At 66.2% G+C, this 57,671-nt stretch carries 47 protein-coding genes, 1 tRNA gene and 1 pseudogene (2 of these 49 cut by a window edge); 29 read left to right on the top strand and 20 right to left on the bottom strand.

What is annotated here, in order from left to right; translation table 11 throughout:
• The 4 genes from HYG77_RS10885 to HYG77_RS10870 form a co-directional block, all read left to right on the top strand.
• A protein-coding gene (locus HYG77_RS10885) for an MlaD family protein (protein ID WP_208962652.1) crosses the window boundary here: on the top strand, positions 1-6 show its 3' portion. The gene continues 1,407 nt to the left of window position 1, outside the view; 6 of the gene's 1,413 nt are visible here — the last part of the coding sequence; the start codon falls outside the window, past its left edge; its stop codon occupies positions 4-6.
• A complete protein-coding gene (locus HYG77_RS10880; RefSeq protein ID WP_208962651.1) occupies positions 3-779 on the top strand; it encodes a hypothetical protein in 777 nt (258 codons plus the stop codon). Before HYG77_RS10885 ends, HYG77_RS10880 begins: the two co-directional genes overlap by 4 nt.
• On the top strand, positions 776-1,312 hold the full coding sequence (locus HYG77_RS10875; protein ID WP_109326923.1) for a h domain protein: 537 nt from the start codon (positions 776-778) through the stop codon (positions 1,310-1,312). The genes HYG77_RS10880 and HYG77_RS10875 overlap by 4 nt, the downstream gene beginning before the upstream one ends.
• A 146-nt stretch (positions 1,313-1,458) precedes the next feature.
• Complete coding sequence (locus HYG77_RS10870; RefSeq protein ID WP_109326924.1) at positions 1,459-2,457, top strand: NAD-dependent epimerase/dehydratase family protein; 999 nt, start codon at positions 1,459-1,461, stop codon at positions 2,455-2,457.
• On the opposite strand, the gene HYG77_RS10865 is transcribed toward HYG77_RS10870, so the two are convergent.
• On the bottom strand, positions 2,436-4,010 hold the full coding sequence (locus HYG77_RS10865) for a trehalose-6-phosphate synthase (protein ID WP_208962650.1): 1,575 nt from the start codon (positions 4,008-4,010) through the stop codon (positions 2,436-2,438). The genes HYG77_RS10870 and HYG77_RS10865 overlap by 22 nt on opposite strands.
• 33 nt (positions 4,011-4,043) lie before the next feature.
• Positions 4,044-4,217, bottom strand: coding sequence for a hypothetical protein (locus tag HYG77_RS10860; protein WP_201453505.1), 174 nt, complete (start codon positions 4,215-4,217; stop codon positions 4,044-4,046).
• 157 nt (positions 4,218-4,374) lie between these two features.
• On the opposite strand from HYG77_RS10860, the gene HYG77_RS10855 reads away from it, so the two are divergent.
• Positions 4,375-6,081 carry an ABC transporter ATP-binding protein gene (locus tag HYG77_RS10855; protein WP_208962649.1) on the top strand — a complete coding sequence of 569 codons (1,707 nt, stop codon included), beginning with the start codon at positions 4,375-4,377 and terminating at the stop codon, positions 6,079-6,081.
• Positions 6,078-7,823, top strand: coding sequence for an ABC transporter ATP-binding protein (locus HYG77_RS10850; RefSeq protein ID WP_208962648.1), 1,746 nt, complete (start codon positions 6,078-6,080; stop codon positions 7,821-7,823). Before HYG77_RS10855 ends, HYG77_RS10850 begins: the two co-directional genes overlap by 4 nt.
• A 90-nt stretch (positions 7,824-7,913) precedes the next feature.
• On the opposite strand, the gene HYG77_RS10845 is transcribed toward HYG77_RS10850, so the two are convergent.
• Positions 7,914-8,849, bottom strand: coding sequence for a methionyl-tRNA formyltransferase (locus HYG77_RS10845; RefSeq protein ID WP_208962647.1), 936 nt, complete (start codon positions 8,847-8,849; stop codon positions 7,914-7,916).
• Between the two features lie 111 nt (positions 8,850-8,960).
• Between HYG77_RS10845 and HYG77_RS10840 the strand changes: the two genes are divergently transcribed.
• The 4 genes from HYG77_RS10840 (at position 8,961) to HYG77_RS10825 (ending at position 28,423) form a co-directional block, all read left to right on the top strand.
• The gene (locus HYG77_RS10840; RefSeq protein WP_208962646.1) at positions 8,961-9,764 is read left to right on the top strand and encodes an alpha/beta hydrolase; all 804 of its coding nucleotides are present in this window, start codon (positions 8,961-8,963) and stop codon (positions 9,762-9,764) included.
• A 158-nt stretch (positions 9,765-9,922) separates the two neighbouring features.
• On the top strand, positions 9,923-26,668 hold the full coding sequence (locus HYG77_RS10835; RefSeq protein WP_208963351.1) for a non-ribosomal peptide synthetase: 16,746 nt from the start codon (positions 9,923-9,925) through the stop codon (positions 26,666-26,668).
• A 160-nt stretch (positions 26,669-26,828) separates the two neighbouring features.
• Positions 26,829-28,175 carry a SidA/IucD/PvdA family monooxygenase gene (locus tag HYG77_RS10830; protein WP_208962645.1) on the top strand — a complete coding sequence of 449 codons (1,347 nt, stop codon included), beginning with the start codon at positions 26,829-26,831 and terminating at the stop codon, positions 28,173-28,175.
• Positions 28,172-28,423, top strand: coding sequence for an MbtH family protein (locus HYG77_RS10825; RefSeq protein WP_109326935.1), 252 nt, complete (start codon positions 28,172-28,174; stop codon positions 28,421-28,423). Before HYG77_RS10830 ends, HYG77_RS10825 begins: the two co-directional genes overlap by 4 nt.
• A 91-nt stretch (positions 28,424-28,514) precedes the next feature.
• Here the strand turns inward: HYG77_RS10825 and HYG77_RS10820 are convergent, their stop codons facing one another.
• Positions 28,515-29,948, bottom strand: a complete 1,434-nt coding sequence (locus HYG77_RS10820; RefSeq protein WP_208963350.1) for a threonine/serine exporter family protein — start codon at positions 29,946-29,948, stop codon at positions 28,515-28,517.
• 22 nt (positions 29,949-29,970) lie between these two features.
• Positions 29,971-30,351 (bottom strand): nuclear transport factor 2 family protein, encoded by a 381-nt coding sequence (locus tag HYG77_RS10815; protein WP_109326936.1) that lies wholly within the window; start codon positions 30,349-30,351, stop codon positions 29,971-29,973.
• Positions 30,352-30,423: 72 nt separating this feature from the next.
• On the opposite strand from HYG77_RS10815, the gene HYG77_RS10810 reads away from it, so the two are divergent.
• A tRNA-Thr gene (locus tag HYG77_RS10810) sits at positions 30,424-30,495 on the top strand.
• A 45-nt stretch (positions 30,496-30,540) separates the two neighbouring features.
• On the opposite strand, the gene HYG77_RS10805 is transcribed toward HYG77_RS10810, so the two are convergent.
• The 5 genes from HYG77_RS10805 to HYG77_RS10785 all read right to left on the bottom strand — a co-directional run bounded on the left by HYG77_RS10805 (position 30,541) and on the right by HYG77_RS10785 (position 32,273).
• Positions 30,541-30,699, bottom strand: coding sequence for a hypothetical protein (locus tag HYG77_RS10805; RefSeq protein ID WP_208962644.1), 159 nt, complete (start codon positions 30,697-30,699; stop codon positions 30,541-30,543).
• Between the two features lie 31 nt (positions 30,700-30,730).
• Positions 30,731-31,633 (bottom strand): SigB/SigF/SigG family RNA polymerase sigma factor, encoded by a 903-nt coding sequence (locus HYG77_RS10800; protein WP_244461284.1) that lies wholly within the window; start codon positions 31,631-31,633, stop codon positions 30,731-30,733.
• Between the two features lie 90 nt (positions 31,634-31,723).
• Positions 31,724-31,900, bottom strand: a complete 177-nt coding sequence (locus HYG77_RS10795) for a hypothetical protein (protein ID WP_162603143.1) — start codon at positions 31,898-31,900, stop codon at positions 31,724-31,726.
• 5 nt (positions 31,901-31,905) lie between these two features.
• Entirely contained in the window at positions 31,906-32,085 is a 180-nt protein-coding gene (locus tag HYG77_RS10790; protein ID WP_208962643.1) for a hypothetical protein, read from the bottom strand.
• Between the two features lie 44 nt (positions 32,086-32,129).
• Positions 32,130-32,273, bottom strand: coding sequence for a hypothetical protein (locus HYG77_RS10785; protein ID WP_204164875.1), 144 nt, complete (start codon positions 32,271-32,273; stop codon positions 32,130-32,132).
• Between the two features lie 491 nt (positions 32,274-32,764).
• Here HYG77_RS10785 and HYG77_RS10780 point away from each other — a divergent pair, with 491 nt between their 5' ends.
• Entirely contained in the window at positions 32,765-33,082 is a 318-nt protein-coding gene (locus tag HYG77_RS10780; protein ID WP_109326940.1) for a helix-turn-helix transcriptional regulator, read from the top strand.
• A 48-nt stretch (positions 33,083-33,130) separates the two neighbouring features.
• Here HYG77_RS10780 and HYG77_RS10775 read toward each other — a convergent pair whose 3' ends face one another.
• Together HYG77_RS10775 and HYG77_RS10770 are read right to left on the bottom strand one after the other, a co-directional pair.
• Positions 33,131-33,517: a hypothetical protein gene (locus HYG77_RS10775; RefSeq protein ID WP_208962642.1), complete on the bottom strand. Its 387-nt coding sequence runs from the start codon at positions 33,515-33,517 to the stop codon at positions 33,131-33,133.
• A gap of 192 nt (positions 33,518-33,709) precedes the next feature.
• Complete coding sequence (locus tag HYG77_RS10770) at positions 33,710-34,540, bottom strand: NAD(P)-dependent oxidoreductase (protein WP_109334867.1); 831 nt, start codon at positions 34,538-34,540, stop codon at positions 33,710-33,712.
• A gap of 85 nt (positions 34,541-34,625) precedes the next feature.
• On the opposite strand from HYG77_RS10770, the gene HYG77_RS10765 reads away from it, so the two are divergent.
• The 4 genes from HYG77_RS10765 to HYG77_RS10750 all read left to right on the top strand — a co-directional run bounded on the left by HYG77_RS10765 (position 34,626) and on the right by HYG77_RS10750 (position 38,697).
• The gene (locus HYG77_RS10765) at positions 34,626-36,203 is read left to right on the top strand and encodes a methylmalonyl-CoA mutase family protein (RefSeq protein ID WP_109326950.1); all 1,578 of its coding nucleotides are present in this window, start codon (positions 34,626-34,628) and stop codon (positions 36,201-36,203) included.
• The gene (locus tag HYG77_RS10760; RefSeq protein ID WP_109326953.1) at positions 36,203-36,604 is read left to right on the top strand and encodes a cobalamin B12-binding domain-containing protein; all 402 of its coding nucleotides are present in this window, start codon (positions 36,203-36,205) and stop codon (positions 36,602-36,604) included. The genes HYG77_RS10765 and HYG77_RS10760 overlap by 1 nt, the downstream gene beginning before the upstream one ends.
• A gap of 87 nt (positions 36,605-36,691) precedes the next feature.
• Entirely contained in the window at positions 36,692-37,648 is a 957-nt protein-coding gene (locus tag HYG77_RS10755) for an LLM class F420-dependent oxidoreductase (RefSeq protein WP_109326957.1), read from the top strand.
• Positions 37,645-38,697 carry a CoA transferase gene (locus tag HYG77_RS10750; protein WP_109326958.1) on the top strand — a complete coding sequence of 351 codons (1,053 nt, stop codon included), beginning with the start codon at positions 37,645-37,647 and terminating at the stop codon, positions 38,695-38,697. Before HYG77_RS10755 ends, HYG77_RS10750 begins: the two co-directional genes overlap by 4 nt.
• Here the strand turns inward: HYG77_RS10750 and HYG77_RS10745 are convergent.
• Entirely contained in the window at positions 38,688-39,689 is a 1,002-nt protein-coding gene (locus HYG77_RS10745) for a ferredoxin--NADP reductase (protein ID WP_109326959.1), read from the bottom strand. The genes HYG77_RS10750 and HYG77_RS10745 overlap by 10 nt on opposite strands.
• A gap of 73 nt (positions 39,690-39,762) precedes the next feature.
• On the opposite strand from HYG77_RS10745, the gene HYG77_RS10740 reads away from it, so the two are divergent.
• From HYG77_RS10740 to HYG77_RS10720, 5 genes are read left to right on the top strand one after another with little or no spacing between them, the layout of a single operon-like run.
• Positions 39,763-41,232, top strand: a complete 1,470-nt coding sequence (locus tag HYG77_RS10740; RefSeq protein WP_208962641.1) for an AMP-binding protein — start codon at positions 39,763-39,765, stop codon at positions 41,230-41,232.
• Positions 41,210-42,115 carry an acyl-CoA dehydrogenase family protein gene (locus HYG77_RS10735; protein WP_208962640.1) on the top strand — a complete coding sequence of 302 codons (906 nt, stop codon included), beginning with the start codon at positions 41,210-41,212 and terminating at the stop codon, positions 42,113-42,115. Before HYG77_RS10740 ends, HYG77_RS10735 begins: the two co-directional genes overlap by 23 nt.
• Positions 42,102-43,190 (top strand): acyl-CoA dehydrogenase family protein, encoded by a 1,089-nt coding sequence (locus HYG77_RS10730; RefSeq protein WP_159919346.1) that lies wholly within the window; start codon positions 42,102-42,104, stop codon positions 43,188-43,190. Before HYG77_RS10735 ends, HYG77_RS10730 begins: the two co-directional genes overlap by 14 nt.
• A gap of 1 nt (position 43,191) precedes the next feature.
• Positions 43,192-43,959 (top strand): enoyl-CoA hydratase/isomerase family protein, encoded by a 768-nt coding sequence (locus tag HYG77_RS10725; RefSeq protein WP_208962639.1) that lies wholly within the window; start codon positions 43,192-43,194, stop codon positions 43,957-43,959.
• A 6-nt stretch (positions 43,960-43,965) separates the two neighbouring features.
• The gene (locus HYG77_RS10720) at positions 43,966-44,748 is read left to right on the top strand and encodes an enoyl-CoA hydratase/isomerase family protein (protein WP_208962638.1); all 783 of its coding nucleotides are present in this window, start codon (positions 43,966-43,968) and stop codon (positions 44,746-44,748) included.
• 53 nt (positions 44,749-44,801) lie between these two features.
• Here the strand turns inward: HYG77_RS10720 and HYG77_RS10715 are convergent, their stop codons facing one another.
• Entirely contained in the window at positions 44,802-45,725 is a 924-nt protein-coding gene (locus HYG77_RS10715) for a TIGR03564 family F420-dependent LLM class oxidoreductase (RefSeq protein ID WP_208962637.1), read from the bottom strand.
• 139 nt (positions 45,726-45,864) lie between these two features.
• Here HYG77_RS10715 and HYG77_RS10710 point away from each other — a divergent pair, with 139 nt between their 5' ends.
• Both HYG77_RS10710 and HYG77_RS10705 read left to right on the top strand, forming a co-directional pair.
• On the top strand, positions 45,865-46,698 hold the full coding sequence (locus HYG77_RS10710) for a TauD/TfdA family dioxygenase (protein ID WP_208962636.1): 834 nt from the start codon (positions 45,865-45,867) through the stop codon (positions 46,696-46,698).
• A gap of 66 nt (positions 46,699-46,764) precedes the next feature.
• Positions 46,765-47,325: a nuclear transport factor 2 family protein gene (locus HYG77_RS10705; RefSeq protein ID WP_109326966.1), complete on the top strand. Its 561-nt coding sequence runs from the start codon at positions 46,765-46,767 to the stop codon at positions 47,323-47,325.
• A gap of 73 nt (positions 47,326-47,398) precedes the next feature.
• Here the strand turns inward: HYG77_RS10705 and HYG77_RS10700 are convergent, their stop codons facing one another.
• Entirely contained in the window at positions 47,399-48,163 is a 765-nt protein-coding gene (locus tag HYG77_RS10700) for an SDR family oxidoreductase (protein ID WP_109326970.1), read from the bottom strand.
• 53 nt (positions 48,164-48,216) lie between these two features.
• Here HYG77_RS10700 and HYG77_RS10695 point away from each other — a divergent pair, with 53 nt between their 5' ends.
• From HYG77_RS10695 to meaB, 3 genes are read left to right on the top strand one after another with little or no spacing between them, the layout of a single operon-like run.
• Positions 48,217-49,656 carry an AMP-binding protein gene (locus tag HYG77_RS10695; RefSeq protein WP_208962635.1) on the top strand — a complete coding sequence of 480 codons (1,440 nt, stop codon included), beginning with the start codon at positions 48,217-48,219 and terminating at the stop codon, positions 49,654-49,656.
• Entirely contained in the window at positions 49,649-50,788 is a 1,140-nt protein-coding gene (locus HYG77_RS10690) for a thiolase family protein (protein WP_208962634.1), read from the top strand. Before HYG77_RS10695 ends, HYG77_RS10690 begins: the two co-directional genes overlap by 8 nt.
• Positions 50,789-50,817: 29 nt before the next feature.
• Complete coding sequence (gene meaB, locus HYG77_RS10685; RefSeq protein WP_109334869.1) at positions 50,818-51,789, top strand: methylmalonyl Co-A mutase-associated GTPase MeaB; 972 nt, start codon at positions 50,818-50,820, stop codon at positions 51,787-51,789.
• On the opposite strand, the gene HYG77_RS39540 is transcribed toward meaB, so the two are convergent.
• From HYG77_RS39540 to HYG77_RS10670, 4 genes and pseudogenes are all read right to left on the bottom strand, one after another.
• Positions 51,778-51,969 (bottom strand): hypothetical protein, encoded by a 192-nt coding sequence (locus HYG77_RS39540; RefSeq protein ID WP_244461417.1) that lies wholly within the window; start codon positions 51,967-51,969, stop codon positions 51,778-51,780. The genes meaB and HYG77_RS39540 overlap by 12 nt on opposite strands.
• 40 nt (positions 51,970-52,009) lie before the next feature.
• Positions 52,010-52,858: pseudogene (locus HYG77_RS10680) on the bottom strand (dihydrodipicolinate reductase); the annotation flags it as partial.
• A gap of 42 nt (positions 52,859-52,900) precedes the next feature.
• A complete protein-coding gene (locus HYG77_RS10675) occupies positions 52,901-53,716 on the bottom strand; it encodes an acyl-CoA thioesterase domain-containing protein (protein WP_208962633.1) in 816 nt (271 codons plus the stop codon).
• Between the two features lie 46 nt (positions 53,717-53,762).
• Positions 53,763-54,416, bottom strand: coding sequence for a TetR/AcrR family transcriptional regulator (locus tag HYG77_RS10670; protein WP_109326978.1), 654 nt, complete (start codon positions 54,414-54,416; stop codon positions 53,763-53,765).
• A 172-nt stretch (positions 54,417-54,588) separates the two neighbouring features.
• Here HYG77_RS10670 and HYG77_RS10665 point away from each other — a divergent pair, with 172 nt between their 5' ends.
• Genes HYG77_RS10665 through HYG77_RS10655 form a run of 3 tightly spaced genes read left to right on the top strand, consistent with a single transcriptional unit; the run spans position 54,589 to position 57,539 of the window.
• Positions 54,589-55,587: an acyl-CoA dehydrogenase family protein gene (locus tag HYG77_RS10665; RefSeq protein WP_208962632.1), complete on the top strand. Its 999-nt coding sequence runs from the start codon at positions 54,589-54,591 to the stop codon at positions 55,585-55,587.
• Positions 55,571-56,746, top strand: a complete 1,176-nt coding sequence (locus HYG77_RS10660; protein WP_208962631.1) for an acyl-CoA dehydrogenase family protein — start codon at positions 55,571-55,573, stop codon at positions 56,744-56,746. The genes HYG77_RS10665 and HYG77_RS10660 overlap by 17 nt, the downstream gene beginning before the upstream one ends.
• Positions 56,747-56,756: 10 nt before the next feature.
• The gene (locus HYG77_RS10655) at positions 56,757-57,539 is read left to right on the top strand and encodes an enoyl-CoA hydratase (RefSeq protein ID WP_208962630.1); all 783 of its coding nucleotides are present in this window, start codon (positions 56,757-56,759) and stop codon (positions 57,537-57,539) included.
• Between the two features lie 71 nt (positions 57,540-57,610).
• Here HYG77_RS10655 and HYG77_RS10650 read toward each other — a convergent pair whose 3' ends face one another.
• Positions 57,611-57,671: the final stretch of a glucose 1-dehydrogenase gene (locus HYG77_RS10650; RefSeq protein WP_109326982.1), read on the bottom strand. Its footprint extends 707 nt past the window's final position; only the last 61 of its 768 coding nucleotides appear in the window; its start codon lies beyond the right edge, outside the window; its stop codon occupies positions 57,611-57,613.

Below are 57,671 nucleotides of genomic sequence, written 5' to 3'. Positions count from 1 at the left end.
ATTTGAGTTCATCGACACAGGAGCGTGCCGCTGACGCGGTGGGGGAGGCCTCCCCGGCACGGAAGGAGCGCAGCAGGCGGCGAGCGGTACGTCACGCGGGTCCACCGGTCGGTGAGAGCGGAACGCCGCAACCGGTCGTGTTGGCGAAGTCCAGCGAGGCGCACCCTACTACAGCGCCCCAGCCCGAGCGTGAACCGGTTGCAGAGACGATCTCGACGAAGAAGGCGGCCGCCGAAGGCGGCGTCAAGTCGGGCGGGGCGTCGCCACCGCCCGAAGACGAAAAGAGAACGCGTCGTTCGTGGAAGTCGCTGATCGGCTACGGTGCGGTCGCGGTCGTCGTTCTCGCCTTGGTCGTGGCCGCCGTCGTCCTGTTGCTCGACCAACGGTCGGCGCGCGAACGAGACGACCGGCGCCAGGCCTTCATCGACACGGCGCGACAGACCGTACTGAACCTGACGACGATTCATCCGGAGACCGCGAAAGAAGATGTCGACCGAATCCTTGCGGGTGCGTCAGGGGCCTTCCTGGCCGAATTCAAGGGCAGGGAAGACCCGTTCGTCGGTGTGGTCCGCGACGCCAACGTCACCACCGAGGGAGAAGTCCTCGAAGCGGGAATTCAGAGCGAGACAGACATTTCGGCCGACGTGCTCGTCGCGGCGCGCACCATGGTCACCAGCACCGAACAGCCGGAGCCGTCGCCGCGTGACTTCCGGATGCGGGTGACCGTCAGTGACGACAACGGGAAGTTGACCGCATCGAAGGTGGAGTTCGTCCCATGACCGACAACGACGTCGACACGTCCGCAGAACAACGGCGAAAGCTCCCGGTCGTCACCAAGGCGACAGCGTTGAAGGTCGTGACGGCGCTTGTGATCGTCGCCCTCGCTGTCGCTGTGGGATTCCTCTGGTACGGCCATCGCCAGGACCAATTGGCCGAACAAGCCCGCTCCGAGGCGGTCGACGCGGCGAGCAGGCAGGCCGTTGCGATGTTGGCGTACGACTTCGCCAATGTCGACAGCCAATTAGCTGCTGCGGCAGACGGAATCACCGGCTCGTTCCGCGACGACTACACCGCCCTGGTGGAGGAAACCATCGCCCCGGGGGCCAAGGAGAAGCAGCTGACGGTTCAGGTGACCGTGCAAGCCGCCGCACCGGTGTCGACCACTCCCACCGAGGCGGTGGTCCTGCTCTACCTGAACCAAACCACTACCAGTGCCGAAGCACCGGATGCTCGCACGTCGGGTAGTCGGGTGCGGGTCTCGCTGCAGAAGGTCGACGACCGCTGGCTCGTCGATCAGCTCACCCCTGTGTAGCGGTGTCGACTGTGTAGCGGTGATCCGCACCCGAGTCGCGCGGACCTTCACAAAGTGAAACATGTTCTAGTACTGTCTGGGCTTCCGGGCCGACTGCCGACGCATCACGTTGTGTCGCAGGGCCACAACCGAACGGGGAGTCGTCGATGAAAGTTGCTGTAACCGGGGCCGCGGGATTCGTGGGCACCAATCTGCTCGATCTCCTGGTCCGATCCGGGCACGAGGTGACCGCCATCGACCGCATCCGTTCCGAGCACGCTCCCGAGGGAGTCACGTGGGTGAACGGCGACGTGCTCGACGTGGAATCGATGAAGAGGGCCCTGGACGGTGTCGAGGTGGTCTATCACCTCGTCGCCATGATCACCCTCGCGCAGAAGGACGACCTGGCGTGGACCGTCAACACCAAAGGCGTCCGCACTGTGGCCGAGGCTGCGCTCGCCGTGGGTGTGCGGCGGATGGTGCATTGCAGTTCCGTGCACTCGTTCGATCAGAGCAACTGCGGCGGCGTACTCGACGAGCAGTCGCCGCGATCCGTGGACGCGTCGATCCCGGTGTACGACAGATCGAAATGGGCCGGTGAGATCGAACTGCGTGCGGTGATCGAGACCGGGCTCGACGCGGTGATCTGCAATCCCACCGGGGTGTACGGCCCCGTGGACTATGGTCTCTCCCGCGTAAACAGCCTGCTACGCAACGCTGCTCGTGGCCGGGTGCCTGCCGCGGTGCACGGAGCGTTCGACTTCGTCGACGTTCGCGACGTGGCCGCCGGGTTGATCGCCGCCGGGGAGAAGGGGCGGACGGGGGAGAACTATCTGATCTCGGGGCACATGCTGGGCATGCACGACGCCGTGCGGAAGGCCGCCCGAGCGGCAGGTCGGCGCGGACCGATGTACTCGTTCCCCCTCAGTGTGATCGAACGAGTGCTGCCCCTCGCAGAACCCATCGGAGCCAGGTTCGGTTCCGATGTGCTGTCCCGCTCGGCGATGGCGGCGCTGCTCGCGGCACCCGTGATCGACGGTGCGAAGGCAGCGTCCGAACTGGGGTACGCCCCTCGTCCCGCGGACGAGACGATCCGCGACCTCGTCGCGTTCCTGGTGACGTCCGGTCAGCTGGGACGCCGCAGTCAGTTGTCCTCGGTCGTGTAGTCGGTCTCGGTGATGTCGTCGGCCTCGTCGGCGTACTCGGCCTCATCGGCCTCGGCAGGCGCGATCAACGCCGGCCCGGCCGCACCGCTGTGCGACAGTGCGTCGAGGAATGCCTTCGCCCAGCGGTCGACGTCGTGCGCGAGCACCTGCCGACGCAGCGCCCGCATGTGCCGGCGACCGCTTTCGTGCGGCTGGTTCAACGCCTGTTCCATCGCGTCTTTGACACCGTCGAGGTCGTGCGGATTACAGAGGAAGGCCTGCCGGAGTTCGGCCGCCGCCCCGGTGAACTCGCTGAGCAGGAGGGCGCCGCCCAGATCGCTGCGGCACGCCACATACTCCTTGGCGACGAGGTTCATGCCGTCGCGCAGTGGCGTCACGAGCATCACATCGGCGGCCACGAAGAAGGCGATCAGTTCTTCGCGCGGGATCGGGCGATGGATGTAGTGCACCACCGGCCGGCCGACCTCGCTGTACTCGCCGTTGATGCGCGACACCTTTCGCTCGATGTCGTCGCGCATCTGGACGTAGCTGTCGACCCGCTCGCGGCTGGGCGTGGCCAACTGCACCAGCACGGTGTTCGCCGGGTCGACCCGGTGTTCGTCGAGGAGTTCGTGCAGCGCAGCAAGGCGGACGTCGATGCCCTTGGTGTAGTCGAGTCGATCGACGCCCAGCATGATGTGTTGCGGGTTTCCCAGTTCCTTACGGATCTGTCTCGCACGGTCGCGGATCGACTTGGAACGTGATCGTTCGTCCAGCTCGCCGGAGTCGATGGAGATGGGGAACGCCCCCACGCGGACCGTCCGGAAACCGACCTGCACGACACCGAGCTTGGAGCGGACACCGACAGTGCCGCGCGACGTCGGCTGGCCGGCGAGGCGTCGAGCGAGGAATAAGAAGTTCTGCGCACCACCCGGGAGGTGGAAGCCGATGAGATCCGCACCGAGAAGTCCCTCGACGATCTCGGTCCGCCACGGCATCTGCATGAACAGTTCGACCGGCGGGAACGGGATGTGCAGGAAGAAGCCGATCGTGAGATCGGGGCGGAGCATGCGCAGCATCTTCGGCACGAGCTGAAGTTGGTAATCCTGGATCCAGACGGTGGCACCGTGCGCCGCCGCCTTGGACGTTGCCTCCGCGAACCGCCGGTTCACCTCGACGTAGGCGTTCCACCAGTCGCGGTTGTACTCCGGCTTCACGATGACATCGTGGTAGAGCGGCCACAGGGTGGCGTTGGAGAAGCCCTCGTAATAGTCGCGGATTTCGGCGCCGCTCAGCGGGACGGGGTAGAGCTCGAGCCCGTCCTCGACAACCGGCTCCAGATCGGCGTCTGCGACACCCGCCCAGCCGACCCATGCACCCTTGTTACGGCGAAGGATCGGCTCGAGCGCGGTGACGAGTCCGCCGGGGCTCCGCTTCCACTTGGTGGTGCCGTCCGGCAGCCGCTCGAGATCGACAGGGAGTCGATTCGCCACGACGACGAAGGTGGCTTGCCCGGAGACAGGGTCAGATGTCGAACTCGATGACGAAACTGACGATTCCGAGCTGAGTGCCACGGGCTTCCTTCGCGGTCGAAGTGGATGAAATTATCAGTCGAGCTTGGCGGTGGGCCCGATTCCGAGCATCGAGAGCAGCATCCTGCACTCGTCGGCGTCCTCGGCGTATGCAGCGACAACGCGCTGTGCCTGGCGGGCGGTCTCGTCGGCCAAGGGTTCGAGATCCTCGTCCGCGATGTCGGTCTCGGCGGTCGTGTTCGCGGCCATTCTTGTCCTCTCGGGGCTTGCTGCTGCGTCAACGCAGTAGTTCGTATCGGCGACTCTATGAGAACCGGGCACGTCGACGCTAGTTGCCCTTCCGATAGTGTCCCTCTAGTTAGGGTCTGCTTACTTGTCGGGAACCGTCTGGGTGGGAGTTGTCTGCGTGAAGACTGGTGGCGCCGCAATTCTGCGTCGAGCTCTGGTGCGCAATCGTGTGCGCCTGGGTATCGGCACACTGCTGGTCTGCCTGCATCAGGTGGCCGAAACGCTCGTGCCGATCGCAATCGGCGTCATCGTCGACCGCGCGGTCGCGACGGGCGATACGTCGGCGCTGGTCGTCTGGCTGTGTGCTCTTGCCCTGCTGTTTGTCGTTCTCACCACAGCGTGGCGGTTCGGTGCCCGATTCCTCGTGCTGGTGATGCAGAACGAGGGACACCGGCTGAGGATGGAGGTGGCGCACCGAATACTCGACCCCCGCGGCGTGCGCACCGACCTGCGCGCCGGCGAACTGCTCTCGGTGTCCTCGACCGACGCAGATCGGTCCGCCTTCATCGCGGACATCGTGCCGCGCGCGGCCTCGGCCCTCACGGCAGCCGTCGGCTCGGCGGTCGCCCTGCTGCTCATCGACGTCCCGCTCGGGCTCGCGGTTCTCGTCGGAACGCCCGTCATCCTGGGTCTCCTGCAACGTGCGGCCCCGCTCATCACCCGACGAGCCACCGACCAGCAAGCCGCGGTCGCGCGGGCCTCCGGCATGGCAACCGACCTGGTGAGCGGGCTTCGTCCCCTCCGCGGGATCGGCGCCGAGGACGCTGCGTCGCAGCGTTACCGCAGCGCGAGCCGGGACGCCCTCGACGCCACCCTCCACACCGCGCGAAGCTCGGCGGTGTTCACCGGGGTGTCGATGACCGTCAGCGCACTGCTCGCCGTCGGGATCGCGGGTTTCGCGGGGTGGTTCGCTCTGGAAGGGCGGATCACGATCGGGGAACTGATCACCGTGGTCGGCCTCTCACAGTTCTTCATCGAACCGCTCGGCGTCCTGGCCGGTCTGCCGGGATCTCTCGCACTCACCCGGGCGTCGGCAGATCGGGTGGCGTTGGTCCTGGACGCCGAACCGTTGTTGCCTGCGGGTTCCGGACTCATCCCGGCCGGCAGCGAGCTGTCGTTGTCGGGCGTGAGCTACCGGTCTCTCACAGCGCTGGACCTTCGGGTCGGGTCCGGTGAGTTACTCGGCGTCGTCGCCTACCGGCCGCAGGACGCCGAGGCGTTGGCCGCGCTGCTGTCCGGGCAGGTTCCGCCCGAGCGCTACGAGGGCGAGGTGACCGTCGGCGGTGTTCGACTCTCGGATGCCGACCGGGGGCACGCGCGGCGGACTGTGCTGGTCGAACCCCACAACGGTGACCTGTTCTCCGGAACGGTGGTGTCGAACGTGACCGCAGGCCGGCCGGATGCGCCGGAAGCCGAGGTCCAGGCGGCGCTGCGGGCGTCCGCAGCGGTCGATGTCATCGATGCACATCCGGACGGTCTCGACCACGAGGTGACCGATCGCGGGGCGTCGTTGTCCGGCGGGCAACGCCAGCGCGTTGCGCTCGCCCGGGCGCTGATGAGGAGGTCTCCGGTACTGGTGCTGCACGACCCGACAACGGCGGTGGACGCGGTGACCGAACACATGATCGCCGGAGGTATCGCCGACTCGCGGCACCGCGACTCCGCGGGCAGCGGCCAGACGACCATCCTCCTCACGAGCAGTCCTGCGTTGTTGTCGGTGACCGAACGCGTCGTGGTCCTCGACGAGGGAACGGTCGTCGCCGAGGGCACCCACGCACAGTTGGCCGCCGACGATGCGCACTACCGGCGGGCGGTGCTGCGATGAGTGAACTGCTCCCCATCGCGTCCGCACGCGACACCTGGGTATGGCTGAGAACCGAGCTGGGCCGGCGGCGCGGACGAAGCCTGCTCACCCTGCTCGTGGCGGCCTCTGCCGCCGGGATGGCACTGGTGCCCGTCTACGTGTTCGGTGTGCTCGTCGACCGAGTGCAGGACGGCGCCCCACCGTCGACGATCGGGTGGGTGGTCGCGGTGATCGCCTCGGCCGCTGTGATCGGCGGAGTCTGCGCCGGCTGTGCGTCGTTCCTCATCCGGAGTCTCGGCGAGGGCATCCTCGCGGACCTGCGGGAGCGAACCGTCGACCGGGCGCTACGGCTTCCGGTGCAGACGATCGAACGCGTCGGCAAGGGCGACTTGCTGTCCCGGGTGGGCGACGACGTGGCGGTGATCGGCAAGGCCGTGAGCGATGTGGTGCCCAACCTCGTGACGGCGATACTTCTGGTGCTGCTGAGCATCGTCACGATGCTGGGCATCGATTGGCGTCTCGGGCTCGCGGGCATGGTGGCCTTGCCGATGTATGCGCTCGCGATGCTCTGGTATCTCCCGCGGTCGGCCCCCGTCTACGCGAGCGAACGCGTGGCGATGGGCGAGCGCTCGCAAGCGCTGATCAGCAGCATGCAGGGTGCCCGCACGGTGCGGGCCTACGGTCTCGAAGACCTTCACCTCGGGCAGATCGACGACGCCTCACGGAAAACCCGGAATCTGTCCGTCGGCGTGTTCGCGCTCTTCACCCGCTTCGCCGGTCGCGGCAACAGAGCCGAATTCGTCGGTCTGGCCACCATCCTCGCCGTGGGTTTCGCGCTCGTGCAACGCGACCTCGTGACGGTCGGGCAGACCACCACCGCCGCTCTGCTCTTCCACCGATTGTTCAATCCGATCGGCATGCTCATGTACACCTTCGACGAGGTGCAGTCGGCGGGCGCAAGCCTCGCGCGGCTCGTCGGGGTGGTGGCTCTGCGAGACGAGGCGGGTGGCATCGCAGGGGTCCCGGCTGCTGCCGAATCGACCCTCGACCTGGTCGAAGTCCGGCACACCTACGACGGCGAGCACGAGGTGGTGCACGGCATCACCCTGCGCGTCGAGCACGGCGAACGAGTCGCACTGGTGGGGTCGACAGGGGCCGGGAAGACCACTGTCGCAGCGATTGCCGCCGGGTCGATCGTCCCGACGTCGGGTTCGGTGCGCATCGGGGGCACCGCGCTGTCGGAGTTGTCGCCGCGCGAACTCCGCCGTCGGGTGGCAATCGTCAGCCAGGAGGTACACGTATTCGCGGGGCCTCTCATCGAGGATCTGCGCCTGGCGGCCCCCGGCGCCTCCGAGGAGGACGCGGCGATGGCACTGAAGACGGTGGGTGCGGCCGACTGGGTGAACGCGCTCACCGATGGTGTCCGCACCGTCGTCGGCGAGGGTGGGCACGAACTGACTGCGGCGCAGGCACAGCAGTTGGCGCTGGCCCGCCTCGTCCTCGCTGATCCCGCGGTCGCCGTCCTCGACGAGGCAACTGCCGAGGCCGGCAGCGCCGGGGCACGGGACCTCGAGGCATCCGCCGAGGCCGCGACCCGCGGTCGGACCACGCTCATCGTGGCGCACCGGCTCAGCCAGGCCGCCACTGCCGACCGCGTCGTCGTGCTCGAACACGGCCGGATCGTGGAGGAAGGACCGCACTCTGCACTCGTCGACGCCGGCGGCCGCTACGCGCAGCTCTGGTCGGCGTGGGAGGGGCGCTGACCCCTGGAACGCGACGGCGAATGTACCTTTCGGCGCTCCCGAGGCGCTGAAAGGTACATTCGCCCCCTCGGAAGGTGCCGGGTGGGACGGTCAGCCTAGGTAGCCGCCGCCGTGGGGGAAGAACTCGGTGCCGGCCAGCTCGGTGCCGTCGTCGAGGCGGACGCGCCGGATCTTGAGTCCCTTGTTCTTTCCGGAGCGGGCGTCGGGTCCGGCGACGATGACCATGCCGTCGCCTTCGTGGATGAAGACACGCCCGGGGGTTCCGCCGTAGTTGCCCTCGGACACTGCGGCCTCGAGGATTCGGATGCGCTGTCCCTTGTAATGGGTGAAGGCGTTGGGATACGGGTCGGACTGCGCGCGAACCAGCCGCTCGATGGCGTCGGCCGGCCAGGTCCAGTCGATGCGACTGTCCTCGGGCGCCCGCTTGTGGAAGAAGGTGGCCTGCGAGCGGTCCTGCGGTGTCCAGTCGGTGCGGCCGGACGCGATGAGGTCGAGGGCGTCGAGGGTGATCGGTCCGATCATGTCGACGGTGCGGTGGAACAGGTCGGTGACGGTGTCCGTGGGTCCGACCGGGGTGGAACGCTGCAGGACGATGTCGCCTGCGTCGAGTTCCTCGTCCATGAGGTGCGCGGTGAGCCCGACCTCGTCTTCACCGTTGATGAGCGCCCAGATGAGCGGTGAGAATCCCGTGTACTTGGGCAGGAGGGAGTCGTGAATGTTGAGGGTGCCGTAGCGGGGCGAGTCGAATACGTCCCGCGGCAGCCACGTGCGCCAGTTGTTGGCGACGATGATGTCGGGGTCCGCTTGTTTCAGGGCCGCCTTGAAGTCTTCGTCGGGCTTGTTCGCGATATGAACGGGGACGCCGTGCTCGGTGGCCAGATCTGCGACGGAGTCGGCCCACATCTGTTCGTAGACGTGCTCGCTCTTGGGATGCGTGATCGCAAGGACGACCTCGTGCTCCGACTCGAGCAGGGCCTTCAGGGTACGGTGACCCCAGGTTTGATATCCGAGTGTGGCGACTCTCAACGCGGTCCTCCTGGACGAGCTTGACGATCAGCGCCGCACAGAAGCGGCAGCAATGCGAGCTTAGGCTATCCAACCCACTTTGGTGAGACCGCCCTTGGAAGGAAGGCAGACATGACGATCGCCACGATCAACGGAATATCTTTGAACTACCAGGTCAAAGGGTCCGGCGATCTCGTGGTACTCATCATGGGCACCGGCAGTCCGGGACGTGTGTGGGATCTCCACCAGACCCCCGCGCTCGTCGACGCCGGCTATCGTGTCTGCACCTTCGACAACCGCGGCATCGCTCCTTCCGCCGAGAGCGTGGAGGGCATCACGATGGATGACCTCGTGGCGGACACCGCCGCACTGATCGACCACCTCGGCGGCGGGCCCGCACGAGTCGTCGGCACCTCGATGGGTGCCCGGGTCGCTCAGGAACTCGCGTTGTCGCGCCCCGACCTCGTCTACAAGGCCGCCTTCCTCGCCGGTCATGCCCGCATGGACTACTTCCAGCAGACGCTCACCGAGGGCGAGCGCGCGCTGCACGACAGCGGCGTCGAGCTTCCGGCCAAGTACCGGGCGGCGGTCACCGCGGTGATGAATCTGTCTCCGGCATCGCTCGTCGACCCGCACACCGCCAGGGATTGGCTCGACCTCTTCGAGTTCAGTGGCGGCAGGACGTCCGCCGGTGTGCGCGCCCAGATGGAGATGGACCGCACGTTCGACCGAAGGCAGGCGTACCGGGCGATTACCACACCGTGTCTGTCGGTCGGGTTTGCCGACGATCGGATGATCCCGCCGTATCTCTCTCGCGAGGTCGCCGAGTCCATCCCGTCGGCTCGCTACTACGAGATCCCAGATGTCGGTCACTACGGCTACCTCGAGCAGCCCGAGGTCATCAACAAAGTTCTGCTGGAGTTCCTCGCGGACTGAGCGTTCCGGTCGACGTAGGGGTTGAGCCGTCGGCGTTACAGTGATATTTGGCACCTGTGAAGAAACTGGGAATCGGTTGTTGCTGGTGGGTAGCCTAACCTAAACTCCTTCGGGTGCTGGTCGTGCGACGAGCACTCTCGACGGACGATCGGATCACCATGTCACCGGACCACTCGGCGGCTGCCCAGGCTCAGTTCCTCTCTGCAGAGAGCGCACACACGTCTGCTTCTACGCCGACCGCGCTGCCCCTCACTGCCGCGCAGTCCGAGGTCTGGGTGGGGCAGGAGTTGCACCCGGGCAGCCCGGTGTACAACCTGTCGCTTGTCGTCGAGGTCGCTGGTCCGATCGATCTGAACCGCACGATCGCCGCTGTCCGGAAGACGGTCGAACGTGCCGAGGCGCTGCACGTGCGTTTCGAGCGGGGAGACGACGACGAACTCCTGCAGGTGCCCACGTCCCCCGACAACTGGTCCCTGGACGTCGTCGACCTGCGCGCCGACGAGGATCCGGAGTCCAGTGCGCATGCCTGGATGGACCGTGACATGCAGACCGTGGTCGCTGTCGGGGGCGAGGAGCCCTTGTTCCATCACGCCCTGCTGCGCACCGGCGACGAATCGTTGATCTGGTACCAGCGCTATCACCACAGCATCATCGACGGCTATGGCATCACCCTGCTGGTAGCCGACGTCGTCGAGCGTTACGCCGACCCCGACCTCGAGACCGCCGCAGGGCCCTGGCCCCTCGACTCGCTGCTTGCCGCCGATCGTGAGTACCGCGGGTCTGCGCGCTTCGTCGCTGATCGAGAGTTCTGGCTGCAGCAGGTGATCGACGCACCGGAACCCCCGCGGTTGCTCCCTCTTGTCGACGACCGGTCGGAAGCACCGATTTCGGCAGTAGTCGAGATCGACGGGGAGGACGCCGACACCCTCTGCGCCTTTGCCGCCGATGCCGGAATTCGCCGCACGCGACTGCCTCTCGCGATCGTGGTGGCGTACATCCACCGGATCACCGGCAGGCGCGACCTCACGTTGTCGCTGCCGATGGCGGCACGGGTCGGGCGCGACATGCGCCGGGTGCCCGGGATGGCCTCCACCATCCTGCCGTTGCGGATTCAGGTCGATTCCGGAATGACTGTGGGCGCGCTGGCCCGGCGGATCGACACGACACTCGTCTCGGTGCTGCGGCACGGCCGTTACCGCGGTGAAGATCTGGCCCGTGACCTGCGATCGCTCGACCCGGACCGGCGGATTTTCGGACCAGGTATCAATTCGATGATGTTCGAGCATTCGCTCACGTTCGGCGGGTTCCCGGCGTGGGTGCGGAGTTCGGCCACTGGACCGGTATCGGACCTCGACTTCTCCATTCGCGGAGGACAGGATTCGGAAGCCATCGAGATCGATCTACGCGCGCCCTACGGCCTGGATGCCGAACTCGAGGAACACCGTCGCAGGCTCGAACACTTCGTCCGCCAGTTCGTCGCCGACCCTTCCGCGACCATCTCCACTCTCGACCCGTTGACCGAGGCCGAACGTCACCAACTGCTGACGGAATTCAACGACTCGGGGCGCGCACAGGAGTCGGCGACGATCCCCGAACTGTTCCAACAGCAGGTGCGGCGCAGCCCGGACGCGGAGGCGCTGGTCGCCGGCGGGATCCGCCTCACCTACCGCGAGCTCGGTGAACGGGTGGCTCAGCTCGCCCAGCACCTGCGGCTTCGCGGCGTGGGATCCGAAGACGTTGTGGCCGTGGGTTTGCCGCGCTCGGCCGAGATGGTGGTCGGGCTCCTGGCCGTGGTGTGCGCGGGCGGCGCCTTCGTTCCCCTCGACCCGTCGTGGCCGCACGAGCGTCGCGTTGCCGTACTCGAGGACGCGGGGGCGGGCCTCGTCCTCACCGGATCCGGCGGGGTGGCGGACGCCGGTGGCAGCGCCGTCCCGGTCGACCTGGCGGACTGGGCGTACGCGGACTACTCCACCGACCTGCCCGCTCTCACCGTGCAGGGTGCCCGACTGGCGTACGTCATCTTCACCTCGGGATCGACGGGTCGGCCCAAGGGTGCGATGATTCGCCACGACGCGGTGTGCGCCCGCTTGCTGTGGCAGCGTGACGAGATTCTGCATTTCGGGTCCGGGGACGCGTCGTTGTTCAAGGCCCCCTTGGCTTTCGACATCTCGGTCAACGAAATTCTGCTGCCCCTGGTGTCGGGTGGGCGGCTGGTGGTGGCCGAGCACGGCGGGGAGCGCGACCCCCAGTACCTGCTCGACCTCATCGCGCGGGAGTCGGTGACGTTCGTCTACCTCGTCTCCTCGATGCTCGACGTACTCCTCGACCTGTCGCGGGGCACGGATCGGTTGTCGGTACTGAAGCATGTGTGGTGTGGCGGTGAGATTCTCACACCGGAACTGTTCGAACGTTTCCGCGCTCAGTTGTCGACGACGCTATATCACGGTTACGGTCCGGCAGAAGCGACCATCGGTGTGTCACACGTCGTGTACCGGGAAGACGCCGCACGGATCGCGACGTCGATCGGCCGCCCCAACCCCGGCACCCAACTCTATGTTCTGGACGGCCACCTGAACCCGGTACCGCTCGGTGCGAGTGGTGAGCTCTACGCGGGCGGATTCCTGCTCGGACGCGGGTATGTCGGTGCGTCGGCGCTGACGGCGGCACGCTTCGTTGCCAATCCCTTCGCCGCCGACGGTTCACGCCTCTACCGCACCGGTGACCTGGCCCGGTGGACCCCTGACGGTTCGCTCGACTTTCTCGGCCGCGCCGATAATCAGGTGAAGATCCGGGGGATGCGCCTCGAACTCGAGGACGTGGAGGCGGGACTCGCCGCGCATCCCGCCGTGCGGCACAGCGCCGTGGTGGTGCGGGAGACGCCGACCGGCGCCAAGTATCTCGCCGCCTACCTCGTGCCCGACTCCGGTTCGGCACTGGACGATTCCGAACTGCGGACGTGGGCGTCGTCGAGGCTGCCCGAGTACATGGTGCCGGCGGCTTTCGTGATTCTCGACCGGTTTCCGCTCACGGCCAACGGCAAACTGGATCGGCGGGCCCTGCCGGAACCCGATTTCGGCGCGGCGGGGAACAAAGTCGCCCCGCGTACCGCCGTCGAGGAATCGTTGTGCGCGTTGATGGCCGGAGTCCTCGGAGTGGAGTCGGTCGGGGTCACCGATGACTTCTTCGCCCTCGGCGGCGACAGTATCGTCGCCATCTCTTTGGTGAACCATGCCCGCAGGGAAGGGTTGTCGATCAGTCCGCGCGAGGTGTTCCAGCTCCGCACCGCCGAAGCGCTCGCCCGGGCCGAGGCCGGGCGCGAGGTTGCGGCGGTCGACACGGACGACATCGCGTTCGGCGCTGTGGCCGGCACTCCGATCCTCGCCCGCATCAGCGACGCGGGAGACGGCATCACCCGGTTCCACCAATCGGTGCTGGTGCAAACCCCACCCGAACTCGACGAACAGCGTACGCGCGAAGCGCTCTCCGCCGTCCTCGAGCGGCACGACGCCCTGCGAGCACGGCTGGTTCGCGGGAAGCGGTGGACACTGTCGGTGCCGCACTGGGATCCCTCCTCGGCATCCGACGTGCTGCGCGTCGTCGAGGTCGAGGGCAGCATGGATCAGCTCCTTTCCGAGCGGCTCGACGGCGAAACCGCGGCAGCGCTCGACCGGCTCGATCCTGACGGCGGCGCGATGCTGCAGGCCGTCCTCTTCCGGGCGGCCTCCGGTCCGGGCAGGCTGCTTCTGATCGGCCACCACCTGGTAGTGGACGGCGTCTCCTGGCGCATCATTCTCGAAGACCTGGCGCAGGCGGGAACTGCTCTCATCTCCGGTGCCGAGCCCGCCCTCGAGCCCGTCGGCACGTCATTCCGCCGGTGGTCTGCGCTGCTCGAAGAACGCGCGCACACGGGGTCTTTCGATTCCGAACTGCCGTTCTGGAAGGCAGTGACGTCGACTCCCGAACCGATGCTCGGATCCCGTGCACTCGACCCCGCGGTCGATCTGGCCGGTCAGGCCGAAACTCTCACGGTCACGCTGGCTCCCGAGTTCACCCGCCCACTGCTGGCGGCCGTTCCCGCGGCGTTCTCCGGGTCCGTCAACGACGTGTTGCTCACCGCGTTCGCCGTGGCTGCCGCGAGGTGGCGGGCCGCTCGTCGCGGGGAGGCCGCGCCGGGTCCGGTCCTGCTCGATCTCGAAGGGCACGGACGCGAAGAAGACCTGGTGCGCGCGCCCGGTGCACCGGCGGTCGATCTGTCTCGGACCGTCGGCTGGTTCACCACGGTGTATCCCGTGGCGATCGACGCCGATGTGGCGGACGGCGACGAGGCGCTGGCGTCGGCGCTGAAGGCCGTCAAGGAGCAGCTGCGCAGCATCCCGGGAGCCGGTTTCGGATACGGGGCACTGCGTTACCTCGGTGACTCGGTGCCGGAACTCGAGCACGCGCCGACCCCTCAGGTGCTCTTCAACTACCTCGGCCGAGTCGCGGCCGGGGGAGACGTCGACTGGTTGCCTCAGGCGATGGGCGGCGCCGACGACCCACGCATGCCGCTCGGGCACGTCCTGACTTTGAACGTGATTGCCGAAGACGGCGGGGGCGGGCCGGTGCTGTGCACCTCCTTCACCTGGGCGCCCGGCATTCTCGGGCGGGACGACGTCGAGGCGCTCGCCGAGGAGTGGACCACGGCGTTGTCGGCCGTAGCCGGAATCGAACGCCTGGGCGGGGGCACACCGTCGGACTTCCCGCTGGTCGGATTGACGCAGCAGGACGTCGACGCGTTGTCGGGGCCGTCCGATGTGCTCCCGCTGACGCCGTTGCAGGAGGGAATCTACTTCCAGTCGGCGTTCGAGGACACGGGTTCGGACCCCTACGTGGTGCAACAGGTCATCGAGCTGAGCGGCCCCGTCGACCCCGGCGCACTGCACCGGGCCTTGCAGACCGTGGTCGATCGGCACGCTGCTCTGCGCACCGGAATCTCGTCCGTGTCGGACGGCCGGATCGTGCAGGTGATCCGCGACGGCGTCCGGGTACCGATGGACGTGCTGGACCTCGCCGAAGTCGCGGACCCGTTCCAGCGGATCGAGGAGGTGCTGGCCGCGGATCGCACTCGCGGCTTTGTCTTCGACCGGCCGCCGCTGCTGCGCTACACCCTCGCCCGACTGGAGGCGGAGAAGTACCTTCTGCTGCAGTCGATCCACCACGTGATCGCCGACGGGTGGTCGGTGCCAGTGATGCTGCGGGAGATGCTGGCCCTCTACAGCACGTCGGGTACACCGCCGGTGTTGCCGGCACCCACCCCATACCGCAGCTACCTCGAATGGCTGGCCGCGCGGGACCGGGATGCGTCCCTCGAGGTGTGGCGAGAGGCGCTCAGGGACCTACCGGAGCCGGTGGAGTTGCCCCGCAGCGCGTCTCCGAGCGAGTCCGGCATTCGCAGCGTGCAGGTGGCGCTGCCCGTCGCGGACACCGACGCTCTCGTGGCCGTCGGCCGGGCCCGCGGACTGACCCTGAGCACGCTCGTGCACGGCACCTGGGGACTTGTCGTTGGCCGGCTCACCGGCACGGACGACGTGGTGTTCGGATCCACGGTGTCCGGGCGCGGCGGCGACCTGCACGGAATCGAATCCATGGTGGGGTTGTTCATCAACACCGTCCCGGCGCGACTACGGTATCGGCCCACCGAGACGGTGGCCGAGGCGCTCACGCGATGGCAGGACGAGCAATCGGAGTTGCTCGACCATCAGCATGTCGGATTGGCCGAACTGCGCCGCGATGCCGGCTTGCACACCATGTTCGAGACACTCGTCGTCTTCGAGAACTACCCGCTGGGTGACGGCGCTGCCACCGACCCGTCCGGCTCCGTACGCCTGACGAACGTGCGTTTCGACGAGCACCCGCCGTACCCGATGACGCTGATCGTCGTGCCCGGTGACACGGTGAAGCTCGAGCTGAAATACGATGCCACGCGCATCGATTCGGCGACGGCCGACCGTTTTGCCGAATCGATGGTGGCTTATCTTCGCGAGGTCACTCGCGACGCCGACCAAGCCGTGTCGAGTGTGGCTCTGGCTTCACGTCGACCGGTCCACTCGGCCGTGCCCGATGCGCGTCCGGCGTTCCCCGACACGACACTCACCGCTCTTCTCGCGGAGCAGGCAGCCCGAACACCCGACGCGGTGGCCGTCGTGTTCGAGGACGAACAACTTACCTATGCCGAGTTGCATTCCCGGGCCAACCGTCTCGCGCGGCTGCTGATCGAGCGTGGCGTCTACCCGGGGTCCAGGGTGGCCGTGGCGTTGCCACGTTCACTCGACCTGATGGTGTCGCTGCTGGCGATCGGCAAGGCGGGCGGAGCCTATGTGCCGCTCGACACCGGCTACCCCGCAGAGCGATTGGCGTACATGCTCGAGGACGCGCACCCGGTGTGCGTGGTCACCGACAGCGGGTCCGCCGCTCTCGTCAGCGTCGCCGGCGTTCCCCAGATTCGCGTCAGCGAAGCGGACGACTACTCGTCGGCGCCGCTGCCCGAGTCGGGCTCGCCGGGCCATCCCGCGTACGTGATCTACACGTCCGGTTCGACCGGTCGGCCCAAGGGCGTCGTCGTGCCGCACGCCGGTATCGTCAACCGACTGCTGTGGATGCAGTCGTTCCGGCCGATCACCCCGTCGGACAGAGTGCTTCAGAAGACTCCGGCCAGCTTCGACGTCTCGGTGCCCGAGCTCTTCGGCGCTCTCCTCGCGGGCGCTACCGTCGTACTCGCGCGGCCGGACGGGCACAAGGATCCGGGCTACCTCGCGAATGTTATCGTCGAAAAGTCCGTAACCAGAGCACATTTCGTCCCATCGATGCTCGAGGCGTTCCTCGCCGAGCCTGCCGCGGCCGGTTGCACCGGGCTGCGGATCATCGCCTGCAGCGGCGAGGCGTTGCCCCTGGCGTCGGCACGGCGGGTGGCCGAGGTGCTGCCGGGCGTGGAAGTCGACAATCTGTACGGGCCGACCGAGGCCTCCGTGGAGGTGAGCTACGCGGCGTCGGTGCAGAACATCGACGCTGCAGCGTCGTCGGTGCCGATCGGCTTCCCGACGTCGAACACCGGCTTGTACGTCCTCGACCGGTACTTGCATCCGGTGCCGCCGGGTGCCTCGGGAGAGCTGTATCTGTCGGGACCACAGGTGGCCGACGGATACCTCGGCAGGGCAGCGCTGAGTGCGGAGCGGTTCGTCGCCGACCCGTTCTCACCCTCCGGTACTCGCATGTACCGCACCGGCGATATCGCACGGATCAATGTTGACGGAGCTGTCGAGTATGTCGGCCGAGTGGACGATCAGGTGAAGCTGCGGGGCTTCCGAATCGAGCTCGGCGAAATCGAGGCACACCTGTCGGCCTGTCCCGGAGTGCGGCAGGCGGCCGCCGTCGTCCGTTCGGACCGGCCGGGCAGGCAGCAGTTGGTGGGCTACCTCGTGGGCGATATCGACCTCGACGACGTTCGTGCCCGGCTGAGTTCCGCTCTGCCCGAGTACATGGTTCCCGTCCTCTTCGTCATCCTCGACGCGTTTCCGCTCACCCCGAGCGGCAAGCTGGATCGCACCTCTCTTCCGGCGCCCGCCCCCCCGGCTCCGGCCGAGTCGGCACACGCCGGCGGCAACGGCACCGCAGAAATGCTCGCCGCCCGTTTCGCCGAGGTCCTCGGGCTCGACGTGGTCGGGGTGGACGACGACTTCTTCATGCTCGGTGGAGACAGCATCCTGGCCATCCGGCTCGTCAATCTCGCACGGCGGGAGGGGTTGACGATCACCCCACGCCAGATCTTCGAGCAGCGGACACCGGCTGCCCTCGCGAGGCTCGCAGGTGACACGCCGGCCGCCGTGGCCGAGGCCGCAGTGCCCGTCGAGTCGGGGACGGGGGCGCTGTTGCCGCTTCCCGTCGTCCACCGGCTGTCCGAGTGGAGCGGTGAGAAAGACCGCTTCAACCAGGCCGTTCTCCTGCACACACCGGCCGGCACCAGCAGCGACGTGGTCACTTCCGCGCTGCGCTCGGTGATCGCCCATCACGACGGGCTTCGCCAGCACCTGACCCGGCATGCGCCCGGAGTCTGGTCACTCGAGATCGCGGAGACGGCGGAGGCGTCGATCCGCCGGGTCGACGCGACCGGACTCGACGACAAGGCACTGCGTCAGCTGGTGGCCGCGGAATCCGACGCCGCCACCGACCGGCTCGACCCCGACAGCGGGGCCATGGTGTCGGCCGTCTGGTTCGACGCGGGACCGGACGAGCTCGGCAGGCTTCTGCTCGTCGCCCATCACCTGGTCGTCGACGGGGTGTCCTGGCGAATCCTTGTCGAAGACCTCGCCATGGCCTGGGTGGCCGCCGACAGCGGACAGGCCGCGGCACTCGATCCGGTGCCCACGTCGCTGCGGACGTTCTCGCGCATCGTCACGGAACAGGCGCACGAGCCGACACGTCTCGCCGAACTCGACCACTGGCTCGAGGTCACCGAACCGGGCGCCGACCTCGTCCCCGGTGTTTCCGGTACCGCGGTGGTGGGCAGTGGCGCTCGTCGCACCCTTCGCCTGGACTCCGCGCTGACGAACGCGCTGCTGACCACCGTTCCCGCAGCGGTCGGCGCTGACGTCACGGACGTGCTGGTCGCTGCACTGCGGCTGGCTGTCGATCGGTGGCGCGCAGCGAGCGAACGTAACCAGGACCTCGTGGTGGACCTCGAACGGCACGGCCGCGAGGAACTGGTTCCGGGACTCGACCTCTCGCGCACGGTCGGCTGGCTGACCAACGTCGCGCCGGTGCGGTTGCCTAGCGCCGGCGGCCCACTCGACACCCTGAAGGCCGTCAAGGAACAGCTGCGTGCGGCGCCCGACGGCGGCATCGGATACGGCATGTTGCGGTACCTCAACGCGCGGACCGCTCGACTCCTCGGGTCGCGGTCCGAGTCCCAGGTGTTGTTCAACTACCTAGGCCGGATGCCACACGCGGTGTCCGGGCCGTGGACCCCGGCGGCTGAATCCGATTCCCTCCTCACGGACCCCGATGCCGATTTCGGCGCGCCCTACCGATTGGTGATCAACGCGCTCTGCGAAGACGGCGAACAGGGTTCGCAGCTGCACGCCGTCTTCGCCTGGTCGGGAGACGACCTGAGCGAGGACGACGCGATCGCGCTCAGCGAGGGCTGGGCGTCGGCTCTCGGCGAGTTGGCGGAGTCGGTATCGGAACATCGCGGGCCGGCGCTGCTGACCCCGTCGGATCTGCCGCTGGTTCGCCTGACCCAGGATGAGATCGACCGCATCACGGCGAGCTGCCCTGCGGGCGTGGAGACGGTGCTCCCGTTGTCACCACTTCAAGAAGGGTTGTACTTCCAGGCAGGGTTCGCGGCGGGTTCGGACATCTACACGGCGCAGTTCTCGCTCGATTTCGCGCACCGACTGGACCCCGACCGCCTTGCCGCTGCGCTGCGCACCCTGCAACGACGCAACCCCACGCTCCGGGCGGGATTCGTCAGTGACGGGCTCTCGGCTCCGGTGCAATTCGTCAGCGCCGGGCTCGACGTGCCGATCACCGAATACGATCTTCGGGATCTGGGTGACACCGAACGGGCCGACTACGCCGAGGAATTGGCCGCCCGCGACCGTCTGACGCCGTTCGATCTGACGGCCCCGCCGCTGTGGCGCGTGATGGTTCTCCATCTCACCGACGACCACGACCGATTGGTGGTCAACCGGCAGTTCCTGCTGTGGGACGGGTGGTCCAACGGCCTGGTGGTGAGTCAACTTCTCGCCCTCTACGATTCGGCGGGCGACGACTCGAGCTTCGGTTCCCCGGAGGGCACCTTCGAGGACTACCTGACCTGGCTGGCCGCACAGGACCCGGACGCAGCGCAGGCGGCATGGACGGAAGCCCTCCGCGGACTCGAGGAACCCACCCTGGTGGCCGCGGCGGCGGTGGACGACCCACGGCCGCCCCAACGCCGGGACGCCGTGCTCGATGCGGACCTCAGTGAACGCCTTCGTGCCGCCGCCCGCGGTGCCGGTGTCACCTTCAACGCCGTGCTCAATGCCGCTCTGGCCGTCGTACTCGGGATCGAAACGGGAAGAGCGGACCTGGTGTTCGGCACCACGGTGGCCGGCCGGCCGCCCGAGGTGCCGGGCCTCGACGCCGTCGCCGGCATGTTCCTCAACACCGTCCCGGTCCGCTTGACGTTGCGTCCCGGCGAGACCGTCACCGAGCTGCTGCGCCGGGCGCAGTCCGAGCGGCTGGCGCTGACCCCGTACGACTACCTCGGTCTCGCCTCGATTCAGCGCGTCTCGGACCACCGGCAGCTCTTCGACGTGCTGTATGTGCTGCAGAATTTCGTGGACGAGAAGCAGGTGTCGGCGCTCAACGCCGCCCACGACATCAGCGGCGGTGACAGCATCGACCACACCCACTACCCGCTGACCGTCGTCGTGACGCCGGGCGCCAGCGTGAAGGTGAAGTTCGAATTCCATCCCCATCGCGTGTCGCAGTCGCGGGTGGAATCCATGCTGGCCCGCTTCGTGGACCTGCTCGCACAGTGGTCCACCGACATGTCCGGGATGGTGGGCAGTATTCCCGGTGCGGCCGCGGTCACCCCGCCGGCGAGCAGAGCGTTGCCCGACGCGACCATCGCCGACCTGTTCGCGGACGCCGCCCGGCAGCGCCCGGACCACTCGGCTCTCGTCTTCGGGGACCGCACGGTGACGTATGCGGAACTCGACGCCGACATCAACCGCATGTCGCGGCTCCTGCTCGATCACGGCGCCGGCCCCGAGAAGATTGTCGCGCTGGCACTTCCGCGGTCGGTGGAAATGGTCGTGGCGTTGTTCGCCGTGCTGCGCACCGGATCCGCCTACCTGCCACTCGAACTGGACCACCCCGCCGAACGCCTGGTGGGCATGCTCGACGATGCACACCCGGTCACCTTGGTGACCACCGCCGAGGTCGCGGGCACGCTGGCCGCGGCCCACGTCGACGTCCTCCCTGTCGACACCGCACTTCTCGACACCGTGTCTTCGGAGCCGCTGTCCGATGACGAACTCGGAAGCTTCGTGCCGGGGACGCCGGGACGGCTGGACCATCCGGCGTACGTCATCTACACGTCGGGGTCGACAGGCAAGCCGAAGGGTGTGGTCACCCCGTACCGCGGTCTGACCAATATGCAGTTCAACCACCGTGAGGCAATCTTCGAACCGGTGGTGAGCGCCGCGGGAGGCCGGCGTCTGCGCATCGCCCACACCGTGTCGTTCGCGTTCGACATGTCGTGGGAGGAACTGCTGTGGCTCGTCGAAGGCCACGAGGTCCACATCTGCGACGAGAACCTCCGCCGCGACGCCGAAGCCCTGGTGTCCTACTGCGACACCCACCGGATCGACGTCGTCAACGTCACGCCCACGTACGCGCAACACCTGATCGAGGAGGGATTGCTCGACGACGGTGACGGACGCCATCGGCCACCTCTGGTGCTGCTCGGCGGCGAGGCCGTGTCGGATTCGGTATGGAACCGTCTGCGGGACACCGAGGGAACGTGCGGTTACAACCTGTACGGCCCCACCGAGTACACGATCAACACCCTCGGGGCGGGCACCGGCGACAGCGTCACTCCGACGGTCGGAACTCCCATCTGGAACACCTCGGCGTATGTACTGGACGCCTGGCTGCGTCCGGTCCCGGACGGTGTTCCCGGTGAGCTGTACATCTCCGGTGTCGGGCTGGCACGCGGCTACCTGGACCGGTTCGCGTTGACGGCGGAGCGGTTCGTCGCCGATCCGTTCGGCACATCCGTACGTATGTATCGGACGGGCGATCTGGTCCGCCGCCGTGAGGACGGGAATCTCGACTTCCTCGGCCGCACGGACGATCAGGTGAAGATCCGCGGCCACCGGGTGGAACTCGGCGAAATCGCGTCGGCGCTCGAGGCGTTGGACGACGTGCGCCAGGCTGCCGTGGTCGTCGACACCGGCCCGAGTGGTTTCAAGCGGCTCGTGGGCTACATCGTCCCCGTGAGTACTTATCAACCGCGGGATGTTAACAAGTACTCACGGGGGCTGCGCGCAACCCTTCCGGACTACATGATTCCGGCCGCGGTCATCGAGGTCGAGTCGTTGCCGATGACCGTCAACGGCAAGCTCGACGTCAAGGCGCTCCCGTCTGCGGAGGAGGTGCTCGGCGTCCACGCCGGTGCCCGCACCGAACCGCGGGACACCACCGAGCGGGTGCTGTCCAACCTGTTCGGTGACATCCTCGGCGTTCCTGCTCCGGGTGTCGACGACAATTTCTTCGACCTCGGCGGGCACTCGCTGCTGGCCACTCGCCTGATCAGCCGGGCCCGGGCCGCCCTCGACACGGACCTCGGCATGCGCGACCTGTTCGAGGCGCCCACCGTCGCCGAACTGGCCGACCGCATCCGGGGCAACACGGGGTCGACGCGTCCCGTGCTGACCGTGAGGCCGCGCCCCCGGAATCTCCCGCTTTCGGCTGCGCAACAACGTTTGTGGCTTCTGCAGCAGATGGACCCGGATTCGGCGGCCTACAACTTCCCGATCGTGCTGCGACTGCGGGACGGGCTCGATCCCGGGTTGCTGGCGCAGGCACTGGCCGACGTGGTGGCGAGGCACGAATCGCTCCGCACCGTGTTCGGGCAGCACGACGGCGAACCGGTGCAGGTGATCCTCGACGACGTGCGACCCGACGTCAACGTGGTGGACGGCACGGATGCCGATCTCTTCCGACTGGTCGGCGACACGGTCGGGCGCCCGTTCGATCTGGCGACGGAGATCCCGATCCGAGCGGCCCTGATCCGGATCGGTGACGAGCAGGTGCTGGCGATCGTGTTGCACCACATTGCCACCGACGAATGGTCCGACCGGCCGTTCCTCCGGGACCTGATGACGGCCTATGCCTCCCGAGCGCAGAATTCGGCACCGGCATGGGAACCGCTCGACGTGCAGTACGCCGATTACACCCTGTGGCAACGGGAGATGCTCGGTGATCCACAGGACCCGTCGAGCCTGGTGAGCCGTCAACTCGACTACTGGGCGAAGACTCTCGACGGGGCACCCGAAGAACTGGTGCTCCCCGCCGACCGCACTCGCCCGGCGCGACCGAGCTTTTCGGGTGGTGCAATCGAAACGGTGCTGAACGCCGCCACCACGCGCTCGCTCCGTGCCTTGGCGCGCACCACCGGCACGACCATGTTCATGGTGATGCACGCGGCATCCGCGGCGTTGCTGCATCGGCTCGGTGCGGGGGACGACCTGCCGATCGGGGCACCCGTCGCGGGAAGAAGCGAGCAGGGTCTCGACGACTTGATCGGGTTCTTCGTCAACACCGTCGTGTTGCGGACGGACGTGTCCGGCAATCCGACGTTCGACGAGTTGCTGAGTCGGGTCCGCGGCATCGACCTGGCCGCGTTCGCGCACTCGGACGTGCCGTTCGAGGCGGTGGTGGAGAAGGTCAATCCCGGCCGCACCCTGGCCCGGAACCCGCTGTTCCAGGTGATGGTCGGCTACCACAGCCGGACAGCGGATGCTGCTCTCGCACCAGCTCTTTCGGTGACTCCGGTGCAGTTCGAGGAGCGCACCGCCAAGTTCGACCTGGTGTTCAACTTCACCGAGTACCTCGACGAGGACCGGGTGGAACTGCGTCTCGAGTACGGCAGCGACCTGTTCGACCGCGACACCGCGGCGAAGATCGCACGTCGACTGATCTCCGTGTTCGATACGGTCGCAGTGCAGTCGGACGTTCCGGTCGGTGACCTCGACGTATTCCTCGACGACGAACGAGAAATGGTGGTGCGTGGGTTCAACGACACCGCGCTGCCCGTGGCGGAGGAAACGTTCTACGAGGCGTTCGCACGCCACGTGGATGCCGCTCCGCACGCTGTCGCTGTGGTCGACGAGCACGGTCAGGCGTCCTATGCGGAATTGAGTGCACGCGCCGACCGCATTGCGGCACTGCTGCATCGTCGCGGGGTGTCGGTCGAGAGCGTTGTCGGGCTGGCTGTTCCGCGGTCGGTGAACATGGTGGCCGTGGTGCTCGCCGCACTGAAGCTGGGTGCCGCCTACCTGCCGCTGGACCTGAACCATCCGTCCGACCGCATCTCCTACATGCTCGCCGACTCCGGCGCGCAGGTACTCGTGACGACCATCTCGGAGAGCCCGCGCATCGCAGAGGTCGACGGACTGAGCCGCGTCCTCCTCGACGACGCATCGATTCTCGCCGAACTCGACACCGCGCACGGCGAAGATCTGCCGTGTCCGCCGCGAGGTGTGGACCACGCCGCGTACGTCATCTACACGTCGGGTTCCACCGGAAAACCGAAGGGCGCGATCCTCACTCACGACGGCATTCCCAGCCTGGTGGCCACGGCGCAGGAGCGGATGCGACTGGTTCCCGGTTCGGTGGTCATGCAGTTCGCGTCGATCGGCTTCGACGTGGCGGTCTTCGAGCTGTCGATGGCCCTGTGCACGGGTTCGCGTCTGGTCATCGTCCCGGACGACGCCAGGGTGGCAGGACCTGAACTCACCGACTTCATGGCCGAGCACGCGGTGACGCACGCGATCATCCCGCCGTCCCTGCTGGCGGCGCTTCCCGCAGGGTGCGTCGTCCCCGAGGGATGCACGGTGCTGGTGGGAACGGAGACGGTGCCGCCCGAGCTGATCGGCCGATGGGCGGAAAGGCTCAATCTTCTCGCCGCGTACGGGCTCACCGAGGCCACCGTCAACAACACTCTGTGGCAGGCCGAACCGGGCTGGACCTCGGCCGTGCCGATCGGCATCCCCGACCCCAATGAGCAGGCGTACGTGCTCGACGACCGCCTGCAGCCGGTCCCGCCCGGGGTGGCGGGGGAGTTGTACATCGCCGGGCGTGGGCTCGCACGTGGGTATCTGGGCCGGCCCGACCTGACCGCGGCACGCTTCGTGGTTTCGCCTTTCGGTGCCGCGGGTTCGCGGATGTACCGGACGGGTGACCGGGCGCGTTGGCGGGCAGACGGCAACATCGAGTTCCTCGGGCGTGTCGACGATCAGGTGAAGATTCGTGGATTCCGCATCGAACTCGGCGAGATCATCGCAGCGCTCGGGAGTCATCCGGGTGTCAAGCAGGCTGCTGTGGTGGCAGACAGGGAGGGCGACATCGTCCGGCTCGTCGGCTACGTGACCCCGTCGGAGGATCCCCTGTCCGACGCCGTGGACCCACGGGCCGTGCGCGAGCATGCGGCCACACGACTACCCGACTACATGGTGCCCACCCTCGTCGTGGTGCTCGACGGCGATCTGCCGTTGACGCCGAACGGAAAGCTCGACCGCAAGGCGCTTCCCCTGCCGGACTGGTCCGCGTTGACGGGGGACGGTACCCCCCGGACGCCGGAGCAGAAGGAGATCGCCGGGGCGTTCGCGGAGATACTGCACCTGCCGTCGGTGGGGATCCACGACAACTTCTTCGACCTCGGTGGAAACTCGATGGCGTCGATGCGGTTGGTGGGCAGGATTCGTCAGCGATTCGGCGTCGACATCGGCATCCGCGACATCTTCGACCGGTCCACGGTGGCCGAACTCTCGGCAATCGTGATCGCTGCCGGCGGCAGCGGGAGGCCGGTGCTCGCACCGGCGTACCCACGCCCGGACGTGGTGCCGTTGTCCGGTCCGCAACGCCGGTTCTGGAATCAGTTCCGCGCGGCCGGAAGCGACGCGACGGCCAGTCATGCACTGTCCCTGCAACTCCGCGGGACGGTCGACCCGGACATCCTGGCGCAGGCGTTGGGCGATGTCGCGTCCCGTCACGAACCGTTGCGCACCGTGTATGTCGAGATCGACGGCACCGTGATTGCGCAGGAAGCGGTTCCGCCGATGCTCGACGTGGTCGACGTCGGCGACGGTGACGTGCACCGCACGGTCTTCGCCCTGGCTCAGAAGCCGATGGACCTCACCGAGGAGTCGCCGCTCCGTGCCCATCTCGTCGGCGGTGCGGACGGAACCCAGGCCCTGCTCCTCGCGATGCACTACATCGCGGTGGACGAGTGGTCGGTGGTGCCGTTGCTCGGGGATCTGCTGGGGGCGTACGCCTCGCGTTCGGACGGCAGTGCCCCGGAGTGGGAACCGCTGCCGGTGAGTTACCCCGACTACGTCGTGTGGTCGCAGTCGCTTCTGGGCCACCCGGCGGACCCGGGCAGTCGGCACGCCCGACAGCTCGCGTACTGGCGGGAGCGGCTGGCCGGACTACCGGCGCAGTTGGAGCTGCCTCGCCCGGTTTCGCATACCCCGCCGCGGGCGGAGATCGTGCCCGTGGAGATCGACGCGGATCTGCACGCCGCGATCGACGTGCTGGCGAGCCGTACCGGAACCAGTCTCTTCATGGTGTTGCAGGCAGCGCTGGCGACCATCCTGACGCGGCACGGTGCCGGTACGGACATCCCTATGGGTTCTCTGGTCGCGGGGCGACCGGAGGAGGCGCTGGACCACCTGATCGGCTGCTTCTTCAACATCGTTGTGCTGCGGACGGACACGAGTGGAGAACCGGATCCCACGGAGCTGTTGCGGCGTGTCCGTGCGAACAACCTCGATGCCCTGGACAATCAGGACATCGCCTTCGCCGAGGTCGTGGACGCCCTCGACGAAGGCGACGTGAGGGTGATGCGTCCGCAGATCATGCTGGTGCATCACGAGCAGGCACGCCTGTCGCATCTCGGTGCGTTGGACGGGTTGATGCCGGTGCCGGTCGGAGTGCCGGATGCAGACCTGACTCTGAGCTTCTACGAACCCGTCGGAGAAGGGGCGGTGCACGCCTACTTCTCCTTCTCCTCGGCGGTGCTGGAGTGCGACACCGTGGCGAGGTGGGCCGCGGAGTTGACGGCGCTCGTGGCGAACTGGAGCGGGGAGGTGGCATGACTTCACGTGATCCGGATCGCAGAGTCGGGGCCGAGATGGCTGTCCCAGAGGGGCATTCTTCTTGGTACTGTGCTGGAAATAAGGATAGGCTTCACTACCTTCTAGGGCAGACGGCAGCTGGGTCGGGTGCGACGCGGCGTCGAGGACGGGACAGCGTGCTATGAACGAATCGCCGCAAATGGTCGATACGGATCTCCCAGTGCGAGATGTCGTGGGTGTCGGGTTCGGACCTGCGAATCTCGCACTGGCGATTGCCATCGAGGAACACAACGCGAACTGCGCGCCGGGAGAGCAGATCAGCGCGCAGTTCCTGGAGAAGCAGGATCGTTTCGGGTGGCATCCCGGAATGCTGCTCGACGGGGCGACGATGCAGATCGCTTTCCCCAAGGACCTCGTCACATTCCGCAACCCGCGCAGCGCGTACACCTTCTTCAACTACCTCTTCGAGCGCGGCCGTCTCGTCGATTTCGTCAACCACCAGACGTTCTTTCCCACCCGGCACGAGTTTCACGACTACCTGCAGTGGGCCGCGGGACGTGTCGGCGCGGACGTCCGGTACGGCACGGCGGTGGAATCGGTGCGAGGCATCCGCAACAGCGAGGGAATGATCGACCGTTTCGAGGTCCGGGCGTCGGACGGCACCGCGGTGATCGCCCGCAACGTCGTGATGGGTGCGGGTCTGCGCGAGCGTATTCCGGAGTGGGCCACGCCCTCCGTGCGGTGCTTCCACAATCATCAGTTCCTGTTCCGGATCGGTGAGTTGCCCACCCTCGCCCACCAGCGATTCGCCGTTCTGGGGGCCGGCCAGAGTGCTGCCGAAATCGTGCAGTACCTGCACGCCAACTACCCTGAAGCCGAAGTCCACAGCGTCTTCTCGCGGTATGGCTACAGCCCGGCGGACGACAGTCCTTACGCCAACCGCATCTTCGATCCGGAGGCCGTGGACGATTTGCACGGCGCACCCGAGGTCGAGCGCCTGCGGCTGCTCGATGTCCATCGCAGCACCAACTATTCGGTGGTGGACATCGAACTCATCAACGAGCTGTATGCCAAGGAGTACCAGGAGCGGGTACGTGGTCGGCGCCGCCTCTTCATGCGCCGCGCCTCCGAGATCGTCTCCGTCGAGGAAAGTTCGGACGGCATCGATGTGGCGGTACGCAGCGCCGTCGACGGCCTCACGGACACACTTGCCTGTGATGCGTTGATTCTTGCCACCGGGTTCACTCCGGCGCCTCTCGAACCGCTCCTCGGCGAACTCGCACCGGCAGTGCACCCGCCGCGTGAGGTGGGGCGCGATTATCGGCTGGCGGTTTCACCGGACGTCACAGCGGGAATCTACCTTCAGGGCGGCACGGAGAAAACGCACGGAATCACGTCGTCGCTCCTGTCGAACGTTGCCGTGCGGGCGGGAGAGATCTTGACATCTGTCGTAACACGGCGTGGCCGGATCGGCACGCTTGCTAGTGTGAACGCACAGGACACGTATGCGACAAGCGAGGCGAGATGAGCACCAATCCATTCGATGACGAAGAAGGCCGCTTCTACGTGCTGGTGAACGACGAAGAGCAGCACTCTCTGTGGCCGACGTTCTCTGAGGTGCCGGCGGGCTGGCGTGTGGTTTTCGGCGAAGAGAGCCGCGCAGCATGCCTCGAGTACGTGGAGAAGAACTGGACGGACATGCGGCCGAAAAGCCTGCGTGAGGCCATGGAGGCCGACGAGAAGTCGGGTGGTCGTCACAGCGTCGACAAGAGCTGACCTGCTCGGAGCTGCACTGCGGTGACAGCTCGCCGAGTCCACGGCCGTTCGATCCGCCCCGGTTGGGACGGATCGAACGGTTCTGTGTCTCTCAGGCCGCCCTGGGCGTTTCCACGGGCTTCCGCCGCCTCGTCTTGATGACGGGGCGGCGGATGTTCTCTGTGTACCGCAGGATGCGCGGCCTCCGGAGGGTCCTGGCCAGCCATTCGCCGAGTGTGACGCCCGCCGCAAGTGCGCAGCCGATACCGAAGGCGGCGAGCAGTGAGCTCAGTCCGATCACTACCTCGTTGTTGAGCAGCGCATACAGCCCTCGATACAGCGAGAGGCCTGGTAGCAGTGGGGTGATGCCCGCCACGGCGACCACCAGAGGCGGTGTGAGGGCTCGTCGAGCCATCAGACCACCCGCAAAACCGACCACAGTCGCCGCGAGTGCGGAGCCGATGATGGGCCCCACTCCGAACTGGTGCGCCACCATGTAGACCAGCGACCCGGCCGCACCGCCCATCCAGGCCGCCGTCAGCGCACGCTGCTCGGCGTAGCAGGCAAGCGCGTAGAACATCGATGCGAACGCGCCCGACATGACCAGCACGGGCAGCTGGGTGAGCTCGTTGATCTCCACGTTGACCGGCGGAAGTGTGGACCCGAACAACCCGGTGACCCGCAGCGAGATGGCCACACCGGCGATGATGCCGCCGGTCATCATGACCACTTCGAAGAATCGGGCCGCCGCGGTGATGGGTGCGCCCGTGATGGCGTCCTGCACGGAGCCGACCAGTGACAATCCGGACAACAGCACCACCACGCCGGCCGCAATGATCTGCGACGGTCGAACTTCGACACCCAGCTGATCCTGGAACGTATAGAGCGTGGCGGCCGGGGTAGCGGCCACGAGACCGCCCGCCACCTGCTGGAAGAAGAACGGCAGCCCCACCCGGTTGAGGACGCGGTTGACCCGGTAGATCACCATCGTCGTGAGGAAGGCGACCGATGCCACCAGCACCCCACCACCCATCAACACGGAGATGGATGCGGCCATCGACGACCACGCCAACGTCGCGATCCACCGGTTGTAGGGGTGCGGCGCCGTGGTGACAGCGGTCAGTGCCTCGTGGGCCTCGCTCGGAGTGACGGCCTCGCGGCGAATACGCCGAGTGAGACGATCGACCGCGGCGAGGCGGGTGAAGTCCATGGAGCGGTAGTGCACGATCCGCATCGTGCTCGCGGGAGGAAGGGTGGGCCCGCGGTAGGCGGAGAGGACGATCGAGTTGTAGGTGACGTCCACGTCGCACTGCGCGAGGCCGTAGGTCGCCGCGATGAACTGCACCTGTTCGGCGGTGTCCATTGCGCCCGTCCCCGAGGCGAGCAGAACTTCACCGACCCGGACGGCGAGGTCGAGAACCTCGGCAACCACCGCGTCGTCGGTGAGGTCGATCGGCTGGAGTGGTGTCGGCGCCGCCGTCACCGTGTCGACGGTGGCCCGGCGGTCGCCGGTCAAACGCTGGAGCGTGTCTGTGAGCTTTGCCATACCCTCTGTGAGCTTCGCCATACTACGTGTCTGAGACACGATCCTTCTCGGTCAAATCGGTTGCTTTCAACGCTGCATCGAGTGTCTCGTGGCGGAAAGTGGAGATGACCTGATCGTGGACTACTCGGAACGCGGACGCCACAATACTCGTCTCCTCGGGTGCGGTCGCCCACGTGGCCTGCTGTTCGACGACGATGACGCCGTCGTAGTAATACATTCGCTTCGGGATCAGCGTGATGTTCGCGGTCGACGCCCATTCCCGCAGCGGCGTCAGGCCCTGGGTCGCACCCTTCGGTCCACCCATCTCGATGTCGTCACTCGACAGCGACAGCAACGTGTCGATGTCGCCGGAGTTGAGGGCGTCGTGCCAAGCAAGGACAGTGGCGATCTCCGAGGTACTCATGGCATCAACGCTATCCAATATGGCCGGAGGACGACGGCGTTCTCCTTATGGATATGATGGGCGCGCGTGTCCGCCTCCTTAGCTCAGTGGTAGAGCACTCGCCTTGTAAGCGAGCGGTCGTCAGTTCAATCCTGACAGGAGGCTCAAATACCGATCCTCGTGCCGAGTGTGGCACGAGGATCGGGGCCCCTATGGAATGAACGTGTCCCTCAGCAGGGCGGCGGGGTCGGCGCTTTCCCCGGAGTCCGCCGTCGACCCACGGTCGGGGCGGCTTGCGGTGTCGGTGAGGTCCTCACGCCGGCCACGTGCTCGGGCTCGTCCCCTGACCTTGTCGAGAAAACTGACCATCGGCACTCCTTTCATGTTGACGACACATGCGTCATTCGAGCTTGGCTCGCAGATCCTTCAGTGTCTTGGCCAGCAGTCGCGAGATCTGCATCTGCGATACGCCCACCCGCGCGGCGATCTGTGACTGCGTCATGTTCCCGAAAAAGCGCAGCACGAGCACGGTGCGCTCGAGGTCGGGCAGCGCGTCCAGCAGCGGTTGGACGGTCACGTGATTTTCAACGCGGGACAACGCCGGATCGATATCACCGAGCGTCTCCGACAGCGGCCTTTCGTCGTCGGTGAGCGGGTAGTCGACCGAGAGGGTGCTGTAGGCGTTGGCTACGCGCAGTCCCTCCAAAACCTCGCTCTTGTCGATGTCGAGCGCCTTCGCCAGTTCGCTTGCGGTAGGCGCCCGACCGAGCGTGGTGGTCAGTTGTTTGGTGGCTCCCGTGAGGGCGAGGTGAAGCTCCTGCATACTGCGCGGCACGCGCATGGCCCACCCGGTATCCCGGAAGTGGCGGCGCACCTCGCCGGTGATGGTCGGGACCGCGAAGGACACGAAGTTCGCTCCGTAGCTTGCGTCGAATCGGTCGACGGCCTTGACGAGACCGAGACGCGCCACCTGGATCAGGTCGTCCAGCGGTTCTCCACGTTCGTGGAATCGGCGGGCGATGTGTTCGGCCAGCGGGAGGCATCGTTCGATCAGCCTCTCGCGCAGCACTTCCCGGCGTGGATCAGAGGCGTCGAGCTGAGCGATGGCTTCGCATTGTGCGGGTACGTCACGGTACTGATCGCGAGCGCGGTGGGTGCTGTCCGGTGTACGCGCCGGGCGAGGATTCGGCGGGACATCGACGGAGAGCTGTGTCCGGGGCAGCTGCCGGCACGTCGTAGAGGAGATCGGGGTGGTGCGGCGGAGCTCGCGGGGTGCTTCGGCGAGCGGGATGGACATGGTCATGTACTCAGCCCTTCTCTGACCGGCCGGTATCAGCGGGAGCGCTGATGGTGTCGGCAAAAGTCTTCGTTGTGGTGAAGCGGCGGTGCGGCCCTAATCCACGAGTGCCGGGGCGTTGTCGACGTCCCGGGCCGCAAACATGGCCTCGATGCGTGCCTTGATCTCCTCCGTGCTCATCGCGCTCGCGCTCCGCCCGGTGGCGAATCGAGTGGGGGCGGAAACCGATGAAGCAGTGGGCATGATCATGGCGTCCTGTCGTGTGGTCTGCATTGTTCTCATTCTCGAGCGGATTGGTGGGTAGCAGCGAAGAGGCCGACGACCCCGAGGAGGGCTGTGCTGACCAACGCAGCAAGGGGAATCGAACCGGTCGCCGCGGCCGTGAACCCGGCAATGACCGACACTCCGATTACGCACTGGACGGCGACGGAGACGATCACGGACGGTCGCGCTATCACCCTGGTCTCTCTTTCGACGGCAATGCGAGTTGCTTCGAGTCGGGTCAGGTCGGAAGCGAATCGAGGACGGCGAGGGTGCTGAGGGCGAGCGTCGCGAGGAGGCCACTGACGATTGCTCCTCCGCTGCCCGCTCGAAGGACCAGGACCTCTCCGTCGTCGGGGGTCGCGTTCGCATGTCGGCTGGCCATCGTTTTCTCCTTTCCTCGCGCCCGGCAGTCTGTCGTGCGATGCCCGCTCGATGTCTGACCGAGAACTTATCTGCGTTGGTGAAGATAGATTTTGTTGTACAGCCCCGGAACTAGAAGTTCAAGCGAGCCGATCAAGAATTTTGTTCGTCGAGCGCCGCGGTATCTGCCAGAGGAGGCCTTGTCGGAGGGAGGGGGGCACGGTTGAATAGCGCGTTTACCTGCGGTTTATCGGCGGGATTGGGCGGTGCGGAACGTGCGTCCAGCGCAGGCATGGGTCGCCCGAAAAGTGGGATCCGACCTAGCGGTTGTGGCGGGAGTGCGCGTCGTCAAGTTGTGTGGCATCGCGATCGTGACGAAGATTGTCGATGGGCTCCTCCGCCGAGGGGTCCACCTCGACCGAATTTGTACCCCCCGCGTCACATTGTGTCTGTCGATCCTTGATAGGATTGGTATTCCCTGAGAAGAAGGGAGATCCGGTGACGTCCTCTCAGATGCCACCTCGTTCGAAGCGAGGTGTCTACGGGATCTCGGTGACGTCGGAGCTGACGGGCATCGGGCCCCAGACTCTGCGGTTGTACGAACGGCGCGGATTGATCACGCCCACTCGTACCGGTGGCGGCACGCGCCGGTACAGCGAAGACGACATTGCGCGCCTCGACAAGATCACCGAACTCGTCGCCGACGGAGTCAATCTGATCGGTATCCGCCAGATTCTCGAGCTGGAAGCGCAGAACGCGCTGTTGGCGGCGCGAAACGCCGAATTGGAACAGGCAGTCGAATCTCAGAAGTCGCCCCACGCGGGGGTGTGAACACGCGTCACCCGCACGGCAGCTGCCCGCGGGTGAATTCTCGTCACGTCAGCTTGCGGTCTGATCGTCGTTCGTCGGGTTGAATTCGTCGAACGAGGCATCCGCAGCTTGCCACTTGCCGCTGGCACGAATGTCCGCGAACGCGATGTCGAAAGCGTCGACCAGCCACGAATGCTCCGCGACCGTCAGCAGCTTGTCGGCGGTGCCGTCGGCCGTGCCCTGGTGGAGGCTCACCTTCCACAGAGCGGCGGCGTCGGTCTGGTCGACCAATCCGTCGGTGCCGTTCGATGCCAGCAGGTAGCGGTTGTACTCGAAATCGACGCGAATTGCGTAGCCTGCGCCGGTGTTGACGACGTTTGCCGGGCGCTGAGTTGCCGCAGCGAGCGCGGTGAGTGCGTCGCGGTAACGTTCGGCGTGTTCCTGAGTGCGGGGCACCGTTCTCTCGTCTCTGGCGCAGAGGCCGTGACACTCCCGGTCACGACACCTTCACGAACCTCTGCTTCCAGGCAAAGGTTCGTGTCGGTTCGCACCAAAGATTACGGCACTGGTTTCCCGGCCTGTCGCAGCCGGTCGGTCGTTTGCCGACCCGTCGAGCGCGGGGAAGCTTCCTCGTAGGGTCCTGTCCCGTCAGTCGAGGAAGAGATCGAGCTGGGGAGCGTCTCCGCCGCCGTAGCGGGACAGGTCCGAGACGCCCGACTCCGCGAGCACGTCCGCATCGATGTAGCAGTGTCCGCTGGTCTCCTTCGCCGGCCGGGACACAATCTCGACTGCTGCGTCGGCCATGATCTCCGGACTGCGCGACGAGGAGAGCAAGGATGTGCCGTCTTCCATGTTCGCGACCGCGGAGGTGGCGATGTAGGTCTGCGGCCACAGGCAGTTCGCTGCGATCCCGGCGTCGGCATACTCGGCCGCCCAGCCGAGCGACAGCAAGCTCATCCCGTACTTCGACAACGTGTACGACGGGTGGGCGCCGAGCCAACGCGGGTTCAGGTTCACCGGAGGCGAGATGGTGAGCACATGCGGGTTGGGGGAGCTCCGAAGATAGGGAAGGCAGGCGCGGGTGAGCAGGAACGTCCCGCGGCAATTGATGTCCTGCATGAGGTCGTACTTCTTGGCTGTCAGTTCCTCGGTTCCCTCGAGCGCGATGGCACTGGCGTTGTTCACGCAGATGTCGATGCCACCGAACCGCTCCACCGCGGTGTCGGCGGCGCGCTGCACATCCTCCTCGCGGCGGACGTCACCGACCACGGCGACTGCTTTGCCGCCGACGGCCTCGATATCCGCGACGGCGGTGTGGACCGTCCCTTGAAGGCGCGGGTGCGGCTCCGCCGTCTTGGCCAGCACAACCACATTTGCCCCCTGCTTGGCCGCGGCGATCGCGATCGCCAGTCCGATCCCGCGGCTACCGCCGGAAACGATCATGGTCCGGTCACTGAGTGCGTTCTGCTGGCTGGACATCGTTCTCCCTGTTCCGACACTGTCGATCATTGCGTTCTCGACGATGATATTGGCATTCTCATTTTCTGCAAGTACTGTATCCATCGTGAACGACTTCGCTGAAACCTCTTCGGGCATCCCGCTGGAGCCGGTCTACGGGCCGACCGACAGGCGCGCAGAGCCGCCCGCCCCGGGCGCCTTTCCCTTCACCCGCGGCAACTTCGCCTCCGGCTACCGGGGCCGGTTGTGGACGTTCCGCCAGTACTCCGGATTCGGCACCGCGGAAGAGTCCAACCAGCGCTATCGGTACCTGCTCGAACAGGGCGGCACCGGATTGTCGGTGGCACTGGACCTGCCCACCCAATGCGGCTACGACTCCGACGACCCCGAGGTCACCGAGGAAGTCGGCCGGGTCGGGGTCGCGGTCGACACCCTCGCCGACGCCGAAGTCCTCTTCGCCGACATCCCGCTGGACAAGATCAGCACCAGCTTCACCATCAACGGGACGGCGGCGATACTGCTGGCGTTCTATGTGGCCGCGGCCGAGCGGGCAGGCGTGCCGCGGGCGAAGCTCACCGGGACGATCCAGAACGACATCCTCAAGGAGTACGCCTCCCGGGGCACGTGGATCTGGCCGCCGGAGCCGTCGCTACGGCTGATTGCCGACACCATCGAATTCTGCGCGGCCGAGGTGCCGAGGTTCAACGCTATTTCGGTCGCCGGCGCGCACTTTCGCGACGCCGGAGCTACCGCGGTGCAGGAAATGGCCTTCACGCTCGCAGACGGAGTCACCTACTGCGACACGGTGGTCGAACGTGGGCGAATGACGATCGACGAGTTCGCTCCTCAGATCTCGTTCTTCTTCTATACGCACGGGGACTTCTTCGAAGAGATCGCCAAGTACCGGGCAGGCCGTCGTCGATGGGCCACGATCGTGCGGGAGCGCTACGGTGCGGTGACGGACAAGGCGTCGATGTTCCGGTTCGGTTGTGTTGCCGGCGGCGCGTCCCTCTACGCACCCCAGGCACAGAACAATCTGGTGCGAGTGGCGTACGAGTCGATGGCTTCGGTTCTCGGGGGAGTGCAGTCGATGTTCACCGCGGCGTGGGACGAGCCGTTCGCCCTGCCCAGTGAGGAGTCGGCGACCCTGGCGCTTCGCACCCAGCAGGTTCTGGCCTACGAGACCGGAGTGACGCGTGTCGCGGATCCGCTCGGCGGCTCCTACTTCGTCGAAGCGCTGACCGACGCCACCGAGGCCCGCCTGATCGAGATCATGGACGATCTCGATCAGCACGGCGGCATGGTTCGTGCCATCGAGGACGGGTACCTGCAAGGCCTCATCGCCGACGAGGCGTACAAGCTGCACAAGGACGTCGAATCGGGGGAACGCCCGGTGGTCGGGGTCAACCGGTTCGTCTCGCCGGAGCCGCCGCCCGAGATCTCCACGTACGAGCTGAATGCCGAAGGGCGCGAGCTGCAGCTCAAACGGCTGGCGAAAGTGAAATCCGAACGTGATCCCGAGGCGGTCAATGCCTGCCTCACCGCTCTGTCCCGCGCCGCGGAAGGAACCGAAAACCTCATGCATCCGTTGATCGATTGCGCCAACGCCTACTGCACCGTCGGCGAGATGGTATCCGCGCTCAAAGCAGTCTGGGGCGAATTTCAGCAGCCGGTGGTGTTCTGATGAGCGCCCGCATACTCGTAGCGAAGCCCGGACTGGACGGTCACGATCGAGGCGCCAAGATCGTCGCCCGCGCACTCCGCGACGCCGGTTTCGAGGTGATCTACACCGGTATCCGCAAGCGGGTCGAGGACATCGTGTCGATTGCCCTCCAGGAGGATGTTGCCGTCGTCGGTCTGAGCATTCTCTCCGGCGCCCATGTGGCGCTGACCACGCGAACGGTCGATGCGCTGCGCGCTGCGGACGCCGGTGACATCGCTGTGGTGGTCGGCGGCACGATTCCCCAGGAGGACGTTCCGCGCCTGCTGTCCGCGGGAGCGGCAGCCGTCTTCCCCACCAGCACCCCCCTGGAGGATCTGGTCACCGGAGTGCGCGCACTCACCGGCACTCCCACTCCCTCTTGACCTTTCGTCATACAAGGCGAAAGGCGATTACACCGCGTCGACCACCCGGTCACGCGTGCGAGAACAATTTTCGGACCTGGAGGAACAGTGCGTATCGGAGTGATGATCGGGCCCGAGCGAGGGGACTCCGCGCGGAAGGTCGCCCGAATGCTGGACGACGTGGAGTGGGCGGAGAGCGCAGGGTTGGACTCCGTCTGGGTTCCGCAGGTCCCCACGGACTTCGACGCGCTGATCGCCGTGGCGTTGATGGGAACGAGGACGTCCCGCATCGAAATCGGCACCGCGGTGGTACCCCTGCAGGCGCAACACCCCGTCGCACTGGCGCGACAGGCGCTCTCGGCGCATGCCGCCACCGGAGGACGTTTGGCGCTGGGAGTCGGCCCCTCACACCACTGGATCGTTCAGGACATGCTCGGTCTCCCCTATGAGAAGCCGGCCGCGTTCACCCGCGATTACCTGGACGTACTGGACGCCGCACTGCTCGCACCCGGCCCGGTCGAGATCGAGAACAACACCTTCACCGTGCACAACCCGCTCGAGATCGGACCGGTGGCCCCGATGCCGGTCCTGGTGGCCGCCCTGGGCCCGGTGATGCTGACGATCGCAGGCGAGCGAACCGACGGGACCATCCTCTGGATGGCCGACGAGCGGGCGGTCGCCGACCATGTCGTCCCGCGAATTACCAAGGCTGCCGACAATGTGGGGCGTCCGGCTCCACGCATCATCGCGGGTGTCCCGGTCTGTCTTTGCCGGCCTTCGGAAGTCGACACCGCGCGTGAGCGCGCCAACCGGATCCTCGGGGAAGCGGAGATCTCACCCAACTATCAGCGGCTGCTGGGATACGGCGACGCCGAGGACATCGGTGATCTGTGCGTCGCCGGAGACGAGGACGCCATCCTTGCGGGCTTCCGCCGATACGCCGACGCGGGGGTCACCGACCTGTCGATGCGGCTGCTGCCGATCGGCGACAACCGGGACGAGCTGATCGCTTCGAAGCGTCGTACCCGGGACGTCGTCGCGGAACTCGTCAAGGAGCTGCGGTGACTGCGGGGCCACTCGAGGGCATCCGGATCCTCGAGGTCGGCCATATCCTCGCGGGTCCGTACGCCACCATGATGCTCGCCGACCTCGGCGCAGAGGTCACCAAGATTGAACCGCCGAGCGGTGACCTCTCGCGGCAGGTGAGCGACGCCTACTTCGCCAGCCTGAACCGGGGTAAGCGCAGTATCTGCGTAGACCTGACGACCACCGAGGGACAGGCCCGTCTCGGAGAACTTGCGGCCGAATCCCATGCCCTGCTGGTCAACCTGAAGCCGTCCGCCATTCACCGGTACGGCCTGACCTACGACGCTCTGCGTCGATGGAACGACAAAATAGTCTGTGTCGCGCTCACCGGTTACGGTCTCGACGAGGGAGACGACCCAGCTTTCGACTACGTGATTCAGGCTGTCACGGGTGTCGCCGCACTCACCGGTGACCCGGCGGGGCCGCCGACGCTGCCCGGGTACTCCGCGGCCGACAACTCGACCGGACTTGCAGCCGCACTCGGATTGCTGGCCCAGATCATCTCCGGACGCGGCGGTCAAGTGGAGGTGTCGTTGCGCGACGTCATGCTGTCGCAACTCAACTACCGCGCGTCGGCGTATCTCAACGAAGGCACCGAGCCGCGGCGTATGCCGTTCGGTGCCCATCCGTACTACGTGCCGGCGCAGTTGTTTCCGACTGCGGAGGGCCATCTCGCCCTGTTCATCACACATGACGGTTTTTGGCGGAAGTTCGCTGCGGAGGCGGGGATCGAAGGATTTCCGACGATGGCCGAGCGCGCGGAACGTCGTGACGAGGTCCTCGCGGTTGTGACCGCGGCTCTGGCGGCCGACTCCGCGACGGGCTGGGAGTTTCGGCTGCGACCGTTGGGAGTGCCTGCGGCAGCGGTGCGTTCATTGCCCGACGCACTCGCAGCCACACCGGAGATGATCGCCACTGCCGGTGACTTCCGGTTGGTCGGAAGTCCCATCCGCGTGGCCGGCTTCGACCCGAATTACGGGCCGCCGCCGCGCCTCGGCGAGCACGGCGGCCTGCCGGTTCACTCGTAGCGGACCTTGATCGACCCGGTGTCGGGCACTGCTTGGCAGGTGAGGACGTAGCCTTCGGCCACCTCGTCGTCGCTCAGCGCGTCGTTCACCCGCATGGTCGCGCTGCCCTCGGTCACGGTGGCGATGCAGGTGGCGCAGTTGCCCGATTCGCAGGAGAACGGTGGTGTGAGCCCGGCGCGCCGGGCACTTTCCAGGAGGGTCTCGTTCGCTTTTCTGGGCACCGACACCTTTTTCCGTCCCAGAACGATCGAGACGGTTCCCTCGACCTCGGAATCGGGTGCGTCGGCCGATGGCACCGTCGGGGCCACTGCACCGAACCGCTCACTGAAGATCCTGCCCGGCCCTGGCAATGCCGACTCCACCAGAGCCATGAAGGGCTCGGGCCCGCACAAGTAGGAGTCGGCCTCTCCTTCGGCGCCGACGAAGTGGCGCACGGCTGCCGCGTCGAGAAATCCGCCCCGGTCGTCGAGGTGCCGTACGAACGAGAACCGGTCGGGATAGCGCTCGGTGAGTTCGTTCAGTACGGCGTCGAACATCACCGATGCGTGGTCTCGGTCGGCGCACAGCAGCCGGACATGCCGGTCCGTGGTCGCCAGCGCGCTCTTCGCCAGTGACAGGATCGGGGTGATCCCGCTGCCACCGCTGAACCCGAGCAACGGCGCCGAGGTCGGACGCAGGCAGAAGGTTCCCGCGGGCCGTGTCAGTTCGACCGCGTCACCCTCGGCGACGTTGTCGTGCAGCCAGTTCGACACCTTGCCGCCGGGGACCCGTTTGACCGTCGTCATCAGCTCGCCATCGGTCTCCGGTGCGCTCGACATGGAGTAGGAGCGGAACAGTTCGGTTCCGTCCACGTCGACCCGGAATGTGCAGAACTGCCCGGCCCGATAGGAGAACGGACCGTCGTGCGGTGCGAGCACGAACGTGCGTGCGTCCGAGCTCTCCTTGACGATTCGCGTCACGGTCGCGCGCTGGAACAAGGGTGGTCTCGACATGCCCGTCGCCTCCTGATATTGAGATTCTAACTGTGAGAGAATATCATTCTCTCTGACGAGATAGGACTTCTCAATGGTGAATTCCCACACGAGAGACGGGGCAGGCATCGGATACCGGGCCCCCGACGAGGAAGAAGAAGCGACCGAGCCGACCGTGCTCGTGTTCGAGGCGCGCGAATACAGCCTCAGTGAACTCGACGCTCTGGCCGACGGGTTGGCTGCCGAGATGGCCGGTCGCGGCGTGAAGGCAGGTGACCGTGTCGCTCTGATGTCGTCGAACCGGCCGGAATTCGTCGTGGCCGTTCGAGCGATCTGGCGGCTCGGCGCCGCCGTCGTGCTGATCAGCCCGGCGTACAAGCATGACGAAGTCGCGCACGCGCTGGCGCTCACGAATCCGACGCTCGCGGTCGGGGACAGTCCGGTACTGGCCGAACTTCTGCCGATGCTGAGCCTCGACGATCCGGTCGACCCCGCGCAATGCTCCTTTCCGCCACCCGATCCGGCTGCCGAGGCCGTGCTCGTGTTCAGTTCGGGCACCACCGGGATGCCGAAAGCCGTGCGGCACACGCACGCGTCTTTCGGTGCCGCCGTGGGGCAGTGGTGTGACGCGCTGCAACTGTCGTCGACGGACAGGATGCAGGTGCTTACTCCGCCCTCACACATCCTGGGCGTCCTCAACATCATGACCGCACTCGAGGTCGGCGCATGGGTGCGGCTGCACCGTCGGTTCGACGTGGACCGGATGCTGCGGCACATCGAGACCGATCGGATCACGGTGGAGATGGCCGTCGCGCCGATTGCGCTGGCCATCGCCCAGCATCCGGACCTCGAATCGTTCGACCTGTCGTCGCTGCGCTACATCATGTGGGGCGCCACTCCGGTCACGCCGAGCGTCGCCGAGACCGTCACCCGGCGCGCCGGGGTCGGCTGGGTACCCGCGTACGGCGCCAGCGAGTTGCCGGTGATCGCCTGCAACCCGATCGAAGGGGCCCGTCTGGACAGTGTCGGACGCCCCGTTGCGGGCGTCAGCATCCGGGTGGTGTCGCTCGGGACCGGTGAGCCGCTGGGGGTGGGAGAACCCGGCGAGATTCAGGCTCGAGCGAATTCGCTGATGGCAGGTTACCTGCCCGAGGAGACGAATGCCGAGGCGTTCGTGGACGGGTGGTACCGGACCGGGGACGTCGGTTACCTCGACGAGGACGGCTGGCTTCGGCTCACCGACCGGTCGAAAGAGATGATCAAGGTCAAGGGGTTTCAGGTTGCGCCCGCCGAGATCGAGGCGGTGCTGCACGGGCACCCCGGCGTGGTGGACTGTGCGGTGTTCGGGGTCCCTGACCCGGTCAGCGGGGAAGCAGTGATCGCCGCGGTCGCACGGACCGGCACGACCGAAGCCGAAGAACTCATCACCCTCGTGGGAGACCGGTTGGCGTCCTACAAGAGGCCCAGCCGGGTGGTCTTCGTATCCGACATCCCTCGCCTGCCTTCCGGCAAGGTGTTGCGCCGAGAACTCAAGGAGCGCTATGGACGTACGTCTGACAAGTGAACAGCAACAATTGCGCGATGCCGCAGCCAAATTGGCCGACGATCTGGGGCCGGGGTCGGTCCAGGACCTGGCCGACGACACTCGGCTCGCACGGTTGGAGAAGGCGGTGGCCACAACAGGGTGGCGATCGCTGCGATCCGACGGGGCGTCGGGTGTGGAAGTCGCCATCGTCGCCGAGGAATTCGGTCGGGGCCTGGTCGATATTCCCTTCCTCGGACCCGTCCTCGCCGATGATCTACACCGGCACGTCTCCGACGATCAGCAGACATGGGCGGTGGCCCTCGACGGGGAAGCGACCGACGCGCGAGGACTGGAGCGCGCGCTTGTTCTGAGCGGAAACCGGATCTCGGCCGGTCGAGTGGGAGCCGTCGTTCCGGGAGCGGACCTGACCAGAGGATTCGCGGACATACTCGAGCCGTTCGAACCCCTCGGCGAACTGTCCACCGAGCACGTCGAGCGCTGGCATGCTCTCGCCGTCCTCGTCACCTCCGCCGACCTGGTCGGGACGTCACGCGGAGCCCAGGCGCTCGCCGTCGATTACGCGAAGATGCGCGAACAGTACGGCAACACGATCGGTTCCTATCAAGCCGTGGCGCATCTGCTCGCGGAGAGCCAGGCGCTGATCGAGGGTTCGGTGAGCGTGCTCCGCCATGCAGCCTGGGCGCTCGACCAGCTGCCTCCCGGCGAGGCGCAGCAGGCTGCGCGAGTCGCGAAGATCTACTGCGCGCGCGCTGCCCGAACCGTGTGCGAGACGGCGATTCAGGTACACGGCGGCATCGGCAACACCTGGGAATGCCTTGCACACGTCTACCTTCGGCGGGCACTGACGTCGACCGAACTGTTCCCCGTACGCCTGGAGGAGATGCACCGTGGACTTTCGTGACTCGCCGGAAGAAGCCGCGTTCCGGGACCGACTGCGGTCCTGGCTGGCGGACACGGCCAAGACGTTCCCGACTTCGGGTGACGAGTACTGGGAACGGCAGCCCGAATGGCACCGAGCGCTCTACGGCGCCGGATTCTTCGGGTTGTCATGGCCCGCAGAATATGGTGGTCAGGAGCTACCGCCCGTCTACGACGTCATCCTGGACGAAGAATTGGCCATCGCGGGCGCACCCGCCCGGCCGAGCCTCGGGTACCTGGTGATCGGACTCGGCAGGCATGGCAGCGAGAAACTCCGCCGCACTTTCCTGCCCGGAATGATCGACGGGACCGAGCGCTGGTGTCAGGGATTCAGTGAGCCGGGCGCCGGATCGGATCTCGCAGCACTCACTACCACTGCCACCCGCGACGGCGACAACTACGTCATTCACGGACACAAGATCTGGACGAGCTATTCGGATGTGGCCGACTGGTGTCTCCTGCTTGCCCGTACGGAACCTGACAAGCCCCGTCACCGCGGCTTGTCGGCGTTCATCGTCCCGATGAAGCAACCGGGAATCGAGCAGCGACCGCTGCAGATGATGAGTGGCGTCACCAAAGAGTTCGGTCAGGTTCTCTTCGACGGGGCAACGGTGCCTGCGGAGAACATGGTCGGTGCGCCGGGGGAAGGGTGGGCGCTGGCGATGACGGTGGTCGGGCACGAACGAGAGCCCTCCACGCTCGGTTTCGCCGCGAGGTACGACAAGCTCGTACGCGATCTCGTCGCCCGGTCGGAAGGGAGCCCCTCTGCGGAATTGGCTTGGGCTGCAGTACAGACGGAGATGCTGCGCCTGCATGTCCGTCGCAGGCTGTCCGAACAGCTCGACGGTGTGTCGCACGGTTCGGAGGGGTCGCTCGACAAGCTGCTCATGACCTGGGTCGAACAATCGGTCGGGCACGCTGCGTTGTCCGAGGCCGGCACTCGCGACACCGACATGCTGGGCGCCTACCTGTACAGCCGCGCACAGAGCGTCATGGGTGGAACGTCACAGATTCAGAAGAACATCATCGCCTCGCGAATTCTTGGATTGGGAGTCTGACATGTACGACATGCCCGAGGATATCGACGTCCGCGCGGACGGTGCCCTGCGCATCATCACGCTGAACCGGCCCGACGCGCTCAATGCCGTCAACGACGGCTTGCACACCGGACTGGCGCGGTTGTGGCCTCAGCTGAGCGAAGACCGGGATGCCCGCGCCGCGGTACTCACCGGAAGCGGCAAAGCCTTCTCTGCGGGTGGCGACTTCGCCTACCTCGCCGAGCTCGCGGCAGACCGCGAACTGCGCGCCCGGACCATCGCTCACGGCCGCGAACTCGTCCTCGGGATGGCACGCTGCCGTATTCCGGTGATCGCGGCGGTCAACGGACCGGCTGTGGGACTGGGCTGCAGCTTGGTTGCGCTCAGTGACATCGTCTACATGGCCGAGACGGCCTACCTCGCTGATCCTCATGTACAGGTCGGGTTGGTCGCGGCCGACGGTGGACCGCTCACCTGGCCGCTGCAGATCAGTCTGCTGCAAGCCAAGGAGTACGCCCTCACCGGCGCACGCATACCCGCGGCGAAAGCATGCGAGCTCGGATTGGCCAACCACATGGTTGCCGATCCGCTGAGCGAAGCACTCGCTTGTGCCAAACGCATCGCGGAACAGCCCCGGCAGGCTGTCGAGAGCACGAAGCGGTTGCTGAACATGCATATCGAGCGTGCCGTACTCGCCACGCTGGACTATGCGATGACCGCCGAGGAGCTGACGTTCCAATCCGACGACTTCCAGACCAACATCGCCCGGCTCACGGCGGGAAAGAGCTGAGAAGGTATGGGCGACGCCTTGGGGACGAGTGGTCTGCGGTTCGAGCGTGAGGGTTCGATCGGCTGGTGCGTCATCGATCGGCCGGCGGCGCGGAACGCGTTCACGCCCGCGATGTATTTCGGTCTGAAGCGGGCTGTCCGGCTGGTGAATTCCGATCCCGACCTTGCTGCGCTCATCATCACCGGTGTCGGCGATGTGTTCGCGCCGGGCGGTGATCTCGGCGGCCGATCAGAGCCGGGCGACTCGCTCCCCGAGGGACTGGCGGGCAACGACGTGGTCCCGTTCCTCACGATCCGGGACAGTCGGGCACCGGTGATCGCGGCCGTCAACGGCATCTGTCAGGCGGGCGGTCTGCTGGTCGCGATGATGTCCGATATCGCAGTAGCCAGCGATCGGGCGACATTCCGGGTGCCCGAGCTTCTCCGCGGTATCCCCGATGCGACCTTTGCGGCGGCCCTTCCCGCGCACATCGGCATAGCCGCAGCGCGGGACCTCATGCTGTCCGCGCGCCGCTTCGATGCCGCCGAGGCGCAGCGCCTGGGGGTGATCTCCCGCGTGGTACCTCACGAGAATCTGCGGGCCGCCGCGCTGGAGGCTGCCCGCGAGGTGCTGCAGACGTCCCCCGAGGCCCGCGCCCAGGTGAAGCGAATGCTGAACGAGCGTTACGGATTCATCGACTACCAAACGATGTTCGGCGCACTCGAAAGTTCACCGGAGCCCCGCGAGGGTATGCGGGCATTCATGGAGAAGCGCAACCCGAACTGGATCCCGGCGGATCTTCCGACCTGACTCGAGAGGAGGTCGGGGACCAGGCCTCTGTCGTATGAGGCGTAACCCGGGGATTACCCGTCGGTGGTCGCCAGTTCTCGAAGAAGGTCCTTGGTGCGACCGACCGACGCTTTCGCGTCGGCGCCGACGGGGAAGACCGCAGCCCAGATGTCGGTGGCACCCGCGTCGAGGAGACCTTGCAGCTGGGTGCGCACCGACGTCTCGTCGCCGACGATGGCAACGTCGGCCGGGCTCGATGCACCGCCGACCTCCAGAATGCGTTGGTAATTCGGCATTCCCGCGTACATGGTGGCGGTTGCGGCAACGGCTTCGCGGGCTTCATCGGCGTCGTCGTGAACCGCAACGGGGAGCCCGGCGACTATCCGGGGAGTGGCACGGCCCACGCGTGTCGCGGCGGCATGGATTGCGGGCGCGACGCGGGATTCGATCACCTTCGCGGAAGCCATCCACAGGATGGTGCCGTCGGCGTACTGCCCTGCCACCCGGAGCATGCGCGGGGACATCGCTGAAAGAAGGACAGGCACCTCGTGGGCCAGGGGCACCATGCGGCCGGCACTCCGTGTGGTCCACTCCTGACCGCGGATGTCGACCTCTTCACCGTGGAGCAGTGCGGCGACTATCCGTACGTATTCCTCGGTGTTCTGACCGGGCCGGTCGTAGGAGAGTCCGTACACCTCACGGACCAGGGACTCGTGTGAAGGGCCCAGCCCCAGAGTGAATCCGCGACGGCCCATTGCTTCGGAAACGGCGGCTACCCGATTCGCCTGCAGCAAGGGGTGGCACGGATAGGTCTGCAGGACAGCGGTTCCGAGTTCGATCGATGTCGTGGCGCGACCGGCAACCGTCACCGCCGCCAGTGGATCACCGGCGACGGTGCTGGCGTACCAGAGTGAGGTGAAGCCATCCGCCTCGGCTTGTACCGCTTGGTGCACGATCTTGTCGGTCGACGATGCGCCGCCGGTCAATCCGATACGCATGTGAATCTCCTTGCCGCACGGACATAGCCGTGCCTTATGCCTTGTCGATCAAGTACAGATCTCCGTATGAGAGAACTGTAGTGTCGAAATAAGAATATTGATAGCTTGCTATGAGAATCATATTTCCAAGGAGGAACTGATGTTTGCCAATGTCACCCCGATCACCGACACCATCGGTGTCGAAATCACGGGAATCGAGGGCAGCCGACTCGCCGACGCGCAGGCCGCCGCTCGGTGCCGAGCCCTGCTCGACATGCACGGTGTGGTGGTTTTTCGTGACGCCCACATCGCGGATGCCGACCTGGTAGCCCTGAGTCGCATGCTCGGCGACGTCGTCGTGGCGCCGGTAGGTGGTCAGGAGAAGCACCCGGAAATCTCGGCCATCAGTCTGGATCCAGCCACGACTGTCCTGGCTTCCTACAACAAGGGCACCTTCCACTGGCACATCGACGGCGCCACTGACGCGGTCCCGCAGAAGTCGACGCTCCTCACCGCGCTCGAGGTGTCAGAAGAGGGCGGTGACACCGAGTTCGCCAACACCTACGCCGGTTACGAAGCCCTTACCGAGGATGAGAAGGCGTCCCTCGCCGATCTGCGCGTGGTGCACAGCTTCGCAGCGGCGCAACTCCTGGCCAACCCTGATCCGTCGGACAAGCAACGGGCAGCATGGGCGCGGGTGCCGACGCGCGAGCACCCCCTGATCTGGACGCGTCGCAACGGACGGAAGTCGCTTCTGCTCGGCGCGACCGCCGCGCATGTGGTCGGCTGGCCCGAGGAGCAGGGGCGGGCACTTCTCGACCGTCTGCTCGACTGGTCGACGCAACCTCGATTTTCTCTGCGACATCATTGGCGTCGCGGCGACCTGGTCTTATGGGACAACACCGGAATGCTGCACCGCGCCGTCCCCTATGCGCCCACCTCACCCCGGTTGCTGCACCGGACCACCCTGATCGGCGAGGAAGCCGTCGCTTGAGCGCATGCAGCCGGCATGCATCGGCCACCATCCACGCTCACAGGACCATCTTTGAAGGAGAGGCAGATGACCACCGACGATGTCGCAAGGCTCCAGCGTGACGTGCGGTACTTGATGGACCGCGGCGAAATCCTCGACTGCGTTGCCAGGCATTCTCGTGGCTGCGATCGCCACGATTCCGATCTCCTGTGTGGCACTTACCACGACGACGGAATCGACGAGCACGGCACCAGCACCAACAGAGGACCGGACTACGCGAACTGGGCGAATGCCGCACACGCGGCCACCTCGCTGGCGCATACACACAACATCACCACCCACACGTGCGAGATCGACGGCGATACCGCCCACTGCGAGAGCTACGTGTTGGTGGGATTACTCCTCAACGACGGGGTCACGGTGCAACTACTCAACGGCCGCTATCTCGACCGACTCGAACGACGCGACGGTGGGTGGCGGATCGCGGTGCGGCGCTCGACCGTCGAATGGAGCGCGAAAGCTGACGCGTCGATGTTGCAATCGCGCTTCTTCACCGAGAAGGCGTTCCTGAGAGGCACGCGAGCCAAGGACGACCTGTCCTACCAGCGCCCGCTGCGCATCGACACACCGGCACCAGCACGCTGGTGACCGACGTGCGGCCGGAATGAGTGCGGCGGAGGTCTCGGGACCGTCGGTCCCGAGACCTCCGCCGCATTCGCACTTATTTCGGCGGGAATCGCAGGCCACCGTCGAGCCGGATGACCTCGCCGTTGAGATAGTCGTTCTCGACGATCGATGCGGCGAGAGTCGCGTACTCGGATGGCCGGCCCATGCGCTTGGGATGGGGAACCTGGGGTCCCCAGTAGGCCTCGAGCTGATCTCCGGCCTTGCCATAGGCCGGAGTCAGGATGGTGCCCGGTGCAATTGTCACGACCCGGATGCCGAGGGGGGAGAGGTCCCGGGCGGCCACGAGGGTCATGCCGACGATGCCGCCCTTCGCTGCGGAGTAGGGGAGTTGTCCGATCTGGCCTTCGTAGGCCGCGATGGACGCAGTATTGATGATCACGCCTCGGCCACTGTCGTCGATCGGCTCCTGTTTGGCGATTGCGGCCGCGGCCAATCGCATGACGTTGAAGGACGAGATCAGGTAGGACTCGATGGTCGTCCGGAACGCAGCAAGATCCATGGGGCTTCCATCCTTACCGACGAGCCGCCCGCCCCCGGCTGGGCCGCCGTGTGTGTCCACCGAGATGCGCAGCGGCCCCAGCGACTCCGCCTCGGCGATCGCAGCCCCGACGGATTCCTCGTCCGAGGCGTCGGTACGCACGTAGCGGACTCCCAGCTCCTCCTCCAGTTCCTTGCCCTTGTCGTCGGCGACGTCGGCGACGACCACCTTGGCTCCCGCCTCATGGAGACGGCGAACGGTGGCTTGGCCCAACCCGCCCGTGCCTCCGACGACTATCGCGGAACAACCCATGATCTGCATCGCAATTTCCCTTCTTGCAAGTAAGCCTCTTGTACTGAGAGAATCATGTTCTCATGAACATCAACATGATTCTAGAGATGGCCGCGACCGACAGCGACAAGGCGGTTGTGACCGTCGACGAGCGCTCGTTGACCGCCGCGCAGCTCCTCGACCTCGCCCACCGCGCCGCCGACCGGTTCCGGGATCACCCGGCCGTGCTCTATCTCGGTGCCAATCATCTCGGCTATCCGGTCGCCCTGTTCGGGGCCGCCCTGGCCGGCGTCCCGTTCGTGCCACTCAACTACCGGCTCGGTGATCAGCAGTTGACTGCACTGCAGGATCGCCATGCCGGCGCCGTGATCCTCCGCCCCGAAGATCTCGACGCCCTCGTCGATGTCGACGTGGTGCAGGACGAGCCCGCGGAAGCGCCCGCCCCGCAGTGGGACGGTGACAGCGTCGCCGTGATCATCTACACGAGCGGAACCACGTCGGATCCCAAGCCTGCTGTGCTGCGGCATCGGCACCTGCTGGCCTACGTCCTGAACACGATGGAGTTCGCATCCGCCGCGAACACGGATGCCGCGTTGGTGGCAGTTCCGCCCTACCACATCGCCGGCCTGACTAACCTGCTCTCGAACCTGTACACCGGCCGTCGCGTGGTCTACCTGGCCGGGTTCGACCCGACCGTGTGGCTTGACACCGTCCGGCGCGAGGGCATCACGCACGCAATGCTGGTGCCCACGATGCTGGCCCGCGTCGCCGCCGAACTGGGCGACGCCGACGCGGAAACACCGACCCTGCAGAGCCTGGCCTACGGCGGATCCCGTACTCCGAGGCCCGTTCTCGAGCACGCGCTACGCGCATTTCCGGACACGGGTTTCGTCAACGCCTACGGTCTCACCGAAACGGCGTCGTCGGTGGCCGTTCTGTCCCCCGAAGATCACCGGGCGGCGTTCGCGTCGAGCGATCCGGCTGTGCGGGACCGGCTCGGGTCGGTCGGGCGGCCGCTGCCCGGGATCGAGATCGAGGTCCGCACGGAAACCGGTGAGCCGGTCGCGGCAGGCGAGACCGGCCTGGTCTTCGTGCGGGGCGAGCAGATCTCCGGCGAATACGGCGGACGCAGTGTGCTCGACGCGGACGGCTGGTTCGCGACCCGGGACCTCGGTCACCTCGATGCGGACGGCTACCTGTTCGTCGAGGGCAGGGCTGACGACACGATCATCCGCGGCGGCGAGAACATCGCACCGGCAGAGATTGAAGACGTGCTGCTCCGCCACCCGGCGATTTCCGAGGCAGCAGTGATCGGAATACCCGACACCGAATGGGGACAGCGAATAGTCGCTGTTCTCGTCGGAGACGCAGACCCGGCCGAAATCAGGCAGTGGGTCAAAGACAGGCTGCGTTCCTCGAAAACCCCGGACACCGTCGTGTTCCGAGATGAACTCCCGAAAACTGAGACCGGAAAACTACTGCGCCGCACCCTTGTGGCCGAACTGGAGAACTCCCATGCCTGAAGCCGTCATCGTCTCCGCGCTGCGCACTCCCATCGGCACTGCCGTGAAGGGAACGTTGCGCGACACCACCGCTCACGACCTTGCTCACCACGTCGTCGCCGCAGCAGCAGAAGATCTCGACCCGGGCCTGATCGACGATGTGATCCTCGGTGAAGGCCTGTACGGCGGCGGGGTGGTTGCCAGGCACGCCGCACTCACCGCAGGACTGACCGAGGTTCCCGGGCTGGCGCACAACCGGCACTGCGCCGCCGGCCAGGCCGCGGTGCAGAGCGCGGCCGCGAGCATCCGGGCGGGTATGGACGAGCTGGTCATAGCCGGCGGAGTCAATTCGGCGTCCACCTCGCCGAAATCACTGTTCAAGGTGGACGGCGAGTGGGTGCCGTGGTTCCCGCCCACCCATCCCGAACAGGCCAATGCCCCCACGATGGATATGTCGATCACGGTCGGATGGAACGCGGCCGTCGAGGCGGGCGTGACCCGGCAAGAGATGGACGAGTGGGCATTTCGCTCACATCGCAACGCCGTGCAAGCCATCGATGAGGGCAGGTTCAAGGAAGAGATCGTTCCCATCGACACGCCCCACGGACTCTTCTCGGTCGACGAGCATCCGCGGCGCGAGACGAGCTTGGAGAAACTGGCGTCACTGAAGCCGCTGCATCCGGAGATCGAGGGGTTCAGCATCACAGCGGGAAACGCGTGCGGTGGCAACGACGGCGCTGCCGTCCTGACGATCGCGAGTGACCGTCTCGGATTACCTGCGCTTGCCACCGTTCGGTCGTGGGCGTCCGTCGGGATCGACCCCGCACTCACCGGTCTGGCGCCGGTCAGGGCAATCCCGAAAGCCCTTACCCGAGCGGGTATCTCTCTTGCCGATGTCGACCTGTTCGAAATCAACGAAGCTTTCGCCGCGATGTGCGTTGCCACCATCAAGCTGCTCGAGATCGACCCGGACAAGGTCAATGTGAGCGGAAGTGGTTGTTCGCTCGGACATCCTGTTGCAGCGACCGGTGCCCGGATGCTGGTGACGCTGGTGCACGAACTGCGCCGTCGCGGTGGCGGTATCGGTGTGGCGGCAATGTGTGCGGGCGGGGGAATGGGGTCGGCGACGGTGATCGAGGTTCCAGCGCCGTGACTGTGAGCCGACCCGTCAGTGATTCCCCTGTGTCATCTAGTGTTTCGGACCTCGTCGCGGCAGCGCGTGCAGGCTCCGTGCGTGCGGCGGGACGGTTGCTCAGCCTGGTAGAGAGTAGCCGTCGCTCCGAAGTGCTCGACTCGCTGGCCTCGGTGGTCGACTCGCCGGCCGCGGCGCCCGCCCGGGTGGTCGGTGTGACGGGGCCGCCCGGTGCCGGCAAGTCGACGACCATCGGAGCCCTCGTCGCAGAGTATCGGCAGCGGGGCCTGCGGGTGGCGGTACTGGCGGTCGACCCGTCCTCGCCGTACAGCGGCGGTGCGCTTCTCGGCGACCGAATCCGGATGGCCGCGCACATCAACGACCCGGGCGTGCTCATACGGTCGGTCGCAACGCGCGGCCACCTGGGCGGCCTGGCCGCGGCGGTGCCCGCGGCCATCCGCTTGCTCGGGGCGCTGTCGTATGACCTCGTCCTGCTCGAAACGGTGGGGGTGGGGCAGTCCGAGATCGAGATCGCGGCCATCGCTGACCCTACGATCGTGATACTCAACCCCGGTGCGGGTGACGCTATTCAAGCCGCGAAGGCAGGTTTGTTGGAGGTCGCAGACATCCTCGTCGTCAACAAGGCCGATCGCGATGGCGCCGACCAGACCGTACGAGACCTCCGAGCCGAGTTCCACGTGCCGATCCTCACCCTCGTCGCCGCACGAGCCGAGGGAGTGTCCACCTTGGTGGAGGTGATCGAGGCCCACCGTCGCGCCGACACACTCGCGCGCCGGACAGCACGGGCGCGGGCACAAGTCCTCTCCCTTGCGCACACTCGCCTGCGGACTCATCCCGGACTGGCGCATCTTGCCGCCTCGGTCGCGGCCGGCCGCCACGACCCCTACACGGCGGCTGATCTGTTGCTCGCTCCCGCGTCCGAGGCTGCCCACGACATGCGGGCCTTCCGGTACGAGACGGAAGACCCGGCCTTCTGTGATGCGGGCGGATCAACCGAGTGAGGCAATGACCTGGGGAAGGTCGGTGGTCGAGCGGATTCCCGAGGCGGCAGCGCACACGAAGGGCACCGCGTTCACAGCGCGGTGTGCCGTGTAACCGGGCGCCACCGCACCCATCCGTTCGGGCGGCACCGGCATTGTGATGTCGACGTCGAGGGGGCGCGTCCCCATCGACAGTGACATGCCACCCGGTGGGGCGGACGTCCCAGGCCGGGTCGACGTCGGCTGTGCAGTACCAGGTAGCGCGGAAACGCAACAGTGCCCGGCCGTTCCGCATCCCGGCGGCGGTAATTCGCTGGGCCGCCACAGTACCCGCCTCCAGGACCCCGGCGGCGATGTGGGTTCTGTGGCGGGCGGTGGCAACCTCGCCACTCGCCTCCACGGAATCGAGCGGCTGCCCGAGGGCGTCGGCGACGAGTTGGAGCGAGGGCCCGAAACTCGTACGAGCATGCGACAACCGGGCTTCGCTGAAAGCGCCGGGAGCGCGTCCGAATCCCATGATCTCGAACAGAAGGTCTGGTGAATCCCTCTGTGACAGATCGGCATACTCGTCGATCGTCAGGTTGTCGAGCTGTCGTTGGATCGAGGTCAACACGAGCGGAACGGCTTCGGTAATGAACCCGGGACTGCTGCCGGTGCTGTGGATCGAGGTGTTGCCGAGCGCGCACGCGGCCTCGACCCGTGCGCGTACCTCGGCGTCCATGCCCGCCGGATAGTGGAACTCACCGCGGGTTGTCACGATATTGATCCCCGACGCCAGCAACCAGCACACTTCGTCGAAGTCGCACGCACGCGGCATGTACAGCACACAATCCGCTCCGGAGTCCACGACCTCCTCGATGCTCCGGGTGGCGGTGATGCCGGTAGCGGGCAGCCCGCACAGTTCGCCTGCATCGCGGCCGATCTTGTCGTCTGCGTGGACGTACACACCGGCCAAGGTCAGCGTCGGGTGTTCGATCACCGCCCGGAGTGCACGGGTGCCGATGTTTCCTGTCGCCCATTGCACGACCCGATACGGCCGGGTGGCAAGAGTCGATTCGACAGCGTTCTCGGACAAGGGATTTACACTCATGTCACACCTTTGATCGGTCGACGTGCCACCACGGAACGGGCGTCACGGGTGGATGCGGAGGAGGGCTTCTTGCGCATAGGACGCGACGAGGCTCCCGTCCTCGGTGAGAACATCGCCACGGCCGAAGCAGCGGCCGTGCGCCAGCAGTGGACTGTGCTGGCGAAGGAGGAGCCACCTGTCGGTGCGGAACGGCCGATGGAACCAGAGGCTGTGCGAGGTGACGGCAGAGGTGAATGCCGTGCCGTTACCGAGTTGACTGAGCCCGTGAAGTGGGCGCAGCGCCGTGCCGATAAGGTTCAGGTCGGTGGCGTACGCAGTGAGCGCCTGGGCCAACTCACCAGCGACTTCCGGTGTGCGCATCCAGAATTCGAAATCGGGGGTTGCGGCCGCCGTTGCGTTCAGGTCGGCGGCGGCGCGGGTCTCCCACGGGAGAAGGTCGAGGTGTACCCGGAATTCTTCCGGAAGGACGGCCGGAACCGCGGGAGTGCTTTGATGTTCGGGTCCGTCCTCACCGCAATGCAGGGAGATCGCGGCAGTCGCAACCACCCGTTCCGACTGCCGGGCGACGACCGCCACGGTTGCGAACGATCGGCCTTCGTGTTGAGTCGTGACCTCGTACCGGACCGGCTCGTCGGCGCGGCCCTCCCGTGCAAACAGCGCATGCATCGATTTGACGCTCTTGCTCGGACAGGTGAGACGAGCCGCCTCCAGGAACTGGCCCAGGATCTGTCCACCGAACAGTCGGTGGTAGTCCAGTTTCTGGTTGCTTCCCTCGAACACCGCGACCGTGGGGTCGGTGTCGGGTGGGTAGGGGCGCAGATCGAGGCAGGCGAGAAGGTCGTTCCATAGCTCGGGCACACACCGACTGTAATCGATGTTTCCCTCGTTGAGAATACCGTTCTCGTCAGGAGTGTGCGAAACCCCGCGAGCAGAAAGCCCAGACCTCGTCGGCGGAAATGGGACGGACAGTTGCGTCGTCGTTGCCGCCGCTGGACTGAGCGATGAACATGACGGTCTGCATCGTCATGGCAGCCATCCGGCGCGGGTTGATCTCGGCGCGCAATTCACCTGCGGCTTCGGCCTGCTCCATCAGCTCGGTAAACAGCGAGAGCAGCGCCGAGTGCGCGACCTTCACCTCGGCGGGATGGGAAATCAGCAACTGCGGGGCAAAGTCGGTAAACAGCGGACGATGCGCCACCGGGTCGGGGCGGCACGACTCGAACAGCAACTCGACGGCGACGCGGAGCTGGTCGAGTGGGTCGGTCTCGTTGGCTGCCGCGGCGCGGATCTGATCGGCAGACCGGGTCAATGCTTCCTCGAACAGGGCGAGGAGGAGTTCATGTTTACCGTCGAACTGCAGGTAGAAGCTACGCAGTGACTGCTTGGACCGGTCGACGAGCTCCTGCACCGTGAAGTCGGTGCTGCCCTTTTCGGTGATGATCGCCTGCGCGGCATCGAGGAATTTCTGCACTCGCTGCTCGGCGCGAAGCTTGGCGGTCTTGATGGAGCGTTCGACCGCGCGCTGCTTCCAGGCCGGCTCTTCGCTGATTTCGGTCACCGCCGGACCCCCCCTCTGTATGTAGCAAACATGTATCCACTGTACCGGAGAGGAGTATGGCGTTGGGTCGCCAGCCTGCGAGCTACGGACAAAAGTGGAACTCTTACTTTCGTCTAGCGAGAATGTTATTCTCGCTAGACCATTCGCAGCTCTGGCAAGGAGGCAAGCCGGGATGCTTTTCGAGTTCGACTCAGATCAGCGGTTGTGGCAGAAAACCGTCCGAGAGGTCATGGCCAAGGAGTGCCCGCCCACCCTGATCCGCACGATCGTCGACGACGGCGGCGACCCCGGTCCTCTGTGGAAAGTGTACGTCGACCTCGGCTGGACCGAGCTCACGGACGCCGACGTCGCCGTGGAATTGGCGATCGTCCTGGAAGAACTGGGCCGAGCTACCGATCCCACGCCCTACCTTGCGACGATGACACAGTTTGCTCCTCTGGCCGTGGGGAGTGCCGATCCTGCGCAGTCCGGCGCTGCGGTATTCGACGGTGTGAGCGCCCACCGCGACGGTCGTGGCTGGCTCCTGGACGGCACCGCCCACCGAGTCTTGGACGGAGATCGCGCAGATCTACTGGCTGTGGTCACGGGCGCCGGCGTCTTCGTTATTCCCGCAGAACGGGTGACCGCAACGCGCAGTCTGATCTTCGATCCGGTGCTGCACCTTGCCGAGGTGACCTTCAGTGGGGTTCGCGTGAGCGAAAGCGACCGCAGTGCCGCCGATCCGGAGCGCGCTCGTCAGCTGGCCCTGACCGGCATGGCGCTGACGATCGTCGGAGCCTGTCAGCGTATTCTCGACTCAGTGCTGGTTCATGTGAAGGACCGCAAGCAATTCGGTGCTCCGATCGGCTCCTTCCAGGCGGTCAAGCACAAAGCAGCGGACATGCACGTGGCCGTCGAACGTTCCCGCGCACTCGCCTACTATGCCGCCCTCACGATCGCCGCCGACGATCCCCGCCGCCGTGTGGCTGCGGCAATGGCCAAGGCCGCGGCGGGGGAGTGCCAGTCGCTGGTCTTCCGCAACGGCCTGCAGCTGTTCGGAGCCATGGGATTCACCTGGGAAAACGACCTTCAGTTCGCGCTCAAGCGCGCCAAAGCCGGCGAGCTCCTGCTCGGCGGCGCGGCCGAACATCGGGCGCTCATCGCCGAGGAGTACCGTGCAACTCACCTTTGATGCCGACGTCGAAGAATTCCGGGCCGAGTTCCTGGCCTTCCTCGCCGAACATCTGCCCGACGAGGCCGAGGCGGGGGAACGACCCCGCTCCAGTGCGGATGTTCCGGAGTGGGCCCGCCGCTGGCAGCGGATGCAGTTCGACAACGGCTGGCTGCTCCCCGGGAATCCTCCCGAGTTCGGCGGCCGAAATGCCAGTATCCTTCAGCAGTACGTGCATCTCGAGGAACTTTCCCGGCGCCGGATCTATCACAGCTTCAATCCCCAGGGCCTCGGCATCATCGCGGCTTCGTTGTTGTCGTTCGGTACGCCGGAACAGAAGGAACGTTGGGCTGCACCCATTTTGCGTGCCGAGATCACTGCTGCGCTCGGCATGAGTGAACCCGGTGCGGGCTCCGACCTCGCGTCGTTGCGTACACGCGCGGTGCGCGACGGTGACTCTTTCGTGGTGAACGGCCAGAAGGTGTGGACGTCCGGTGCCAACGAGGCCGACGTGTTGCTCACCTTCGTCCGCACCGATCCCGACGCTCCGAAGCACAAGGGAATCAGCGTGCTTCTGATTCCCACCGACACCCCGGGGGTCACGCGCCGTCCCTTCGCCTCCGTGTGTGCCGAGGACGACTTCGACTTCAACGAAGTGTTTTTCACGGACGTCAGGGTGCCCGCAGAGAACCTCGTCGGTGGGCTGAATCAGGGCTGGGGCGTTGCGAACGGTGCCCTAGGCCACGAACGCACCCTGTTGTGGCTGGGTTTCGCCGACCGACTACAGGATCTCGTCGAGGATTTCCGGCCTGTCACAGTTCTCGACCGTGACCGCTATGCCACGCTCGCCATGGACAATCAGGCGCTGCGGCTGCTGGGCTCTGCGGCGCTGGCCCGTGCAGACCGGGGTGAGCAGGACGTAGCTGCCCTGTCGGTTCTGAAGATCCTGGGATCCGAGGCAGTGCAGACCGCTTCGGAGCACGCGCTGGACGGCGCCGGGTTCGACGGTCTGGTCCACCCCGCGCTGACGGCACCGTACACGCCCTGGAACAACGACCATTTCGCGTCGAGTTGGTTCGAACGCTATGCGCGGAGCTTCGCCGGCACCATTGCCGGCGGCACGTCCGAAATTCAGCGCACGATCGTCGCCGAGCGCGTGCTCGGCCTACCCCGAAGCTGAGGAGTCCGACATGTATATCGACTACGAGGTTGCCGACAAGATCGCGACCATCACACTCAACCGCCCTGAGGCCGCCAATGCCCAGAACGGGGCCCTGCTCGACGAACTCGATGCAGCCTGGACCAAGGCGGCAGAGGACCCTGATGTGGCGGTGATCGTCTTGCGTGCCGAGGGGAAACACTTCTCCGCCGGTCACGACCTCAACGATCGGTGGCCGGCTCCCGCGGAGATCACCCTGGAATGGATTTACGGGGCGGAGACCCGTCGCTATCTGGAGTACTCGCTGCGTTGGCGCAATGTTCCGAAGCCGTCGATCGCGGCCGTCCAGGGGCGCTGCATCGCGGGCGGGCTGTTGTTGTGCTGGCCGTGCGACCTGATCGTCGCTGCCGAGGATGCCTCCTTCTCCGACCCGGTGGTGATGATGGGCATCGGTGGAGTCGAATATCACGGCCATACCTGGGAACTCGGCGCCCGCAAGGCGAAGGAAATTCTCTTCACCGGTCGTCCGGTGACGGCCGCGGAAGCCGAGCAGGTCGGCATGGTGAACAAGGTAGTGCCGCGGGATCAGCTCGACGCGGAGACTCGGGCCCTTGCCGAACATATCGCCACGATGCCCTCGTTCGGGCTGCGCCAGGCCAAGCGCGCGGTCAACCAGACGCTGGACGTGCAAGGCTTCTACGCTGCAATCCAGTCGGTGTTCGACATCCATCAGTCCGGACACGGCAACGCCTTGAGTGTCAGTGGCTACCCGATTCTGATGAAGCTGGACGAGATGAAAGAAAAAATTCAGTAAGAGGATTCAGTAGAAGTCTCGACTCCGATGGTGGGTCCCGTAAGCGGGGCCCACCATCGGGCGGTAAGCCGTCAGACCTTTTTGGTGACGCCGCCGTCGACCCGGATGATAGCGCCGGTAGTGAAACTCGAT

Source organism: Rhodococcus sp. ZPP (assembly GCF_017656075.1).
Classification (GTDB): Bacteria; Actinomycetota; Actinomycetes; order Mycobacteriales; family Mycobacteriaceae; genus Rhodococcus_F; species Rhodococcus_F oxybenzonivorans.
This window is presented reverse-complemented; position numbering and strand designations above follow the sequence as displayed.

Excerpts from the sequence above, each read along its gene's own strand:
- HYG77_RS10875 (WP_109326923.1), top strand. The coding sequence starts at position 776 with ATGACCGACAACGACGTCGACACGTCCGCAGAACAACGGCGAAAGCTC.
- HYG77_RS10870 (WP_109326924.1), top strand. The coding sequence starts at position 1,459 with ATGAAAGTTGCTGTAACCGGGGCCGCGGGATTCGTGGGCACCAATCTG.
- HYG77_RS10860 (WP_201453505.1), bottom strand. The coding sequence starts at position 4,217 with ATGGCCGCGAACACGACCGCCGAGACCGACATCGCGGACGAGGATCTC.
- HYG77_RS10850 (WP_208962648.1), top strand. The coding sequence starts at position 6,078 with ATGAGTGAACTGCTCCCCATCGCGTCCGCACGCGACACCTGGGTATGG.
- HYG77_RS10840 (WP_208962646.1), top strand. The coding sequence starts at position 8,961 with ATGACGATCGCCACGATCAACGGAATATCTTTGAACTACCAGGTCAAA.
- HYG77_RS10835 (WP_208963351.1), top strand. The coding sequence starts at position 9,923 with ATGTCACCGGACCACTCGGCGGCTGCCCAGGCTCAGTTCCTCTCTGCA.
- HYG77_RS10830 (WP_208962645.1), top strand. The coding sequence starts at position 26,829 with ATGAACGAATCGCCGCAAATGGTCGATACGGATCTCCCAGTGCGAGAT.
- HYG77_RS10825 (WP_109326935.1), top strand. The coding sequence starts at position 28,172 with ATGAGCACCAATCCATTCGATGACGAAGAAGGCCGCTTCTACGTGCTG.
- HYG77_RS10820 (WP_208963350.1), bottom strand. The coding sequence starts at position 29,948 with ATGGCAAAGCTCACAGACACGCTCCAGCGTTTGACCGGCGACCGCCGG.
- HYG77_RS10815 (WP_109326936.1), bottom strand. The coding sequence starts at position 30,351 with ATGAGTACCTCGGAGATCGCCACTGTCCTTGCTTGGCACGACGCCCTC.
- HYG77_RS10805 (WP_208962644.1), bottom strand. The coding sequence starts at position 30,699 with ATGGTCAGTTTTCTCGACAAGGTCAGGGGACGAGCCCGAGCACGTGGC.
- HYG77_RS10800 (WP_244461284.1), bottom strand. The coding sequence starts at position 31,633 with ATGACCATGTCCATCCCGCTCGCCGAAGCACCCCGCGAGCTCCGCCGC.
- HYG77_RS10795 (WP_162603143.1), bottom strand. The coding sequence starts at position 31,900 with ATGCAGACCACACGACAGGACGCCATGATCATGCCCACTGCTTCATCG.
- HYG77_RS10785 (WP_204164875.1), bottom strand. The coding sequence starts at position 32,273 with ATGGCCAGCCGACATGCGAACGCGACCCCCGACGACGGAGAGGTCCTG.
- HYG77_RS10780 (WP_109326940.1), top strand. The coding sequence starts at position 32,765 with ATGCCACCTCGTTCGAAGCGAGGTGTCTACGGGATCTCGGTGACGTCG.
- HYG77_RS10770 (WP_109334867.1), bottom strand. The coding sequence starts at position 34,540 with ATGTCCAGCCAGCAGAACGCACTCAGTGACCGGACCATGATCGTTTCC.
- HYG77_RS10760 (WP_109326953.1), top strand. The coding sequence starts at position 36,203 with ATGAGCGCCCGCATACTCGTAGCGAAGCCCGGACTGGACGGTCACGAT.
- HYG77_RS10745 (WP_109326959.1), bottom strand. The coding sequence starts at position 39,689 with ATGTCGAGACCACCCTTGTTCCAGCGCGCGACCGTGACGCGAATCGTC.
- HYG77_RS10740 (WP_208962641.1), top strand. The coding sequence starts at position 39,763 with ATGGTGAATTCCCACACGAGAGACGGGGCAGGCATCGGATACCGGGCC.
- HYG77_RS10735 (WP_208962640.1), top strand. The coding sequence starts at position 41,210 with ATGGACGTACGTCTGACAAGTGAACAGCAACAATTGCGCGATGCCGCA.
- HYG77_RS10725 (WP_208962639.1), top strand. The coding sequence starts at position 43,192 with ATGTACGACATGCCCGAGGATATCGACGTCCGCGCGGACGGTGCCCTG.
- HYG77_RS10720 (WP_208962638.1), top strand. The coding sequence starts at position 43,966 with ATGGGCGACGCCTTGGGGACGAGTGGTCTGCGGTTCGAGCGTGAGGGT.
- HYG77_RS10715 (WP_208962637.1), bottom strand. The coding sequence starts at position 45,725 with ATGCGTATCGGATTGACCGGCGGCGCATCGTCGACCGACAAGATCGTG.
- HYG77_RS10710 (WP_208962636.1), top strand. The coding sequence starts at position 45,865 with ATGTTTGCCAATGTCACCCCGATCACCGACACCATCGGTGTCGAAATC.
- HYG77_RS10705 (WP_109326966.1), top strand. The coding sequence starts at position 46,765 with ATGACCACCGACGATGTCGCAAGGCTCCAGCGTGACGTGCGGTACTTG.
- HYG77_RS10700 (WP_109326970.1), bottom strand. The coding sequence starts at position 48,163 with ATGCAGATCATGGGTTGTTCCGCGATAGTCGTCGGAGGCACGGGCGGG.
- HYG77_RS10695 (WP_208962635.1), top strand. The coding sequence starts at position 48,217 with ATGAACATCAACATGATTCTAGAGATGGCCGCGACCGACAGCGACAAG.
- HYG77_RS10690 (WP_208962634.1), top strand. The coding sequence starts at position 49,649 with ATGCCTGAAGCCGTCATCGTCTCCGCGCTGCGCACTCCCATCGGCACT.
- HYG77_RS39540 (WP_244461417.1), bottom strand. The coding sequence starts at position 51,969 with ATGTCACTGTCGATGGGGACGCGCCCCCTCGACGTCGACATCACAATG.
- HYG77_RS10665 (WP_208962632.1), top strand. The coding sequence starts at position 54,589 with ATGCTTTTCGAGTTCGACTCAGATCAGCGGTTGTGGCAGAAAACCGTC.
- HYG77_RS10655 (WP_208962630.1), top strand. The coding sequence starts at position 56,757 with ATGTATATCGACTACGAGGTTGCCGACAAGATCGCGACCATCACACTC.